The organism is Rhodococcus sp. (in: high G+C Gram-positive bacteria) (assembly GCF_049299235.1).
Taxonomy (GTDB): domain Bacteria; phylum Actinomycetota; class Actinomycetes; order Mycobacteriales; family Mycobacteriaceae; genus Rhodococcus.
Genome location: NZ_JBAQXC010000396.1, coordinates 1 through 45,155, shown reverse-complemented (window position 1 = coordinate 45,155; position 45,155 = coordinate 1). Strand labels below are relative to the sequence as shown.

Here is a 45,155-nt window from a genome sequence, read left to right as displayed (position 1 = left end):
CAACGGCACACCACCCGATCACCCCAGGTCGCGGCTCCGGACCCGCCACCAGCCGAGGGCACAGATGAGCAGTGCCCAGCCGATCAGGGCGAGTGGTGCCGCCGGCCACTGGACGGCCATGTCGCCGGTTTCAGGCATGTCGATGACCCCGACGATCGTGTACCACGTGAGCTGGACCGGAAGCAGATCCGCCATCGTGTCCAGCCCGAGGCCGCGCAGGATCAGGGACACGATCAGCTCACCGAACGGGATCCACGCGGAGATCGCCAGAACACTGCCGACCGTGGAACCGGTCACGAGGCCGAGCCCGGACCCGAGGAGTGACCACAGCACGGCGCAGAGTGCGCCGGCGCCGAGTACGGCCGCGAGTTCGCCGAGATCGGACCCGGAGGATGCGCCGCCGTTGCCGCCCGCGAACATCAGAACGGTCAATACGGCTGCGATCTCCACAGCGACGCAGTACAACAGCCCGAACGCAGCGGCGGTAAGATATTTCGCTGCGATCACCCCGTCCCGACCGCGTGCGGTGATGAAGGTGGTAACCATCGTCCGATGCTGAAATTCGGTGCCGCCGTTGACCGCGCCGAACAGTGCCGCGAACAGGAACACCAGCGCCAACGCCAGCGCGATACCGATCGCAGCCGCAACGGTCGACGCGAATCCCTCACCGACGACGTCTTCGACCTGGCGCGCGAGCGGCAGCGTCAACGCACCTGTGAACAGACCTACGACGACCGGTGTGATGCCGAGTATCCACCAATAGCGCAGACCGAGGACTTTGCGGAATTCGGCGGTCAGGAGCGCGGTCAACGTGGGAATCCTCCCGGTCCGAACGGCGGCTGTTGAGGGGTGGGTGTGCTCTGCGGATACTGCTGCTGCGTGTGGCCGGGTGGCTGCGAGTACTGCTGTTGTGACGGGTACTGCTGTTGCGGCGGGTACTGCTGTTGCGATGGGTACTGCTGTTGCGATGGGTACTGCTGTTGTGGCGGGTACTGGGGCGCGGCGAAGCGACCGCTGGTCATGGACAGGAACACCTGCTCGAGGTCGACGTGTTCGACATGCGTGCCGAACACCGTCACATTCTGTTCGGCAGCGGCCGCCGCGATCCGCTCGGGCTCGGCCCCGGCAACCGCGAGCCGGCCATCGCCCTGGATCTGTGCGTCCGTGATTCCCGCGGCGGCCAGCGTGGCGGCGAGGCGGGCCGGATCGGAACAGGCCACCAGAATCCGCGAACGGTACGCGCTGCGCAGGTCCGCGGTACTGCCCTGATGCACGAGCGTGCCGTTGCTGACGATCACCAGATGGTCGGCCATCTGTTCGACTTCCCGCAGGATGTGGCTCGACACCAGCACCGTGTTGCCGGAGCGGGCGTAGGTCAGGAGGAATTCCCGCAGCCACGCCATACCTTCCGGGTCGAGACCGTTGGCGGGTTCGTCGAGCAGCAGGTAGCGAGGCTGCCCCAGCAGCGCGGTCGCAAGGGCCAGTCGCTGGCGCATCCCGAGGGAGAATTCGCCGGTGCGCCGGGTTGCGACCGATCCCAGCCCGACCAGGTCCAGGGTGGTCCTGGCCTGCGAAGCCGGGACGCGCATCGCTGCGCAGTACACCTCGAGATGAGTGAGTGCGGTGTGCTTCGGGTGCGCACCCTGCGCGTCGAGCACGGCGCCGACGACCCGCCCTGGTTGCGGCAGCGCGGCAAACGGGACGCCGTCGATCAACGCGATTCCCGCGGTGGGGCGCACCAGGCCGAGGAGCATCCGCAGCGTCGTCGTCTTGCCGGAACCGTTGGGGCCGAGGAAGCCGGTGATCGACCCCGGTGGCACGGTGAACGACAGGTTCGACACGGCCGGGACGTTCTTGTACGTCTTGGTCAGCGACTGAACGGCAATGCCGGGTGGCGGTCCGGACGCGGCGAACGCACCCGGTGCCTGCGCGAACTGTGCGGTCAAGAACTTCCCCCGTCTCTGCCGGTTCACATCGTCGGGGCGAGCCTACGTGCCCACATCCGTGGCGGCGCGACTAGCGTTCGAGAAACGGCAGAACCGCACCGAGAAATTCGGCGGGCGACTCGAGTTGGGGACAGTGCCCGGCGTCGGGAATGATCACGACTCGCCGATCCGGACGGGCGACGACGCGGCGAGATGCCCGAGCGGGCGTAATCCGGTCGTGCGCTCCCCACAACAGCAGCGTCGGCATCGTCAGTGCGTGCACCATCTGCGGAATGGGCAACTTCCCGAGTTCGTGCACCACGGTCCGGCCGACCCGCAGCATCGTGTCCACTTGATGCCGGTCGGCGAAATTGGCGGTGAACGCGGTCAGGGTCGCCTCGTCCATCCGTTCCGGCCGGTACAGTGCCGCGCGCGTATAGAACTCGCCGATCGCCCGCTGCATCACCGGCATCGGAACCGGCCGGGACAGAATGCGTGATACCCGGTCCACGGGAAATCGTGCACTCTGCGTCCAGGAACGGGGAATCCCGGCCAGACCCGGCATGTCCGACAGAACCACTCGGTCGGTGCGGTTCGGATGTGCCGACGCGAATGCCAGTGCGGTGACGGCCCCGAGCGAATTGCCGACCACAGCGACCGGTTCGGTGCTGTCGGCGACCAGATCTGCGACGGTGTCGACGTAGTGGTCGAACACGGGGGCTTTCCACCGGCCGGAACTGCGGCCGAATCCGGGCAGATCCACGGTCAGCACCCGGTACCGTTCGGCCAGATCCGGTTCGACCTTGCACCATGTGCCGCCGTGATCGGAGTAGCCGTGCAGGAGTACGACGGTTCGGGGCCCGGCACCCGACTCTCGGACGAACACCGCAGGCCCCGCCATGTCAGGAGCCGTCGACCGGTGCGGTGCCGGACAGGTTCGTGCGCGGCAGCGCGGTGCGCTGATCCGGCCCCAGCGCGGTGCGCTGATCCGGCCCCACCGGCCATCTTGCGGGTGCGGGCCCGAATGCGGTGCGGGCGTTGCTGATCGTGCGCTTGCCGAGTGCGCGATTGCCCGCGCCACCGATGACCGCGCCGACCCCGGCGGGCACCAGTTTGCCGAGGATCAGCGCGCTGCGCTTCGCGAAATACTTGCGGACGAACTTCTTGACCAGCGAATTGTTGACGATCCGGAGTTGTGCGCCGGGGATCTTGCCGGTGACGGCGGACGACCAGTTCTTCATCGCCACACCGGTCGCCTTGCTCACGACCTCCATCCCGGTTTCGCCGAGTGCCACGGCGAACACGAGCGCGCGTCGCTGTTCGTGATCGTGCGGTTCGATACCGTGGACGGATGCAACGGCCAAGGTCAACAGGGCCGATGCCTCGAGAAAGAACACTGTCTCGGCGCCGACCGCGCCGACCGCGGTGAGGGTCCCGACACCGGGAAACGCCGCGGCCGCGCCGACCGCCGACCCGCTGCCTGTGACGCCGGTCAGGAACATCTTCTCGAGTCGTTCGATGATCTGTGCCGGTGACTCGTCGGGATGTGATCTTCGGACTCGGTCGACGTACTTGGCGACGGCAGGCCCCTGCAGGCGGCTGCCGTTGTCGAGCAGTGTGACGAGGAACTTTTCGATTGTTCCGACTCGCTGGCTCATCGGTGTCGTCCTTCTGTCGTGCGTGTGCAGGGCCGACTATAGATATTGCCGCTGACATGCCGGTGGAAACCGACCTGGCCGCGTCTACGCTGGCAATTGTGCCGGGTGTCTCCGACGGAGCGCGACGACGGCCTTCGCCGTCGCTGCGGCGATATGTGCGCTGGTACGACGGTTACCGGCTCGCCGGCTTTCCGCCCGGAGAGCACCGGGGACTTCCGTCGACGGACCTGACGGTCGTGCTCACGATCGGGGAGCCACTCGAACTGTCGGTGCCCGCTGCGCGCGGTCAGCAACCCGGCCGCTTCACGGCACTCGCAAGCGGCTTGGCGACCGTGCCTGTGACGATCGCGCACGACGGCAACCAGCACGGCATCCAACTCTCGATCACTCCTGCCGGTGCCCGTGCCCTGTTCGGCATGCCCGCGTCGGCACTCGGCGCGTGGGTCGTCGACCTCGAGGACGTGCTCGGTGCCGGTGCCTGGGAGTTGCGGGAACGGATCGCCGCGACCGACGATTGGCCGGACCGGTTCGCGGTCCTCGACGAAGTGCTCGGCAGAGCCGCGAACCACGACAGTGCGGTCGACACCGGATTGTCGCGGGCGTGGCAGCGACTCACCGACAGGGACGGTCCCCGGGTGAGTGCGATCGCCGACGACATCGGCTGGAGCCGTCGGCATCTCACCTCCAGGTTCACTGCCGAGTTCGGGGTGGGACCGAAGGACGCGGCGCGACTCGCACGGTTCGAGCGGTCCCGGCGGTTGCTGGGTCGGCCCGGACGGCATCGACTCGCTGATATCGCGGCGCGCGCCGGGTTCTACGATCAGGCGCACCTGGCCCGGGACTGGCGCGACCTCGCCGGGGTGCCGCCGACGCAGTGGATGTTCGACGAGGTGTTCCCAATCGTCCAAGACACGGACAGTTGTCCGAGCGCAGGCTGGGAGGCATGACCACAACAGCAGCGACCACAACAGCAACTACCCCAGCGGTATCGATCCCAGCAGTATCGATCCCAGCAGTGTTTCCGTGTCTCACCTACGACGACGCGCGTGGCGCGATCCGCTTTCTCGTCGACGGGTTCGGGTTCGTCGAATCGGCCGTGTACGGCGACGGCGACCGCGTCGACCATGCCGAACTCGTGTGGCCACACGGCGGTGGCATCATGCTCGGCTCGGGTGGCCGTGACACCCCGATCGATCTGCCGGCCGGCACCGGATCGGTCTATCTCGTGCTGCCGGACTCCGCGGCCGTCGATGCCGTGTTCGAGCGGGCCGTCGCACACGGTGCCGTTGTCACGCGCGGTCTCCGCGACGAGGACTACGGATCGCACGGGTTCACGTGCCGTGACCCGCAGGGAGTGCATTGGAGTTTCGGTACGTATCGCGGTCACGCGGCGAGCGGTGAGTGACGGGTCGGGACCTGCTCGTCCGGGCGGGGAGGGAGTGGTGCCGTACCGTCCCCGAACGGGCGCCCGCCGAGCACTTCACGTCCGTGTGGGGTGAGCCAACCCGACAGATCCGGCCCTTTCGGGACGATTCCCGTCGGGTTGATGTCGGTGTGCACGAGGTAGTAGTGCTGCTTGATCTGCACGAAATCGACGGTGTCGCCGAATCCGGGTGTGGTGAACAGATCCCGCGCGTACCCCCACAATGCGGGGAACGACGTGAGCGGACCACGGTTGCATTTGAAATGCCCGTGGTACACCGCGTCGAAACGGGCGAGGGTCGTGAACAGACGCACGTCCGCCTCGGTGATCGTCTCGCCGACCAGGTAGCGGCGGGTCGCGAGCCGATTTTCGAGCCAATCGAGCCGGGCGAACAACCGGTCGAACGCGGCGTCGTAGGCGTCTTGTGAGCCGGCGAATCCGCACCGGTACACGCCGTTGTTCACATCCCGGTACACGAGGTTCGCGACATCGTCGATCTCGGCGCGCAGCGCCTGCGGATAGAGGTCGGGAGCACCCGGCCGGTGGAACCGGCTCCACTCGGTGGACAGGTCGAGCGTCATCTGGGCGTAGTCGTTGGTGACCACCTGCCCGGTGTGCACGTCGACGATCGCAGGGACGGTGATGCCCCTGGCGTAGCCGGGATCCCGGGCGAGATACGCGTCCTGGAGCCGTTCGATGCCGAGTACCGGGTCGACACCGCCGGGATCCAGGTCGAAGGTCCAGCTGCGCTGGTCGTGGGTGGGGCCGCACAACCCGAGCGACAGCGCGTCCTCGAGCCCGAGCAGGCGACGCACGATCAGGGCGCGGTTCGCCCACGGGCAGGCTCGCGCGGCCACCAGTCGGTAGCGCCCGGCCTCGACGCGATAGCCGTCGCGGCCGTCTGCCGTGATTCGGGTGCTCAGGTACCGGGTGTCACGGTCGTAGCCGCCGGACGCGACGTAACCGCCGGAATCGTTGTCGGATCGGGTGGTGTCGGAATCGGATCGGGCTGTCATGGATCTCCTCCCGTATGCAGTCGACTACACGCTAGCGCGCAGTGGCACGGAGAGGTGGATTCCGCACTCCTCGTATCCCAGCGCTGCGGCCAGACCGCGGCCGGCGAGGTTGTCGCGGCGGACCCGCCACTGCGGAATCAGCCCGGCATCCAGGGCGTCGTGTGTCGCCAGGGTCGCGACGGTCGCGGCCAATCCCATCCGCCGATGCCGGGGCACGGTCAGCGCCACCACATCCGCGAGGATTCCGTGGATTTCGCCGTATCCGGCCGCGGCCAGCGGCCGATGGTCCTCGTCGAGGAGCACGAACACGCGGTCGTCGTCGGCGGGTGTGGCGTCGATCGTGTCGTCCGGCGGGCAGTGTCGCCGCAGTTCCGCGAGATCACGAGGATCGTGTGAGATCAGTGGCTCGCGTACCCGGCTCGCGTCGGTCCAGTCCGCGCAATACTGCAGGACGTGGGTGCGGGCGCCGTACCCACCTGTGGCTTCCCGCACCGTCGTCGCATCGAGCGCGGTGTCGGGGACGTGTTCGAGGGCGGCGACGGCGTCGGCGGGACCGACGACGGCGGTTGCCGCACCGAGGTTCAGGATCTGCAGCCGGTCGGCGGTAGCGTCCACCCGCGTCACGCGTCCGGACTCCGCGAGCGCGTCGTCGTCCAGTGCGAGTTCGCGGCACCAGGCAAGCTGCACGATGTCCAGGAGATGTCGGTCCACGGGGCTACCGTAGACCCGTGCGGCAGAAGGAGAGTTCGTGAGCGCCGAGATCGGGAGCACCAGGACCGAGCCGTGGCCGGCGCTGTGGGCGCTGTGCCTCGGCTTCTTCATGATCATGGTCGACGGCACCATCGTGGCGGTCGCGAATCCGGTGATCCTGCGCGAACTGCACGCCGACATCAACTCCGTCGTGTGGGTGACCAGCGCGTATCTGCTGGCGTACGCGGTGCCGTTGCTGGTCACCGGCCGGCTCGGCGACAAATACGGACCCAAGCGGGTGTACCTGGCGGGCCTGGTGCTGTTCACCCTCGCATCGCTGTGGTGCGGTCTGTCCGGCACCATAGAGGTACTCATCCTGGCCCGGGTATTCCAGGGGTTGGGCGCGTCACTGATGTCACCGCAGACGATGGCGGTCATCACCCGGATTTTTCCGCCTGCCCGGCGCGGTGCCGCGATGGGCATGTGGGGTGCGGTGGCCGGTGTCGCCACCCTCGTCGGGCCGCTGGCCGGTGGTGGCCTTGTCGACTGGCTCGGCTGGGAGTGGATCTTCTTCATCAACGTCCCGGTCGGCGTCCTCGCGTTCGTGGTGGCGGTGCGCCTGGTTCCGGACCTGGAAACGCACCCGCACAAATTCGATCTGGTCGGGGTTGTGCTCAGCGGCATCGGCATGTTCCTGCTGGTGTTCGGCATCCAGGAAGGCAACACGTACGACTGGTCCGCGGTGGTGTGGGGTCTCATCGCGGGAGGGGTGGTGCTGCTGGTGGTGTTCGTCCTCTATCAGGGGCGGATGCGCGGCGAGCCGCTGGTACCGCTCGAGTTGTTCCGGGACCGCAACTTCTCGCTCGCGAACATCGGGATCGTGTCGATCGGTTTCGCGGTCACCGCAATGACACTGCCGCTGATGTTCTATACGCAGGCGGTGCGCGGGCTCAGCCCGACCGGTTCGGCGTTGCTGATGGTGCCGATGGCGTTGTTCACCGGCATTCTGGCGCCGTTCGTCGGCCGTCTCGTCGATCGGGTGCATCCGCGTTACATCGCGGGAACCGGTTTCGCGCTGTTGGCGGTCGCGTTGTTGTGGATGGCTGCGGTGATGACACCGGATTCGCCGATCTGGTCGCTGCTGTTGCCGTCCGCTCTGATGGGGATCGCCATGACGGGGATCTGGTCGCCGCTGTCGGCGACCGCGACGAACCGTCTGGCCCCGCACCAGGCGGGTGCAGGTTCCGGTGTCTACAACACCGACCGGCAGATCGGCGCGGTCCTCGGCAGCGCCGCCATCGGCGCGATCATGACCTCGAGGCTCGCCGCGGAGGGAATCGGTGGGGGCGGTTCCGAGATGGGGACGGGGGTGCTGCCGGAGCAGTTGCACGATTCGTTCTCGACGGCGATGGCGCAATCGATGTGGTTGCCCGCGGCGGTGCTGATCGTCGGGTTCGCCGCGTCACTGTTCTTCGCCCGGCCTCCGAGTCAGGTGCAGCGGGGCGTGGACACAGATCCGGACACTGCGGACGCCCGGCGCGGTTGAGCACGCCGAACCCACCCCGGAATGTGATGCACGCCATATAGTGCGAGGCACGCAGACGATCGGAGGTGGCGATGTTGCCGGCGTTGGTGCAGTTCTCAGGTGGTGCCGAATGGCTGCGCGACGACCGAGTCACCCGGCGGGCGGGCGTCTTCCGCTACGAAGGCCTCGAGCCGTGCCTGGCCGAGCTTCTCGATCGGAGCGCGCTGCGGTTCTCGCAGCGCACCGCCGCCGTCGACCGGACGGGTCGTACCGTCACCTACCGCGAGATGTGGGCCGCTGCTGCCCGGGTGGCCGGCGGTCTGCTGGACCAGGGAGTGGGACCGGCGGACCGCGTCGTCGTGCACTTGCCCAACGGTTTCGACTGGCTCCACGCGTTTCTCGGTGTAGTCCTCGCGGGCGGTGTCCCCGTCCTGCCGGATCCGACGTGCAGCGCCGCCGAAATCAGTTGGGTCGTCGCCGACAGCGGTGCGCTGACCGTGCTCGACGGGACGCTGCCCGACGGGGTCGCGTTTCTCGACGGTGGTGCCTCGCCCGACGAACTGGCGTTGCTGTACTACGTGCGCAAATGCGGTGGCGGTCTGCACGGCGTCGAACTGAGCAACGAGAACATCCTGTCGACCATCGAAGCGGTCGTTCATGCGATGGATCTGGGTATCGGTGGCGCACGCACCGTCATCACCGCGCCGTTGCCCACCGCCGTCGGATGTGGTGTGCAACTGCTGCCCACCCTGTCGGTCGGTGGCACCGTCGTCGCCGCAGGTGCGCGCGGAATCCGGGTTCCGTGGCGGCATCTGCGTGCGTCGTTCCCGACCGCCCGATGTGTGCGCGGCTGGGGTGTCGCCGAGACCGGCGGCATCGGGCTGGTGCTGCCCACCGAGTTCCGGAAACGACACCCTCGCAGCGTCGGGATTCCGTTCGGTGGGATGGAGGTCGCGCTGTTCGGTCCCGACGCGGAGCGTGGCGTCGGCGAACTATTGTGCCGCGGGCCGAGCGTGGCCCGGCGGTACTGGAACGACCCGCAGTCCACCGCCGACACATTCGGCGACGGTTGGTTCCGCACCGGCGACCAGGTGCAGATCGACGACGACGGCTTCGTCACCCAGCTAGCGGTACGGGTGACGTGAAGTGTGGTGGACTCCGGTATACACCTGATACGCCGTGACCCACGCCGGGTCGGCGCATCCGATTCGCTCAGTGGAGGTACACGCACATGTCCGACGAGGTTTTGCTCGAGCGTCGCGGTCGAGTCCTGATCATCACCATCAATCGGCCCGACGCGCGCAATGCCGTCAACGCTGCCGTGAGCCATGCGCTCGCCGACGCGATCGACCAGCTCGACGGTGACGACGACGTGTCGGTGGGCATCCTCACCGGCGCGGGCGGCAACTTCTGCGCGGGTATGGACCTCAAGGCGTGGGTCGCGGGTGAGAACGTGCTGGTCCCGGGCAAGGGGCTCGGCTTCACCGAGGCGCCGCCGCGCAAGCCGCTGATTGCCGCGGTCGAAGGCTTCGCGCTCGCGGGCGGTACCGAACTGGTGCTGGCCACCGACCTTGTGGTCGCCGCCAAGGGAGCCAAGTTCGGGATTCCCGAGGTCAAGCGTGGGCTCGTCGCCGGTGCCGGTGGCCTGCTGCGCCTGCCGACACGTATTCCGTACCAGAAGGCCCTCGAGCTTGCCCTGACCGGCGACACGTTCACCGCCGAGGACGCGCACGGCTTCGGGTTCGTCAACACACTCACCGAACAGGGTGGGGCGCTCGACGGTGCTCTCGCGCTCGCCGAGCGGATCACCGCCAACGGTCCGCTCGCGATCGCCGCGACCAAGCAGATCGTCGCCAAGGCGGCGGACTGGTCGTCCGACGAGGCGTTCGAGAAGCAGTTGGAGATCGCCGCTCCGGTGTTCGTGTCGGAGGACGCTCGTGAAGGAGCGACCGCGTTCGCCGAGAAGCGGGCCCCCGTTTGGAAGGGCCGCTGACACCGGCGGTGTCCGCCTAGATCGGTACCGGCGGTGTCCGCCTAGATCGGTACCGGCGGTGTCCGCCCGGATCGGTACGGGCGGGCACCGCGGTGCGCCGAGGCGCGAGAGAAGCAGAACATATGAGCGCCGAACTGCACGTGCACATCGAGGGCACTCTCGAACCCGAACTGATCTTCGCGCTCGCCGAACGCAATGGAGTGCGCCTGCCGTACCGGGACCTCGCGGATCTGCGTTCCCGATACGACTTCACCGATCTCGGATCGTTCCTGAAGTTGTACTACGCCAACATGCAGGTTCTGCGCACGGCGCAGGATTTCGCCGATCTGACCCGCGCGGCCCGCGCGGGTGTGACCCGCGCCGAGTTCTTCTTCGATCCGCAGGCCCACACGAGCCGCGGCGTCCCCCTGCGAGACGTGGTCGACGGGCTGGCCGACGCCGTCGCCGGAAGCATTCGGGAGTTCGGAGTCGACGCCGCGATGATCGCATCGATCGTGCGGGACCGGCCGGTGCACGAGGCGGGCGAGGTATTCGGTGAGTTGCTGAGACTGCGTGCCCCGATCATCGGCCTCGGCCTCGATTCCGCCGAGATCGGCTACCCGCCGTCGTTGTTCGAGGACGTGTTCGCCCGTGCCCGAGCGGAGGGCCTGCACGTCGTCGCGCATGCCGGCGAGGAAGGACCGCCGGGCTACGTGTGGCAGGCCCTGGATCTGCTCGGCGCGGAACGTATCGACCACGGCATCCGGTCGCTCGAGGATCCCGCGTTGGTGGCGCGGCTCGTCGATGAACAGGTTCCACTCACCGTCTGCCCGCTGTCGAATGTGCTTCTGGGAGTGGTTGATTCGATCGAGAAGCACCCGTTGCGCCGGATGCTCGACGCGGGACTGCTGGTCACCGTCAATTCCGATGATCCCGCCTACTTCGGCGGCTACCTCGACGACAACGTCGCGGCACTGCACACCGGGCTGGGGCTGACCGACGCCGAGCGTCGGATTCTGGTGCGGAACTCGCTCGACGCGGCCTTTCTTTAACGGCCGAACATCTTTAACGGCCGAACACCCGCTCGAGATAGGGATTGGTGAACATCCCGTCCGGGTCGACCCGGTCGCGTACCGCCAGGAAGTCGTCGAACCTCGGGTAGGCGGGGCGCAGATCGTCCGCGGCGCGCTCGTGCAGCTTGCCCCAGTGTGGCCGGCCGTCGACGCCGCGCACGATCTCTTCGACGGCAGCGAAATAGTCGCGGTGATCGCGTCGATGGAACTCGTGCACCGCAACGTACGCGGTGTCGCGACCGTGCGCGGTGGACAACCACACGTCGTCGGCGGCGGCGAATCGCACTTCGACAGGGAACGAGACCCGCCTGCCGGTGCGCTCGAGGCTGCTGCCGATATCGGCGAGTACACCGGGCAGCGCATCCACCGGGATCGCGTATTCCATCTCCCGGAACCGCACGCGCCGGGGGGAGGCGAACACCGCGTAGCTGCGGTCGGTGAACACGCGAGGCGACAGGGCGCGACCGGCGACGTCGTTGATCCGAGGGATCAGGCTCGGTGCCTGCGCCCCGAGATGCTGAAGCGCGCCGAACATGCCGTTGGCGAGAAGTTCGTCGTCGACGAAGCCGCGGAGCCGTCCGATCGGCTCGGTCGGTTCGGCGCCGTCGATCCGGGTGTTGCGTTTGGTGAGAACCCGATCGGTGTGCGGGAACCAGTAGAACTCGAAATGGTCCACCCCGAGCCGGTCGTCGTCGAGCACCGCGAGGGTGTCGGTGAGGGTCGCGGGCGCCTCGGCCGCGCGCAACCGGTAGGCGTGGACGCAGTCGAAGGTCATCGAGGTCAGGACGCCGATCGAGCCGACGCCGAGCCGGGCCGCCTCGAACAGTTCGGGCTCCGCGGTGGCGGAGCAGTGCACGGTGCGTCCGTCGGCAAGCACGATCGTGACCGCCCGCACCTGGGTGGCGAGCCCGCCGAAGCCTGCCCCGGTGCCGTGGGTTCCGGTGGAGACGGCGCCGGCGATGGACTGGACGTCGATGTCGCCGAGATTCGCGAGCGCCAGTCCGTGGGACCACAGCAGACGGTTGAGGTCGTGCAGACGAGTGCCTGCGCCGACGGTGACGAGGGCGCCGGTCGCGGTCGGTTCGACCCGTTCGATCCCGGAGATCGCGTCGAGTGAGACGAGGACGCCGTCGGTGACGGCGACGCCGGTGAAGGAATGTCCGGCGCCGACTGCCTTGACTCGAAGGCCGCGCTCGGCGGCGCCGGTGATGACGGCCGCGACCTCGGCCGCGTTCGAGGGGGTGTCGAATGCGCGAGGAGTCGCGTGCTCGGTGCGTGCCCAGTTGCGCCAGGTTGCCATGACGCACATCGTCCTATTGGACAAGCGTCCAGGTCAAGTGTTGCGGGGATGTCGCGTTCCCCGCGACGGCGGCCGCGAACCTCTACGATCGGGGAATGCTGAACCGGTTGCCCGCGGACGAGCGTCGCGCCCAGCTCATCGAATCCGCACTCGACCTCGCCGAGCGCGGGGGTGTCGGCGGAGTCACGGTCCGGGCGGTCGCGGAGAATGCCGGTGTATCCCTCGGCGTGGTGCACTACTGCTTCGACAGCAAGGAAGCGCTCGTCGTCGCGATGGGGGAGACCCTCGTCCGCCAGCTCAGTGAGGCGATGCACGTCGCGTTCGACCTGCCGCACGACGGCCCCGACCCGCAGGGCGCGCGCGGACTCCGGCAAATGCTGCACGCCGGGCTCAACGCGATGTGGCCGATGATCGAGGCGACCGCGAATCGTCAGATCCTGACCTACGAGATCACCACCTACTCCCTGCGGCAGCGGGCCGCCGAGTCCGGCTTCGGCGGCCGGATCGCGACCGAGCAGTATCGAATCATGGACTCGGAGGCCTGCCGATTCCTCGCGGACAGCGCCGATCGCGCCGGGATGGCGTGGACCGAACCGATCGAGGACGTCGCCAAGGTGGCGCTGGCGATGATCGACGGTCTGGTGTTGCGCTGGCTCGTCGATCGCGACAGCGAGTTCATTGTTGCGGAACTCGACGACATGGCAGGAATCATCGCGGCTCGCGCGGTCGCGCGGCAGTGACCGATCGGTGTCGATCTGGACAATCGTCCATTCGGGTGTTCGACTGGTTCCACCCGTGACCCGACGATTGGACCCGCCGTGATTTCGCCCCTGGATCGACTCGACACCGCGACTGCCGACCTCGATCCTCCCTTCGCCGCCGCCGACCTGGCCACGGTACGCAGCAACGCCGCCGACCTGCTCCGGCGGGCGGGCGGCACACCCGTTCGGGTGGCGAGCAAATCCGTACGCTGCCGCGCGGTCCTCGAGGAAGTGCTGGGTACGGATCTGACCGGCTCCACCGGTGCCTTCCGCGGCATCATGGCGTATTCGCTGCGTGAAGCGTTGTGGCTGACCGAGTGTGGTGCCCGCGACGTGCTCCTCGGCTATCCGACGGTCGACCGTGGTGCGCTCGCCGAGCTGGCCTCGCGACCCGTCGCCCTGGAATCGATCACGCTGATGATCGATTCCACCGCCCAGCTCGGGGTGATCCGCGACGCGCTCGGTAGCGCACGGGTGCGTCCGCGAGTGTGTCTCGATATCGACGCGTCGTTGCGTTTCGGCCCTGTGCACCTGGGTGTGCGACGTTCACCGCTGCGCGGTCCGGACGACGCCGCGCAGCTCACGCGGTGCGCGACCACCGCCGGATTCGCGGTCGTCGGAGTCATGTTCTACGAGGCGCAGATCGCCGGCCTGCCCGACAGTTCGCCGCCGGTGCGACTGGTCAAGCGACTCTCGGCGCACGAACTGGCGACCCGTCGACGCGTCGTCGTCGACGCGGTGCGCGCCACTGCCGGCGAACTCGAGATCGTCAACAGTGGGGGAACCGGCTCGCTCGAGGTGAGTTCCGGAGATCCGGTCGTCACCGAGGTGACTGCCGGGTCGGGCCTGTACGTGCCGACCCTGTTCGACCGCTACCGTTCGTTCACCCCGAATCCCGCGTTGTTCTTCGCGCTGTCCGCCGTGCGCAAGCCGACGCCCGCGATCACCACCCTGTTCGGCGGTGGATACATCGCCTCCGGGCCCGCCGGAGCGTCGCGAGTCCCGAAGCCGGTGTGGCCCGCGGGTCTGCGGCTGTTGCGCAACGAGGGTGCCGGGGAAGTGCAGACGCCGGTCGCCGGGTGCAGCGCCGCGGACATCCCGATCGGCGGCCGCGTCTGGCTGCGGCATGCCAAGGCCGGTGAGCTGTGCGAGCGGTTCACGCACGTGCATCTGATCGACGAGGACGGTTCGCGACACACCGTCCCGACCTATCGGGGCGAGGGCCACTGCTGGTAGGCCGTGCACTTCGGCGGCGGGGACTGCCGAAACCACGCACCGGGGACAATGAACCTCATGCCGTTCATCGCCGGGGCCACGGGCCGAATCCACTACCGATCGTGGAACACGGACGCGGCTGACGCCGCGATCGTGTTCGCCCACGGCATGGGCCAGCACACCGGGCACTACCACAGGTTCGCGGCGGGCCTTGCGGTCCACGGCATCGCACTGTGGGGTATCGACCTGGCCGGACACGGGCTGTCGGAGGGGCCACCGGATGTGCCCGGCGATGTCACCGCACACGCCGCGGATCTCGCGTCCGTTGCCGCGCTGGCCGAGGCGGGAGGCGTCCCGCTGGCTGTGATGGGACATTCACTCGGTGCCGCGACGGTTCTCGCTCTGCTGCGCACCGACGCTTCACGCTTCGACCGGGTCGTGTTGTGCGGGACGCCGCGCAGTGCGATCGGGCCCGCCACCTCGGGCGTCCTCGAAGCCGCTGCGCTGCCGGTGTTCGCGGTTCACGGTGTCGACGACCGGCTCGCTCCGATCGACCCGGTCCGTGCGTGGGCCGCGACCGTGCCGGGACTCGTGCTGCGTGAATACGTCGACGCCGGGCACGACCTGCTGCACGAGCCCGCGTATCGGACGGTCACCCGAGACATCGCGCATTTCGTGGCCTGAGCGTCGGTCGAGACGACTCGGCCCGTGCGTGTTCGAAACACGCACGGGCCGAGTCATTTCGGCGCCGATCAGTTGTAGATCGAGGCGATCGCGTCGCCGTGCACCTCGTGGATGATGTTGCGCTTGAGCTTGAGCGTCGGTGTCAGCTCACCGGATTCGACGGTGAAGTCGACGTCGAGGATCCGGTACTTCTTGATGGCCTCGGCCTTGGACACCTTCTTGTTGGTGTCGGCGACCGCGGTGTCGATTTCGGCGATCAGATCGGCGTTCTTGATCAGATCCGCGACGGTGGTGTCCGGCTGAACGTTGTTGCGTTCCTTCCAGCCGGGCAGAACCTCCGGGTCGAGGGTGATGATCGCGCCGATGAACGGTTTGGCGTCTCCGACGACGATGACCTGGCTGATCAGCGGATGCGCGCGCAGCGAGTCCTCCAACACGGCCGGCGCGACGTTCTTGCCGCCCGCGGTGACGATGAGTTCCTTCTTGCGGCCCGTGATCGAGATGAAGCCGTCGGCGTCGATGACGCCGATGTCGCCGGTGTGGAACCAGCCGTCGATGATGGACTCGGCGGTCGCCTTGTCGTTCTTCCAGTAGCCGTCGAACACGACCGGGCCCTTGAGCAGCAGTTCGCCGTCCTCGGCGATCTTCGCCGAGTGGCCGTTGAACGGGCGCCCGACCGAGCCGACCTTCTGATGTCCCGGAGTGTTCATGATGACACCGCCGGTGGTTTCGGTGAGGCCGTAGCCTTCGAGCACGTTGACGCCGATGCCGCGGAAGAAGTGGCCGAGACGTGCGCCGAGCGCGGCACCGCCGGAGACCGCCTGCGTCGCATTGCCGCCGAGTGCGGCACGCAGCTTGCCGTAGACGAGCTTGTCGAACACGGCGTGCTTGATCTTGAGGCCGATTCCGGGGCCGCCGGTCTCGAGTGCCTGGCTGTATTCGATGGCGGTCGCCGACGCCTTCTCGAAGATGCCGCCCTTGCCGCCGTCGTAGGCCTTCTGCTTGGCCGAGTTGTAGACCTTCTCGAACACCCGCGGCACAGACAGGATGAAGTCCGGTTTGAAGGAGGCGAACAGGTCGAGCAGCGAGGTCAGGTCCGAGGTGTGCGCCACGGTGACCTTGTTGTCGAACGCCGCGAACGAAATCAGCCGTGCGAACACGTGGGCGAGCGGCAGGAACAGCAGGGTCCGCTTGCCAGGGACGAGCGCGTCCGGAAGCTGGACGGTCGCGGCGGCCGACTCGGCGTACAGGTTGCGGTGCTTGAGTTGCACACCCTTGGGGCGACCCGTGGTGCCGGAGGTGTAGATGAGCGTCGCTGCGGAGTCCGCAGTGACCGCCTTGCGACGTTCCTCCACCTGCTCGTCGGTGATGGCGGCGCCGCGGGCGACGAGTTCGTCGACGGCGCTCTTACCACCGTCGCCTGCGACGATGCGGAGAACCTCACGGACGGTCGGTGCGCTGTCGGCGACCTCCTTGACGACTTCGGCGAGCTCGTCGTTCTCGACGATGAGCAGCGACGTACCGGAGTCCTCGAGGATCCACTGCGACTGGTCCGCGGAGGACGTCTCGTAGATCGCGACGGTGCACCCGCCCGCGGTCCAGATGGCGTAGTCGAGCAGCACCCATTCGTAGCGCGTGGACGAGAGGAGCGCGACGCGGTCGCCGAGCTCGATGCCCGACGCGATCAGTCCTTTCGCGACCGCCCGGACCTGGTCGGCGAATTCCTTCGCGGTGACCTTGACCCAGGTGCCGTCGACGTATCGCTCGAACGGCACGAAGTTCGGGGACTCCTTCTCGTGCCGGAAGACGGAATCCGCCATCGAGGCGTCCTCGGGAATCGAGAACGTCTGTGGCACCGAAATCTCACTCACTGCTGACCCCTCCATCGTTATTGCTTGGGATGTGCATTGCATCACAGGTCGCAGCGTTTTGCACCTGTCTCGGCGCCCGTTAGGCGTTATTTCGAGGCGTGTCGCGGGTGACTTCCGTTACGTCCGAATCCTGCGGTAACTCGTCAGTAGCCAATTGCGCTGGTCACGGCGATTTCAGCAGTTCGGCGGCTTCCGAATCGGTCAATTGGTGAAAATCGGTGTAGGCCGCCCCGACGCTGTCCTGATCGGCCGGGCACACCGGACAGATGACGTCGTCCGCGACCGTCAGCAACCGACGAATCGCGTCGGGTGAGGCGACCGGCACCGCCACGACGATCCGTTCCGCACCCTGCGCGCGGGCGGCCAGGCATGCCGCGACGGCGGTCGCTCCGGTGGCCAGACCGTCATCGACGAGAACGACCGTGCGGTCCGTGATCGGAATCCGGGCACGGTCGTCGCGCAACAACCGCGCCCGCCGGTCGAGTTCGATCCGTTCACGGTCCTCGACCCGGGCGACGGACTCGTCGTCGATCCGCCCGCGCCGCAGGACGTCCGCGTTGAGGATGCGGGCACCGCCCTCCGCGATCGCGCCCATTGCGAGTTCCGGTTGCCAGGGCACGCCGAGTTTGCGGACCACGAGCACGTCGAGTGGGGCATCGAGTTCCCGCGCGACCTCCCGTGCCACCGGTATTCCGCCGCGGGGCAGCGCCAGCACCACCGGCTGGGCATCGCGCAGGTGCCGGACCGAGCGGGCAAGTTGCCGCCCGGCCTCCTCACGTCCGGCATAGCGCACGACTCCAGTATGAGCGCCGAAACCCGACGCCGGTGGGTGGCAAGTGCCGTCAGGCCAGGTCGCCCGACAGGTAGGCGTGGTAGGCGGGCAGATCGAGCTGTCCGTGCCCGGACAGGCCGATCACGACGACCTCCGGATCGTTCAGTCCCTTCGCGTACGCTGCGGCCGCGGCGATCGCGTGCGCCGACTCGGGCGCGGGCACGATGCCTTCCGTGCGTGCGAACTGCACGGCGGCGGCGAACGCCTCGGTCTGGGGAACCGCCTGTCCTTCGACGTACCCGAGTTCGACGGTGTGGCTGAGCAGCGGCGCCATGCCGTGATAGCGCAGGCCACCCGCGTGGATCGGGTCGGGAATGAAGTCCTGGCCGAGGGTGTGCATCTTGAGCAGCGGCGTCAGCCCCGCGATGTCGCCGTGGTCGTACCGGTACTCGCCCCGGGTGATGGACGGGCACGCCGCCGGTTCGACGGCCACCACGCGCGTGGCCGCGCGTTCGTGCAGCACCTCGCGGATGAACGGAAACGCCAGACCCGCGAGGTTCGAGCCGCCCCCGGCGCAGCCGAACACGACGTCGGCGTTCTCCTCACCGGCGGCCCGCAACTGGGCGACGGCCTCGAGGCCGATGACCGTCTGGTGCAGTACGACGTGGTTGAGCACGCTACCGAGGGTGTAGCGGGCCGCCGGGTCCTTCACCGCGACCTCGACGGCTTCGGACACGGCGATACCGAGGGAGCCGGGGGTGTCCGGATGATCGGCGAGGACCTGCCGGCCCGCATCGGTGAGTTCGGACGGGCTGGCGTGCACGGTGCCGCCGTACGTTTCGATGAGGAATCGGCGGTAGGGCTTGGAATCGTACGACGCGCGGACCTGCCACACCTCGAGGTCGATGCCGAACTTCGCGCATGCGAAGGACAGGGCGGATCCCCACTGGCCGGCCCCGGTTTCGGTGGTGAGCCGGGTGACGCCGTCGATCGAGTTGTAGTACGCCTGCGCGACCGCCGAATTGACCTTGTGGCTGCCGACCGGGCTCACCCCCTCGTATTTGACGTAGATGCGGGCGGGGGTGCCCAGTGCCTGCTCGAACGCGCGCGCCCGGATCAGCGGGGTGGTGCGGTAGCTGCGGTAGGCCTCGCGGACCGGCTCGGGGATCTCGATGTTCGTCTCGGTCGACAGTTCCTGCTCGATCAGGCCCTTCGCGAACAGCGGGGCGAGATCGTCCGCGGTGATCGGTTCCCTGGTGCCGGGGTGCAGGTGCGGCGGCGGAGCGATGGGCAGGTCGCCGGCGATGTTGTACCAGTGGGTGGGGATGCTGACGGGTTCCGACACCGGGTCGTCCTTTCGGTCTGAAACGAGAACGGGTTCAGTGTGCCAACTCACACTTCGAGACTCGTCGGCGGCAAGGGCCACCTCGGCCGACGGGGCGATTCGAGGGCGCCGGACGGAGGTCGGTATGTCAAAGATTCGGGGTCGACGACACTCATCCGATAAACTGCAGGTCAAATGAGTGATACTGTGCAAGACCCCGACGCCGATTCCGCCCCCCTCACGTTCGCCGATCTAGACATCGATGCTCGTGTGCTGCAAGCGCTTTCGGATGTGGGCTACGAATCTCCGTCGCCGATCCAGGCGGCCACCATCCCGCCGCTGCTGGCGGGACGGGACGTCGTCGGTCTCGCGCAGACCGGTACCGGCAAGACTGCTGCCTTCGCCGTGCCGATTCTGTCTCGGATCGACACCTCGAAGAAGCGCCCCCAGGCGCTCATCCTGGCACCGACTCGCGAGCTTGCGCTGCAGGTCGCGGAGGCTTTCGGTAAGTATTCCGCGCATATCCCCGGGCTGCACGTGCTGCCCATCTACGGGGGCCAGGCGTACGGTGTGCAGCTGTCGGGGCTGCGGCGCGGTGCGCAGGTCATCGTCGGCACCCCGGGACGTGTGATCGATCACCTTTCCAAGGGCACCCTCGACATCTCGGAGCTCGAGTTCCTCGTCCTCGACGAGGCCGACGAGATGCTCACGATGGGTTTCCAGGAGGACGTCGAGCGGATCCTCGCCGACACCCCGGACACCAAACAGGTCGCCTTGTTCTCCGCCACGATGCCCGGGGCGATCCGCCGGTTGTCGAAGCAGTACCTCAACGACCCCGAAGAGATCACGGTCAAGTCGAAGACCACGACTTCGTCGAACATCTCGCAGCGCTGGGTGCTGGTGTCGCACCAGCGCAAGCTCGACGCACTGACCCGCATCCTCGAGGTCGAGACGTTCGAGGCGATGATCATCTTCGTCCGGACCAAGCAGGCCACCGAGGATCTCGCCGAACGATTGCGCGCCCGGGGGTTCTCGGCCGCCGCGATCAACGGCGACATCGTGCAGGCGCAGCGTGAGCGGACGATCGGTCAGCTCAAGAGCGGTGCCCTCGACATCCTCGTCGCGACCGACGTCGCCGCGCGCGGTCTCGACGTCGAACGCATCAGCCATGTCGTGAACTACGACATCCCGCACGACACCGAGTCGTATGTTCACCGGATCGGCCGCACCGGTCGTGCCGGGCGCAGCGGCGACGCACTGCTGTTCGTCGCGCCGCGCGAGCGGCATCTGCTCAAGTCCATCGAGCGGGCCACCCGGCAGCCGCTCACCGAGATCCAGTTGCCCACCGTCGAGGACGTCAACGCGCAACGGGTGTCCAAGTTCAACGACGGGATCACCGAGGCCCTCACCTCGGATCACCTGCAGTTGTTCCGCACCTTCATCGAGGACTACGAGCGCGAGCACGATGTTCCGCTCGCCGACATCGCCGCCGCGCTGGCCGTGCTCTCGCGTGACGGGGATTCGTTCCTCATGGAGAACGAGCCGGAGCCGGTCGCTCCGCCGCGCCGCGAGCGCGAGCCGCGGGAGCGTCCTCCGCGCCGGTTCGACGACGACGGAGCGTCCCGCGTCGGCCGCGACGGCCAGGAGTTGGTCACCTACCGCATTGCCGTCGGCAAGCGGCACCGCGTGCAGCCGGGCGCGATCGTCGGCGCCATCGCCAACGAGGGCGGTCTGCGCCGCAGCGACTTCGGGCACATCAGCATCCGTGCCGATCACAGCCTCGTCGAGTTGCCCAAGGACCTGTCGGCGCAGACCCTCGACGCGCTGCGGGCGACCCGGATCTCCGGAGTGCTCATCCAGCTGCAGCCCGACTCGGGTGCCCCGACGGGTCGGCCGTCGTCGTACAAGCCCCGTGAGGACCGCGGCGAGCGTCGCAGCAGCGACCGTCAGTACGGTGGTCACAAGAAGGAGTGGGGCGACCGCGGTGGCCGAAAGGACTTCGGCGACAAGCAGAGCCGTGGTTTCAAGGACCGTGGTGACTTCAAGGACCGCGGGGACTTCAAGGATCGGGGTGGCGACTTCACCCATCGCAGCGACCGCAACGACCGTGGGGGCCACGGACAGGGTGGGCGCAGCGGCGGCGGATACGGCGGTCGCGACTGACGTTCCACCGGTTCACGCCCCCTGCGGCGTGCGAGGGGCGCCCTGGTGGTCGCGGCCGACCGGGTCGATCACCAGGTGCGGCCGGCGAGGCTGTCGGCGGGCGCACCGTCGATCGACTCGCGGATGATGTCCGCGTGGCCGGCGTGGCGCGCCCACTCCTCGATCTGGTGGACCAGCAGGAACCGCACCGTGAACGGCATTCCCTGGCTCAGATACCGGGCGACCTCGTCCGGGATGTCCACGACGTGGTCGAGGCCGGGTTGGTCGCGGACCAGTTGTTCGAGCCGGGCGGCGGCCGCGTCGAGCGCGGCGATCTGATCGGCGACGGTCGCGTCGTCGGCGACCTGCCAGGCGGACATCCACGCTTCGGTGGGGTCGTCGGCGCGGCTGTTGGTTCCGGCCAGGTGGTCGGCGGTGGCGACTGCGCCGTCGGTGACGTGGGCGAGCAGCGATGCCAGGCTCATCGACGATGCGCTGGGCGCGGAGCGCACCTGCTCCTCGGTGAGACCGGACATCGCATTGCGGAAGGCGTCCTGCTGGTTGGTCAGGACTCGGAGAAGTAGGTCGGCTTCTGTGGGGATGCTCATGTTCCCAGTATCGATTCCATTGCGGACGACTTCGGTCCTGAATCAGCGAACTGGGTGCGATAGAGCTGTTCGTACCGCCCGCCCGTCGCGAGCAGTTCGGTGTGCGTGCCCCGCTCGACGATGCGCCCCTCTTCCACGACCAGGATCTGATCGGCAGCCCGAATCGTCGACAACCGGTGTGCGATGACCACCGATGTGCGTCCGGCCAGCGCCTCGGTCAGCGCTTCCTGCACCGCCGCCTCGGACGTCGAGTCCAGGTGCGCGGTCGCCTCGTCGAGAATCACGACACGCGGTTGCGCGAGCAACAGACGCGCGATCGTCAACCGCTGGCGTTCGCCACCCGAGAGGCGGTAGCCGCGCTCACCGACCACGGTGTCGAGGCCGTCGGGCAGCGACGCGATGAGTTCGTTCAGCCTGGCCCGCCGCAGCGCGTCCCACAACTCGTCCTCGGCGGCACCGGGCCGGGCCAGTGTCAGATTCGCCCGGACCGACTCGTGGAACAGGTGCCCGTCCTGCGTGACGAGACCGACCGTGCCCCGGATCGACGCGGCCGTCAGGTCGCGTACGTCGATCCCGCCCAGCAGTACCTGCCCCGCATCCACGTCGTACAGCCGTGGAATGAGTTGGGCGACCGTCGATTTTCCGGCACCGGACGAGCCGACCAATGCGACCATCTGTCCCGGTTCCACCCGGAAGTCGATGTCGTGCAACACGGTGTCGCCGCCGCGGGTATCGAGCACCGCGACCTCCTCCAGCGACGCCAACGACACCTTGTCGGCGGACGGGTACGCGAATCTCACGTCGCGAAACTCCACCGATACCGGCCCCGGTGGTACCGCGCGGGCGTCGGGCGCCTCGACGATCAGCGGCTTCAGGTCGAGCACCTCGAAGACCCGCTCGAAGCTGACCATCGCGCTCATGACGTCCATCCGTGCGCTGGCCAGCGCGGTGAGCGGTGAATACAGGCGGGTCAGCAGCATCGCCATCGCCACCACCGATCCGGCGTCCAGTTGGCCGCGCAGTGCGTAGAAGCCGCCGAGACCGTAGACGAGTGCCAGCGCGAGCGCGGAGACGAGAGTCAGCGCGGTGACGAAAACGGACTGCAGCATCGCCGTGCGAACCCCGATGTTGCGGACGCGACGAGCGCGGACCGCGAACTCGGTGGATTCGTGGTCGGGCCGTCCGAACAGCTTGACCAGCGTGGCGCCCGGAGCGGAAAACCGCTCGGTCATCTGGGTGCTCATCACCGAATTATGGTTGGCGGCTTCACGACTGAGCCGTGCGAGTCGAGTCCCCATGTGCCGCGCCGGAATCACGAAAATTGGCAGCATCAGCAATGCGAGAAGCGTGATCTGCCAGGAGATCCCGAACATCACCACCAGTGTGATCGCGAGGGTGACGATGTTGCCGACGACGCCGGACAGGGTATCGCTGAAGGCGCGTTGTGCGCCGATCACGTCGTTGTTCAGCCGACTGACCAGCGCGCCGGTGCGGGTGCGGGTGAAGAACGCGATGGGCATCCGCTGGACGTGATCGAACACGGTCGTGCGCAGGTCCAGGATCAGATCCTCGCCGATGCTCGCCGACAGCCAGCGGTTGACGATCGCGAGCCCGGCCTCGACGATCGCGATGCCCGCGATGAGCACCGCCAGCCCGACGATCACGGACAACGCCGCATGATCGACGATGGCGTTGACGACCCGGCCCGCCAGTACGGGAGTTGCCACACCGAGTGCCGCGATGACGACGCTGAGTACCAGGTAGAAGGAAATATTGCGGCGATGCGGCCGGGCGAATGTCCCGATCCTGCGCAGGCTCTCGCGGGAGAACGGCCGCCTGTCGTTGTTGGCGTGCATCGCGTTGTACATCGCGTTCCACGCGGTGACTTCCATGCTCATCTCGCGGAGCCTCCCTCTCTCGTTGCCCCGACGGTAGAACCTCGAGCAGGCTCGAGGTCAAGGGTAGTTGGCGACACCTCCGCCCTACAGGGTCGTTCCCTCAGGCCCTTCCAGCAGGGTCGCGCGGCATGCATGGTCGTGGTGGTAGTGTCGCCCCGCCGGAGGGGAGCCGGAAGGGCGCTACGCGTCGTCCGTTGAGCGGGGGGAATTGGAATTATGACCGGTGCGGTTCCGAAGTTGTTGAAACCCCGCGTTGCCACCGACGGGCTGTACTGGGGTACAGCGACGGTGACGGTGCCGATCACGCTCGCACTGGTGAGCGCGATCGGCATAGCCTTCGTCGACGGATTCCGGATGGGTGATGCAGGTGAACGTGAACTGCTCGCGGCGTTGGTGGCTGCCGCGGCGATTCTGATGCCGCTCGCCTCGGTGGTGTCGATGCGGACCGCGTCGCGGGTCCGCGCGGGGATTGCGATGGGGGTGGCGGTGGGCTCACTGGTCGCGGTGTACGGCGGAGTGATCCTGGTGGTGCGGTAGTGGTAGCGGAGGGGGCGGCCCGGTCGGTGGCCGGACGAGTGTTCGGTCCGGCGAGTCTCATCGGTGTGGTCGTCGGCCTCATGGTGCAGATGACCGTACCGTTCTGGGTGCCCCGCGAATTCGGTTGGATCGCGCTGGCTCTTCCGTCGGTTCTCGGTCTCGGGTGCTGCCTCGTCCCGGGGCGTGTGCGCCACATCGGTGTGGGTTCGGTTGTGTCGATGCTGGCGCTCCCGCTGGCGTTGCTCGTCACCTTGGCTGTCGGCGCGATTCTGCACGCGATGCGGTACTGATCGCGGTCGCGCGAGGGGGTCGCCCGTGGGAACGGGTGGTGGTGCTCGCCTGGCTGTTCCGCCTCCTCAGCGCGCCACGTCGATCACGAGCCGGGTCGGGCCGGTGAGCGAATAGACCGAGAACGCCGTGCCCGGCTCGGCGATTCCGATGAACGACTGGGTGACACCCTCGAACACGCCGGCGCCGTTGACTTCGACGACCGAGCCGCCCGGCGCCGCGAGCACCGGCTGCGGTCCCGCGTACGGGTCGACGCCGCTGTCGAACGGGTACGCGGAGCCGTCGATGAGTACCTGCAGGATCGCGCCGCCCGCAACCGGAACGTCGTTGCCGCTGCCGTCCTGCACGGCACGGTCGACGTAGCCGACGCGCCAACCGGGGGCGCCGGTGCCGCCGAGTTCGTACACCACGCGGTCGAATCCGTCGTGGACGCCGGTGCGGATGTCGGTGACGGTGAGCGTGGAACCCGGCTCCGGCTGCGCCGACTTGTCGGTGGCGTCCACCGGCAGGTTCGCCGATTCTGCGGGCCCGGTGGCGGTGGTGGGTATCGTGCCGGCCGAGGCGGGCGGTGCGGGGCTCTGCGCGTCGGCGCACCCTGCGACGGTCAGGGCCGCGGCGGCGGCGATGGCGGCGACGGCGATGCGACGGTGGTTCATGGGATCGATGGTACGGCTGTGGCCCGTGAGAATCAGGGATTGACCGGTCCGCATGTGGGGTTGACGGTCACCAGAGGCGAGGCGCACAATTCAACGGACGATGATTTCATCACCTGATGAATTGAGTCCTGATGAACCACTCCTCACCGGCCGTCGACATCCGTGACCTGAACGTCCGGCGTGGTCCGCACCGCGCGCTCGAGGGCGTCAGCGTCACAATCCCGAGAGGCTCGATTACCGGCCTGCTCGGACCGTCGGGTTGCGGTAAAACCACGCTGATGCGATGCGTCGTCGGCACCCAGATCGTCGAATCCGGCACGGTGACCGTGCTGGACCGGCCCGCCGGGGACGTGAGTCTGCGTCGGCGGGTCGGATATGTGACGCAGGCACCGAGTGTCTACCTCGATCTGACGGTCGCCGAGAACGTCACCTATTTCGCCGTCCTGTACGGCACATCCGGCGCGGTCGTCGACGAGACGATCGCGGCCGTCGGACTGGGCAGCCACGCGAAACAACACGCGGGCAGCCTGTCCGGTGGTCAGCTCGGCCGGGTGTCCCTGGCGTGCGCACTGGTCGGCGATCCGGAACTACTCGTCCTCGACGAGCCGACCGTCGGCCTCGACCCGGTGCTGCGGGTGGAACTCTGGGAGCACTTCCACTCCCTCGCCGCACGCGGAGTCACGCTGTTGATCTCGAGTCACGTGATGGACGAGGCCGACCGCTGTTCTCGACTCCTGTTGATGCGGGAGGGCAGGGTCCTCGCCCAACTCACCCCCGGTGAACTGCGGGAGCAGACCGGCGAATCTCAGCTCGAGGACGCATTCCTCCGGCTCATCCGGACCGGCGAGGGAGGTGCGGCGTGAATGCGACCATCTTTGCCGCGACGACGACGCGGATACTGCGGCAGTTGCGCGGCGACCGTCGCACCGTCGCGATGATCGTGTTCGTACCGAGTCTGCTGATGATCCTGTTGTTCTTCATCTACCGGAATGTGCCGGCGCCACCGGTGGGCCCGTCCCTGTTCGATCGCATCGCGATCACGATGCTCGGGATCCTGCCGTTCGTGGTGATGTTCCTCGTCACGTCCATAGCGATGCAGCGCGAACGCGCGTCGGGCACACTCGAGCGGCTGCTCACCACACCGCTCGCGAAGTTCGATCTGCTTGCCGGGTACGGCAGTGCCTTCTCGCTCGCCGCTGCCGTGCAGGCGGGCCTGGCGTGCCTGGTGTCCTTCGGGTTGCTGGGTCTGGCAACCCTGGGAAACGTCGGGTGGGTCATCCTCATCGCCGTGCTGGACGCAGTGCTCGGAGTCTCCCTCGGCCTGTTGTGTAGTGCGTTCGCGCGCACCGAGTTTCAGGCCGTGCAGTTTATGCCGGTGCTGGTCATACCCCAACTGCTCCTGTGCGGGCTGCTCGTTCCGCGCGATCAGTTGCCGGAATGGCTGCAGTGGATCAGCAATGTGCTGCCGCTGAGTTACGCGGTCGAGGCGCTGCAGCAGGTCGCCACCCATCCGGGGGTCACCGCCGTCATGGTGCGCGATCTGGTGGTGGTCGCCGGCTTCGTTCTCGCCGGATTGTCGCTGGGGGCGGCGACGCTGCGGCGGCGGACACCGTGACAAGGTCACGTTCGGGTCGGCGCCCGGGCGTGTCCGGCAGTCGCGACCGCATTCTCGACTCGGCTCGGGAGCTGTTCGCGGCCAATGGTTTCGTGAAAACGACGATCCGTGCGGTCGCGGCCCGTGCGGATGTCGATGCCGCGCTGGTGCACCACTTCTTCGGCAGCAAACACGACCTGTTCGTCGCGGCGATCGCGCTGCCCGTCGACCCCGTCGACGTCCTCGCGCCCGTGCGCGACGGACCGGTCGACGAGATCGGGTCCCGGCTGGCGCGTGCGTTGCTCGACGTCTGGGACTCCCCGAACCGCGATGCGATCATCGCGGTCTTCCGCACCGTGATCGGCGGGGGAGGAGACGTGGGTCTGCTGCGAACCTTCTTGTTGGACATCGTCTTCGACGACATCGTTCCCCGCGTGGATCATCCGCCCGGCACCGGTCCGCTGCGCGTGGAGTTGGTCGCGTCGCAGATGGCGGGGCTCATGGTGACGCGCTACCTGGTGCGACTGGAGCCGCTTGCGTCACTGCCGTCCGACGAGTTCGTCCGGATCGTCGGTCCGACCCTGCAACGATATTTGACCGGTGTGCCCTTTGGGCCCCTGGAGGGACCCAAAGGGCACACGAGTCCGTGAGCACTGCCGGGATTGCCTATGCGTCGGGTTCCCCGACCTGGATCGATGTTCCGAGTTCGCTGTCGTGGCTGCACGCGCAGCCGTCGCCGCAGCCCCCGCCACCGCATTCGCCGGCGTACGAGTCGTCCTCGGTGTCGCAGTCGAGGACGCCGCCGAACCGGGCCGCGAATTCGTCGTCCAGTTCGTGGGTGAGTTCGTGGATCTCGCCGACCAGATTCACCAGATGCTGTGGGGTGAACGGGTCGGCATCGAGGATCGTCGACACCAGCAGATGACCCTGCTGGACGGCGAACCGCAGACGTGGCCACTCCTCCGACAGTTCCGTCACGAGCTCTGCTGTGGTCGGGCCACCGGCGACCTCGCTGAGCAGCGACGCCCACACGTGCAGTTCCGGCGTGTCCTCGGCGACGGTGACGAACACCCCGAAGCCATGGACGGGGATCGCGATGTCACCGTCCTCATCGGTTTCGGGTGCGCTCCCGAGCAGTTCGGTCAGTGCGCGGACACTCAACTCGGCCAGTTGCTGTTGTTCATCGGTTGCGACGGCGAGGTCGCCGTCGAGACGGATCGGGCCGTCGTGCGTGTCGTGCTCGGTCATCGTGTTCTCCAGGTGGGGTGCCGACGCGGGCGGTGCTGCCTCGGTACCCGAGCGTAGGTGATGAGCGCTCTATCGACCGGGTGGCGGCCATGCATCCGCGTTACCGATCACCGGGATCCAGCGGCCCGACCCCGCACCGATCTGTTTGCATACCGAACTGCATGCAATGACGCCGGTCCGCACCGACGCCGGCGTGCACCACCACAGAAAGGTCGTCCATGGGCACACTCGAGGGCAAGGTCGCGTTCATCACCGGCGCAGGGCAGGGCGTGGGGCAGGGGGTGGCGTTCGCGCTCGCCAGGGAGGGCGCGTCGATCGCCGTCACCGGCCGTACCGAAGCAAAGCTTGTGGACACGGTGGATCAGATCCGGGCGTTCGGCGGCACCGCCGAACCGATCCTGTGCGAGATCACCGATACCGAGCAGATCACGACGGCGATCAACAAGACCGTCGAGGTGTTCGGTGGTCTCGACATCCTGGTCAACAACGCCAGCCTCAACCCGATCGGACCGTTGCTCGGCCTCACCTCCGAACTGATGGCGAAGGCATACGCGTCCGGTCCGATCGCGGCCTTGCACGCCATGCAGGTGGCATATCCGATGATGAAGGAACGCGGTGGCGGCAACGTCGTCAACATGGTGACCTCCGCCGCGGTGCGGTGGGACACCAGCGGTTACGGCGGATACGCCTCGGTCAAAGAAGCGCTCCGGTCGCTGACCCGTACGGCCGCCTCCGAGTGGGGACCGGACAACATTCGAGTCAACGCGATCGCCCCGCACGCCCTGTCACCGGGTCTGAAGTGGTGGACGGAGAACCGGCCCGAGGAAGCCGCCGCGTTCGTCCAGAGCATTCCACTGCGCCGCATCGGCGATTGCGAGGAGGACATCGGACGCGCCGTCGCGTGGATCGTGAGCGACGGCGCCCGTTATCTCACCGGTGCGACCGTCCCCCTCGACGGCGGTCAGGCGCGCTGGAGCTGACCGTATCCGGCCACTCGGGGCGGTATCAGGGTGGTCCCCGATGGTGGCCGGACACGAGACCGGCAAAGATGGAGCCCATGTCATTCCACAGAGCCGCGGCCGCCCGCGCTATCGACCTGAAGAAAATCTACGGAACAGGTGAGACCTCGGTACACGCTCTCGCCGGGGTGACCGCCGATTTCGCGGCGGGGGAATTCACCGCGATCATGGGCCCGTCGGGCTCGGGCAAGTCCACGCTCATGCACTGCCTTGCCGGCCTCGACAGCGCGACGTCCGGGTCGGTGCTCATCGGCGACACCGACCTGACCACCCTGACCGACAAGCAGATGACGCAGTTGCGCCGCGACCGCATCGGTTTCGTGTTTCAAGCATTCAACCTGGTACCGACGCTGACCGCGCTCGAGAACATCACGTTGCCGCTCGACATCGCCGGACGCACGGTCGACCGTGAGTGGCTCGATACAGTGGTGGCCCGGCTCGGACTCGGTGAACGTCTGGGGCACCGTCCTGGTGAGTTGTCGGGCGGCCAGCAGCAGCGTGTGGCCTGCGCTCGCGCCCTGGCGGGCCGGCCCGACATCATCTTCGGTGACGAACCGACCGGCAACCTCGACTCCCGGTCGTCGGCGGAGGTGCTGTCGATCCTGCGGGCGTCGGTCAACGAGTTCGGCCAGACGGTCGTCATCGTCACGCACGATCCCGGTGCCGCGAGCTACGCGGACCGGGTCGTGTTCCTCGCCGACGGCTTCATCGTCGACGAGATGCGGCGCCCGACCGCCGGCGCCGTGCTGGACCGCATGAAGCGGTTCGATACGACCACCGTGCCCGTGGCGGACTACGGGACGCGCCGATGAGTTCGAATCCCATCAACAAGGTTGCCTTGCGCAACATCGCCGCGCACAAGGTGCGGTTGTTGCTGACGGTGCTGTCCGTGGTCCTCGGCACCGCGTTCGTCACCGGTTCGTTCGTGTTCACCGACACCCTGCAACGCACCTTCGACGACCTGTTCGCCGATGTCGCCCAGGGCGTCGATGTGCGGGTGAGCCCCGAGCAGGCCGGGGCCAGCGGCGTTCCGGTCGAGGACATCGATGTGGTCGCCGCCGTTCCCGGCGTGCAGACCGTAGTGCCGTCGTTCGGGGGCGGCGTCATCGTCCTCGATTCCGAGGGTGCCGCGATCCAGACCGGTGGGGCACCCGCCGAAGGACTCGCCTACCTGCCGCCGGACCGCAGGCTCGGCGACCCGGAGACGTTCGTCGCGGGAGGGCCGCCGACCGCGGACGGCCAGATCGCGCTGAATTCGAGCGCGGCGGAACGCGGCGCTCTCGAGGTCGGGGACACGACGAAGATCCTGACCGCTGCCCGGGGCATCCAGCCCGTGACGATCAGCGGAATCTACGACGTCAAGAGTGATTCCGGCGGCTACGTCGGTGCGTTGTTCACCGAGGATCAAGCCCGCGCCCTGTTCACCGACGGGCGGCACGTGCAATACGTGGATGTCGCGTCCGACGGCAGTGTGACACCGGACGAGTTGCGCGATGAGATCGCTGCAGCCGTACCGGACATGAAGGTGCAGACCGGCGCCGAAGTCACCGAGGAGGTCAAGTCCGACGTCGAGCAGGCGTTGAGCTTCCTGAACTATTTCCTACTCGCGTTCGGGGCTATCGCACTGCTGGTCGGCACGTTCATCATCTACAACACCTTCTCGATGATCGTCGCCCAGCGACTGCGCGAGCTGGCGCTGCTGCGTGCTGTCGGTGCCAGCCGTCAGCAGGTGGGTCGTTCGGTGACCCTGGAAGCGCTGGTGGTCGGCCTCGTCGGCAGCATCTTGGGCATCGCCGCCGGTGTGGCGTTGGCGTACGGATTGCGCGCCGCGCTCGGAGCCGCCGACATCGGTCTTCCGTCGGGTCCGCTGCAGCTCGCGCCGCGCACGGTGATCATCGCACTGCTCGTCGGTGTCGTCGTCACCGTCGTCAGCGCGTACGCGCCGGCACGCCGCGCCACGAAGGTGCCGCCGGTCGCCGCGATGCGCGAGGAATCCACCGCCACCGTCGAGTCGCTGCGTATTCGCACCATCGTCGGTGCGGTCGCCGCGGTCGCAGGCGCTGTACTCGTCGTGATCGGGGCGCAGGGCACGGGAGGCGGAGCCGCCTCGACCGTCGGGGTGGGTGCGCTCGCGCTGATCCTGGCGGTGCTGCTTGCTGCGCCTGCTCTGTCGCGGCCGATCGTCGGGGCACTCGGAGCGGTGTTCGCCCGGCCGTTCGGCGCGGTCGGGCGTCTCGCCCGCACCAACGCCGCGCGGAACCCGCGACGTACCGCGGCGACAGCGTTCGCGCTGACTCTTGGCCTGATGCTGGTGTCGGTCATCGCCGTGTTCGGCGCATCCGCCAAGTCCAGCGTGAACACACTCGTGGACACGGGCATCAAGTCCGAGTTCATGCTGACCGGCCCCCAGATGATGGGTGTTCCGGCCGGGGCGGAGGCTGCGGCGGCCGAGGTGTCCGGGGTGACCGAGGTCGTCGGCGTGTTCGGCGCGCAGGCGAAGTTCGGGGAGACCGACGAGTTCGGTGCGGCGATGTCCGGCCCCGCCGGTGATGTTCTGTCCCTCGACATCACCGCCGGCACGGAGCAGCTCGCGGGCGACGAGATGCTGGTGTCCACCGACACCGCTGCCACGCACGATCTGCAGGTCGGTTCGACCGTGCCGCTCACCAACCGGGACGGCGACACGATCGAGACGACGGTCGTCGGCATCTTCGAGGACAATCAGGTCGTCGGGCCGTGGGTGTTGTCGGAGGACATGCTCGACCGGTTCGTTCCCGCCGCCTCGCGGGCCCCGATGGTGGTGCTGCTCAATACCGCCGACGGCAGCGACCCGGAGACGATCCGCGCCGGCCTCGAGGGCGCGACCAAACAGTTCGTCGTCGTGCAGGTGCTCGATCGGGAACAGTTCAAGGGCCAGCAGGCGGCGCAGATCAACATGTTGCTCGGCGTCCTCTACGGCTTGTTGGCGCTCGCCGTGGTCATCGCGGTCCTCGGCATCGTCAACACGCTGGCGTTGTCGGTGGTGGAACGACGGCGGGAGATCGGTATGTTGCGCGCGGTCGGTATGCAGCGCGCCCAGGTGCGCCGCACCATCTACCTCGAGTCTCTGCTCATCGCGGTGTTCGGTGCGGTGATCGGGTTGGTGCTCGGCCTGGTGTTCGGGTGGGGCTTCGTCCGGACTCTGGCCGATCAGGGGCTCGGTGAGATCACCGTTCCGTGGGGGCAGGTGCTGGCAATGCTGATCGGATCCGGTGTCGTCGGTGTGCTGGCAGCGCTGTGGCCGGGCATCCGTGCGGCGAAAACCCCGCCCCTGGAGGCAATCGCCGATATGTGAACGGAGGCAATCGCCGATATGTAAGCAGAGGCGATCGTCGGCGTGTGGTGGCCCGTCGGGCAGTTGTCCACAACCGCGTGATCTATCCACAGGAACCGGCCCGCGACGCTTGTCGCGGGCCGGTTTCCGTCGTCATCCTCTACTGTGCTGAGTCGGGGGTGGTGACGGATGGATATCCGGCAGTTGCAGAAGTGGAATCCGGACGCGCTCGAGAGGTTCGGCGGCGCACTCGGTGGGTTCGCCGGACGTGTCGAAAACGCCGGTGTCGATGTTGTCGCGACGAGCGGATTCGGCCGTACCTGGATCGGCGGGGCATCCGACTCGGCGGCCGGGAACGTCGCCCGCGCCGGCAAACGCATTGCTGATCACGCGGATTCGTACAGGCGGGTGGGTCGGTGTGCCTTGGATTGTGCGCCGAGACTGCGTGCGCTGCGCGACCGGCTCGATGCGACGGTACGCGGTGCCGCACAATCGGGATTGACGGTCGCACCGGACGGCACGGTCACGCCGCCCGGCTCCGCCGAGGCCGAGGATGTCCGCATCCGGATCGTCGCGATCCTCGAATCCGCCGCGACCCTGGACCGTGAGGCCGCGGCGGCACTGGCCGAGGTTGTCGGCCTGGGCGGTTCCAGTGGATCGCCGTTCGGTGGAATTCACACGCAGGGGCCGACATTCGTGCCGGTGCCGAGTCCGGGCACGGATCCACGTGAGGTGACTCGCTGGTGGGACATGCTCGGCGAGCAGGAGCGGGAGAAACTGCTCACCACTCGCCCGGGTGAGATCGGTGGCCTCGACGGAATTCCCGGCGCGGACCGGGATCGCGCGAATCGCGCATTGCTCGACAGTGAACGCGTCCGGCTCGAACGGGTCGCGCGGGAGCTGACCGCCGAGCTCGACGCCAATGTGTTCGGTGGATTGTTCAGCAACGCCGACGCCGGGCTGGAGCAGACCCGCAACAAGATCGCCGCGCTCGACGCTGTCGCGGAGGTACTCGCACGCGGCGACCGGCAGTTGCTGACCCTGGATCTGTCGGGGCGCGAAGCGATGGCAGCGGTCGCGGTCGGCGATATCGACACCGCCGACCACATCTCGGTGTTCACTCCGGGGGCGGGGTCCACCGTGCAGGGGAACCTCCCCGGTTACGACGAGCAGATCGCGTCTGTTCGAGGCCAGGCCGAACGCGGAGTGGGTTCGGTGGGCGGTGCGGGCGGTGCAGTCGCGTCGGTGACCTGGTTGAACTATCAGGCCCCGCACTGGGGTTGGGGGCTCACCGTGACCGAGAACAGTCCGGTCTCCGATCTCGCCGCGACGCGTGCCGCACCGCACTTGGCCGCATTTCTGTCGGGTCTCGATGCGCGCGAGGACAATCCGAATGTGACCGCGATCGGGCACTCGTACGGTGCGCTCGTCACGGGGCTGGCGTTGGCGCAGGGCGCTCCCGCTGATGCCGCAGTGTTCCTGGGCGCGCCGGGGATCGGTACCGACGATGTGGACGATCTGGGTCTTGCGCAGGGAGCGGCGTTCCTCGTCGAGGCCGATCGGGATCCGGTCGCGGATGCCGGTACGTTCGGCGGTGATCCCAGCTTCATCGACGGGCTGATCCGGCTGTCGTCCGACCCGGCGGTCGATGCGTCGGGCCGGTCGTACGACGGTTCGGTCGGGCACAGTTCGTATTTGAGTCCGGGAACGACGAGTGCTCACAACATCGCGCTGGTTGTTGCCGGGCTCGCCGCGCAGGCGGTGCGATGAGCGCCCGGCGGTTGCTGTCCGTCGCGGTGTTGCTCGCGGTGACAGTCGGGTGTGCGTCCGGTCCGGAGTTCCGCGCAGTCCCGGAGCCGGTCGCGGACTCTATCGAGGGGGCTGTCGTCCACTATCTTCGGGTGCATCAGGAGATCGCCGATGCGTTGTCGGCGGAGTTCCCGGAGTTGGTGTTCGTCGTCAGCAGTTCTCGGTTGAACTCGGGGTGTTCGATGCAGGGCGGGGGGACCGGGTGGACGTCCTATCTTCCGCGGTTGCGTGCCCTGGACAATGTGCCGCACGATGTGGACCGCGCCATCGAGGTGTTCGACCGGGCTGCGGCCCGTGCGGGTTTCTATCAGCGGGTGGTGCTCCCGCGGGTGACCCCGAAATTCGACGAACGGCGGGTCGCGGCCGATGGTTCGGCGGTGACTTTCGGTGCCGGGACGTCGACGGTGCTCGGACTCGAGGTCCGCTGCTACCCGCAAATCCGGTGACGACGGCTGTGTCGGTTACGCTCGGGTGTCCGTCCAGTTCGGTCCGAGTGGGCGAGGGGGAATTCGATGCGGGCAGTGCTCGGTGTGTCGGTCGACGACGGTGAGATCAGTGCCGTGCTCGTCGACGCGGATGTCCCGGCGCTCGGCCCGTTCGATTCTCAGCGGTGGGCGGCTTCCGGTTCCGGCGACGCGACTGCTGCGGTGGTCGGTGCTCTCGCCACCATGACCGAGCGCGCGGACCGGGCAGGGTTGGTCATCGGCCGGATCGGTGTCGCCGCCGAATCCGGTGTCGTCGATGCGATCCGTGCCGCCGCCACCGTCGAGGTGACGTCGGTCGAGGTGGATGCGGCCCGATTCGCGTTCCTTGCCAATGCCCCGGAACTGGCCGAAACCCCACTGTTGGCGCTGCACACCAGGGACGGGGGAACAGAGACCGTTTCGGTGGTCGACGGTCACGTCGGGACGGTGCTGTCGGCTGTGTCACCACCCGGTGACCACTTCCTGGGATGCGGTGATCTGTTGCCGGACGCGATGGACGAGGCCATCGCTCGGGCCGGCCGTTCGCCGCAGGCCGTGGTGTTCCTCGATCTGCGCCCGGGTGACGCCGGTCCTGCGCGCGATCTGGCGAGTGTGCTCGATGTCCCGTTCGTGACTCCGCACGGCGTGCCGTGGCATCGGGCGACCGGTGCGGCACTGGTCGCGGCACACCTGGATGCGCCGTCGCTGCCGGTCGCCGTGCGACGTCCCGGCCGGGTCGCCGCAATGGTGGGGTCGGTGGTCGTGTTGCTCGCGATTCTGGGGGCGGGTCTGGCGGTCGCGATCGGTGGTACGGGCACGTCGGGGGATGCCGGACCTACCGTCGTGTTCGGTGAGCAGACCGCCCCGGCCACCGCACCGTTTGTTCCGGGGCACACCGACAGTGCTGATCCGGTGCCGTGTGTGTCGGGTGTACCCGACGAACCCGGGATCCGCCCCGCGTCGTGGCCCGGCCGAGCGTCGGATCCCGACCCGGCGTCTCCCGGTCCTGCCCAGACGCCCACTCCCGGACCAGCCCCGACTTCCGAACCCGCACCTGCACCGGTGCTGCCACCGTGTCCCTGAATCACCGTGTCCTGAACCACCGTGTCCCTGAACCGTGTGCGGGCACGGGTCAGCGACGCAACTGCGCTCCCGCCGCTCGCATCGCCGCCGGGTCGGTGGCGACCACGACATCGGTGAACCGGTCGCGGAAGTTGCCGAGGTCGTCACCGACCGATCCGACGATCGCAACCACGGGTACCGCACCGGCCCGGTCGAGGAGGACCGAAACGATCTTCCCGGCGCGGCTCTGTCCGTCCAACCGCCCCTCGCCGACGACCAGCAGGTCAGCGGTTGCGAGGTGGCGATCGAATTCCACTGCGTCGAGCACGAATTCGGCTCCGGAACGCAACTCGGCGCGGTACCTGGCCCACATGCCGCCGGAGAAGCCGCCGGCCGCGCCGGTCCCGTCGACGCACCGTGGGTCGCGGGGCAGCGCCGTCGCGGCCGCGTCGAGTCGTCGCGTGAGCAGTTCCACCGTGGCCGGGTCGGCGCCTTTCTGTGGTCCGAACACCCGTGCCGCATCGACGTATCGGGTGGTGACGTCGGTCAGCACGGTGATCGACGCGCCGTGCAGGCCGCCGGACGAATCGAGGGCCGCGATCGCCCCGAGACCACCGTCGGTGGTTGCCGAGCCACCGGCCGCGACGACGATCCGGTGTGCGCCGCGGCGTGCCGCCGCGGCCATCACCAGGCCGGTACCGTAGGTGTCGGCGGTGACCGGATCACGGACACCGGTGTGTGCGGTGGTCATTCCACTCGCGGTGGCGAGTTCGACGACGGCGGTGCCGTCCGGTGCCAGGCCGAAGGTTCCCGGACACGGTGCGCGCCACGGGTTGACGGTCTCGACGTCGATGTGAGTGAGCCGCATCGGTGGCGTCAGCGCCTCCAGGGTGCCGTCGCCGCCGTCGGCCACGGGAAGCCGGATCGCCTCGTGTCCCGCGGATTCGGCACCCGCTGCGATGGCGGCCGCAATGTCGCCGGCACGATAGGTGCCCTTGAAACTGTCCGGGGCGATCAGAATCCGCATGCCGACGGCCTGGTCACGAGCGCAGCACCCAGTCGAATGCGGTGGCCTCCGACCGTGCACCCTGGGTAGCTCGCGCCCGGTTCGGTTCGTCGAGTTCGGATGCGAGCTCCTCGCCGAGCCGGACCAGATCGGCGAACACATCCGGTGTCAGCCACCGTGGGCGTGTCGCGAACAGCAGGTCCTCGGTGGCGGTGTTGCCGCTCGCGCCGGGCGCGAACGGGCAGCCGCCGAGGCCGGCGAGGGACCCGTCGACGACGTCCGCGCCGGCCGACGTCGCGGCCAGGCTGTTCGCGACGCCGAGACCCCAGGTGTCGTGGCCGTGGTACACGATCCGGCGCCGGGGGGATTCGGAACGAACCCGCGACACCAGGTCCGCGACCTGCGCGGGTACGGCCTGACCGAGGGTGTCGGCGAGCACGATGTCGGCAGCGCCGTCGGTGCGGGGGTCGCAGGCGATGTCGAGGACCCGGTCGGCGTCGACGGGGCCGTCGAACGGGCAGGTGAACGAGGTGGCCAGGCACAACTGGATGCTGCCGCCCGCGGCGTGGGCGAGTTCGACGGCGGTGGGCATAGCGGCGATGCTCACGTCGGTATCGCGGCCGATGTTCGCGTTGTTGTGGGCGTCCGACACCGAGAGGCAGTACTGGAAGCGACGCGCACCCGCGGCGATCGCCTTCTCGACGTGCCGGGGGGTGGCGACCCACACCCAGCAGCGGTCGAGTTCGTCGTCGGTGAGCGCCGAAATCAGTTCGAGCGTATTGGCCATCGGCGGGACGAGGTCGGGGCGGGCCAGCGAGCCGATCTCGAGTTCGGGGATGCCCGCGTCCAGCAGGGACCGGACGAGACGCACCTTGCGGTCGGTGGGCAGGAGTTTGCCGGTCAACTGCAAACCGTCCCGCAGGGTCACGTCTCGCAGGGCCACCGTAGTCTCCGCTTCGTCGGTTCTCCGAGACCCGAGCGTACTGTGCACGTGGCGTCGGGAGTGACCGGGAGTGGATCGTCGGCCACTTCGGAACCCGGTGTCGCGGTGTTTGTGACAGATGACACTATTGATGCCTGTCGGATTGGGGCCTTGTGGAAGGTGCGTGGTCATGAGTGTGGTCATCGCGAAGGCAGTGCTGTGGTGCGCGCTGCTTGCCGGGGTTGTCGGAGCCGTCGTCGCGATCAACGCCCTGCACGTCTACGGGGCGGTCGCGTCGTTGATGGTGGCATTCGTGGCGGCCCTGGTGCTGTTGCGGTTACGGCCGGCCGCGGGAGACGCCCAGGATTCCGACGTCGCGCCTTCCTGAGTGTTCCCGCTTCACGGGCACCCCGGCGGTGCGGGCACACCCGCGAGACGATCGGCGATCCAGTCGAGCATTCCGGGCGCACCCGCGATCGCGGCCGTCAGGTGCTCACCCCACACCGGCACGTAGGTGACGTTCGCGCCGCCGGCGCACCATTGGTGTTGCAGAGCAAGGACTCCCGACTCGGGGATGAACTCGTCACCCAGAAAGACCTGCGACGAACCGTGGTACAAGTACATCGGTGACTGCGGAGCCTGCCCGCCGAGCCGGTTGTCGTCGAGTACCCGCCGGACATTCGGGTCGTCGAACGGGTCGGGGACGGTGGACAGCGCCTCGACCCGAATCATCGCGATGCCCGCGGCTGCCAGCACGATCGTGCACTGGTCCTCGAGCGCGGTCGCAGCGAGTAGTCCGCCCGCCGGTCCGACCAGAGCAAGGAGTTCCGGATACTCGCGGGCCACGCCCACTGTCGCCGCCAGGAACAGACCCGATCCGAGTTGCCCGTTCATCGTGGTCCGCAACAACGACAAATCCGCGGGCAGCCCACCGGCCGCGGCGCCGACGAACCGCACATCGGGAGCGTAGGTCGGCTGGAGTTGCGCGGCCCAGCCCGTCGCGATAGCGCCGCCGCTGTATCCGGTCATCGCCAGCGGAGCATCCGCGAGTTCGGGTGCGACGGTCCGCAACCCGCGCACCGAGTCGAGCACCGCGTGGCCGGCGATCCGGCCCGCGGCATAGGCCATGTGCGGCCCCTGGTGGTCGGGGACGAGCACGGCCCAGCCGCGTGCGAGCAGAATCGGCAGCATCGGAGGAGCGTCGATGTCGACGACGTCGTGCACCATGCGATACGACGGGGTGCACCGGGTGCCGAGCGAATCGATCGCCATGTTGTAGACCACGACCGGACGCGGCCCACTCGGCCACGGGGTGCTGGGAAGCACCAGTGTCGCCGTCACCGGTATCGGCCTGCCCGCCGAGTCGGTCGACCGCACCATGAACTGCTGTGCCGTGTGTGGGACGACCGCCGCAGGCAGCGCCCGCATCTGCGCCGGGCGCTGCCGCAACACGGTCCCCGGCGGGTAGGGGCCGAGGTCGCCGGGCGGATCGAAGAACGGGTCGTCGTCGATCGGTGTCGGCGTGATGTCGTCGAGGGTTATCGGTGGTGGTGTGGGCGGAAACCCCAATACGGGTGACACGGGAACGGGAGATGCGGGAACAGGAGGAGCCGGGACTGGCGTCGCGGCTGCCGTGCCGACGGTCAGCAGGACACTCGCCGCGACAAGAACCGCGGTCAGCACCGAGCCCTTCGACAGCGCCGAGAGCGCGTGACGTGGTCGTCGCATCGGAACTCCTCACCCGAGACGAACCCTCGATGACATGTCCGCCCGACCTCGTCAACGGTACCGCCGCTCGGCGCCCGAGCCGGGTGAATCGTCGGCATCTGCTTCAGGATCGGTGCACACATGGTTCGCGGTGGCGCACCGGTAGAGTTCATCGCGGGGCGGCCCGGGGTTCGTGGCAACATCCCCCGGAAGTCGCCGCCCCCGGAAACGTCGAAGAGGAGCGCCCGGTCGTGTCGCTGTGGTCCATAGCGTTGTCCGACAGTGAACTCGGGGAGCGTCGCTGGCTCGACCTGATGCCGTGGCTCGTCCACTACGGCGCTGCCCGCACCGCGATCCTGTCCGAACTCGCGCCGGTCGATCGCTGGTGGGAGATCGAGTCGCCCGCTGAGACCGCCATGTCCGCCGACGTTCCCGGAATCTGTTCCGCACTCGCCCACCTCTACATGACCGACCATCCGGACGCACCCCTGGCCGACGGGTTCGCCGACGACATCGATGTGCCGGTGGCGGCGCTGGACCTGAGTGCCGCCGCTGCCACGGTCGTCGACCGTCTCCGCGGAGTCACGACCACCGCAAGTCTGTTCGGCCGTACGCCGTCGGAACTGTTCGCGGCGCGCGGTGCCACACCCGACACCGTCCACGAAATCGTGTGTGCGGCGATGGTCGTCGCGATCTTGCGGGATCCCGCTGTGCTGTCGGCGCACGGCGGGGCACCGGCCTGGCCGGACGTGCCCGCACTCGATCTGCTGGTCTCCGATCTCGCCGAGCTCGGTCGGTGGAAAACGCTGCGCGGACACCGCGACCGGCCGTTGCTGCGGGTCGATCTCGAGGAAGGGGCGCCCGAAGAGATCCAGGACGTCGCCGCGCGCATCACCGCGCTCACCGCGCAGGACCTGCCGCTACCCGGCCCGCTCGATCCGATCACCGAACTCGGCGACTACGTCGCGGCCCTGACCGCCCCGGACCGAGAGAACCTGCGGCGGCGGATCGAGGAGGATCACCCTGCGGACCCGTCCGCCCCGTCGACATTCCCCTACGGCACGTCCGTCGGGAACCTGCTCGCCGCGCTGCGCGTACTCGCACGTCCGGTCGCCTCGTTCGAGCGGATCGTCGCGTTGTATCCGATTCTGTCCCGGCATGTTCCGGGTCTCGACGTTTCACTCTTCCAGGTGCTGAACCGCCTCGACGACCGCTTCGACGTCGCCGACGGCTGGATTGCCGTGCCGAACCGGCCCGAGGCGGAACGGCAGACGCGCGCCCTGCTCGCCGAGTTCGAATCGGAGAACGGGGTCGTCGAACCGGCCGCCGTCGCGGCACTGTGGAACCTGCCTTCCGATGAACTCGTGGCGTGGCTGGGGCACTGCGGCCTCCCGGTGATCGACGGGCGGGTCGTCACTCGCCAGGACAGTCTCGCGGACCGTGCCGCTCAGGTTCTCGAGATCCTCGGTGACGCGCTGCCTGCCGCCGACCTCGTCGCTCGTATGCAGACCACTGTCGACACCGCGATCGTCATCGACGAACTCGCCACCGACGAACGGTTCGTCGTCACGGGATCGGGGATGTGGTCTCTGTCCCAGTGGGACAACGATATTCCCGGCGCAGTCCGATCCCGCATCGCCCGGATCGTCGATGCCGCCGGCGGGGCCACCGACGCACAGGCACTCGCCGATGCGTTGGCCGCGCGGTTCGAGATCTCGGTGGCCGCAGCGTTGATCTTCGCGGCCGGCGGCGATTTCGAGATCGTCGACGGCCGCGTTCGGCGTCGGGTGCGTGCCCACGCACCGGTTCGGTCGCCGCGCCGCACCCGCAGGCTCTATCGGCACGGCGACGTCGCCCGGTTGCGCGTCACCGTCACCCGTGACCACCTGCGCGGCGCCGACTTCCCGATTCCCACCGCCGTCGCGGGAATCGTCGGATGTCCCGCGGGTGACGAACTGGTGCTCGCTTCCCGGCTGGGAGCGCAGGTGATGCGGTGGGCCGGTGCCACTCCGCACCTCGGCACGGTGCGCCGATTCCTGGAGGATCTCGGGGTCGACGAGGACAACGAAGTGTTCCTCGAATTCCACCCCGACGGGCACTTCGATGTCGTGCCGCTGCGCACCGTCGCCGACAATGCCGAACCGGTGCGTAAGGCGTTGGCGTTGGTGGGGTATTCGACACCGGAGATCGTGCCCGACGCGGGTGCGGCCGCAGCGCTTGCCGCCGCGATCGGCGACGACGGCGAGACCCGGCCGCGTCGCGTCCTCAGTTCGTACCGGGCTCGCCGCGAGATCGACGTCGTTGCGCTGCTCGAAGTCGCGTGGCTGCGTTCCCCGGACTGATGCGTGCCCCGACTACCCCGGGTACTGCGTGCGTCCGGAATCCGGACGTAGCACCATGGACACATGACCGACGAACCGAACCACGACGTTCCCGCCGGCGCAGCACTCGACGCGGTGATCCGCGCGTTGCGCGCCGCCGTCTCATCGGTGGAAGCCGCGGTGGTCCGAGTGTCGTCCGGGCCGGCCGGTTCGGACACCGTCGGACAGGTACTCGAACTCGCAGGCGCCCCGGATCTCGGCGATGTCGTCGCCCACCACAATGCGCTGACCAGGGCCGTTGCGATCGTCGACCAGTCCGGGGCGTTGCCGTCCCGCGAATGGGACTCCGTCGCGGCACTCGGTGACCCACTCGCGGTCGCCGTGGTCCGGCTGCGCGCCCACGCGAGCGGGGTTCTCGCCGCCGCCGATGCGGCCGAACCGGATGCGCTGGCTCCGGAGCGGCGGCTCGGCGAGACCCTGCAACTGCTCGTCCTCGCCGAGGATTCCCTGAATCTGTGGCACCGGCTGCGCCTCGATCACCTGCGTGCCGTCGATCCCGGTGCGCTGCCGGAGGCGATCGGCGAGGCCCGCGGGCTCCTCGTGGATCACTTCGAGTACGACGGTGAACTGCTGCGTCGTGCGCGTCGGGTGCTGGCGCGATCGGCCGAGGGGACGACGTTCGAGCTCGTACGGCGCATGTCGTCGACCCGCACCGTGAAATACCTCATCGAATTGCGTCAGGATCTCGACGACTTCCGGGTGGCGTGCCGCGCCGACACGGCCGGCTGGCTCGACGACGAGGAGCCGGAAGTGGCCCGCGCGCTGGACGAGATCTCCAGCCCCGTCCGTGTCGTCGGTGGTGCGATCGGCGTCAGCGCCAAAGCGTTCGGGGACCGCGCCGCCGACGTGGGCACCTCCGGTATCGAACGGATCGGCCGCGGCATCGCGAAGGTCGCCGAGTCCCGGCAACGACACGACACCGACGACCGTGACCCCGACGACCGTGACCCCGACAGCCCGGAGTTCGTCGTGCCGAACGACCACGCTTGACCTGGAGTGCACTCCAGGAGTGACACTCGTCGTGTGAATGTCACCGGAATTCCCATTGCCGACGCCGCCGCCAGGCTCGGCCTGACCGTCGAGACGTTGCGGTACTACGAACGCGACGGATTGCTGCTGCGCCCGGTGCCGCGGTCGGGCAGCGGCCACCGCCGCTACCAGGACGCCGATCTGAAGTGGATCGAACTGGTGACCCGGTTACGCGCCACCGGCATGCCGATCCGTGACGTCCGGCGGTACGCCGAACTCGTGCGTGCCGGCGACGGCACAGAACCCGAGCGGCTCGCACTGTTGCAGGCGCACCGACTCGAGGTGCTGCGTCAACTCGCCGAGGTCACGGCCCACCTCGGTGCGATCGACTACAAGATCGGCATCTACACCGACCGGCTCGAACGCATGGACCGGGAAGTCGACGCTTGACCTGGAGTGCGCTCCAGGATGTTGGCTGAACGACATGAGCATTCACCACCGCACACTCGGCACCACCGCATCCCTCGACGTGTCGGCCCTCGGCCTCGGCTGCATGGGCATGTCGGAGTTCTACGGAACACCCGACGAGGCCGGCGGCATCGCGACGATCCGGCGTGCCCTCGACCTCGGTGTCACCTTCCTCGACACCGCCGACATGTACGGTCCGTTCACCAACGAACGGCTCGTCGGCCGCGCCATCGCCGGTCGCCGCGCCGAGGTTCAGCTCGCCACCAAGTTCGGCCACGAACGCAGCCCCGACGGTGCCCGCGTCGGCATCAATGGGCATCCCGACTATGTGCGCGCCGCGTGCGATGCGTCGCTGCAGCGGCTCGGCGTCGACCACATCGACCTCTACTACCAGCATCGCGTCGACAAGACGGTGCCGATCGAGGACACCGTCGGCGCGATGACCGAACTCGTCGACGCGGGCAAGGTCCGGTTCCTCGGCCTGTCGGAGGCGTCGGCCGCGACCATCCGCCGAGCACACGCCGTGCACCCGATCACGGCCCTGCAAACCGAATACTCGCTGTTCACCCGCGATATCGAGGACGAGATCCTGCCTGTCCTGCGGGAACTCGGTATCGGGCTGGTTCCGTATTCGCCGCTCGGCCGCGGGCTGCTCACCGGGGCGGTGCCGGAATCCGGGTTCGACGCCGGCGACAGTCGCGGATCCGGATACTTCCCCCGATCGAACGGTGCGAATCTGCACACCAATCTGGCGCTCGTCGAGCGGGTCCGCGCGCTCGCCGACGCCCACGGCTGCACACCGGGCCAGCTCGCCCTCGCGTGGGTCGCCGCGCAGGGCGGCGACATCGTGCCGATCCCAGGGACCAAGCGGGTGCGCTACCTCGAGGAGAACGTCGGGGCGCTCGACGTGGATCTCGGACCGGAGGACGTCGCAGCGCTCGACGCGGCTGTGCCGCGCGGCGCCGTCGCCGGTGCCCGCTACGGCGACATGAGCAGTATCGACGCTTGACCCACGGGTGACCACACCACACCCCTGGGGTGTGTTCACCGCGCAGGCTCCGCGCGGGACGGTGGAGAAGCCGGATTCGTACCGGCGAACCGAAGAATCCACCGTCCCGCCGCGCACCCGCGGCACCAGCGATCAGGGGTTGTGAATCGATGGACCGCACCGCGCCGACCACCGCCTACGAGCCGTTCCCGCTCTCGGCTGCCCAGCACGGACTGTGGTTCGCGCAGCAACTCGCACCCGACGTGCCCATCTGCATCGCCCAGTACCTCGACATCCGGGGCGCGCTCGACGTCGCATTGTTCCGCGACGTGGCGATGCGCGCCGCGCACGAGTTCCAGTCGGTGTTCCTGCGGATCGTCGACGTCGACGGCACACCACACCAGGTGGTCGACCCGCCAGTCGACGCGGCGATGGGATTCCACGATCTGCGCGCCGAACCGGACCCGCTGACGGCAGCTCAGGCGTGGATGCACGCGAACTACACGTCCCCGGTCGATATCGACCGCGACCTCCTGTGCGAGTCGACACTGCTGCGGGTCGGCGACGAGCACTACCTGTGGTACAGCCGGATCCACCACATCGCCCTCGACGGGCACGGCGCGGCGACGATGGTCGGCCGGGTCGCCTCCCTGTATACCGCCGCGGCGGAAGGATCGGTGCCGGAACCGAACCGGGCCGCGGACCTGCGTACCCTCGAACAGCTCGACCGCGACTATCGCGCGTCCCACCGGTTCGCAGCCGACCGCGACTACTGGGCGCAGCGGTGCGGCACCCGCACCGACGGCGCGACCCTCGCCACGCGCGACGCACCACCGGTCGCGACGAGCCGCACCGTCCGTACCGCAC

At 68.1% G+C, this 45,155-nt stretch carries 45 protein-coding genes; 28 read left to right on the top strand and 17 right to left on the bottom strand.

What is annotated here, in order from left to right; all coding sequences use genetic code 11:
• Positions 1-18: 18 nt before the first annotated feature.
• The 4 genes from WAX14_RS24470 to WAX14_RS24455 form a co-directional block, all read right to left on the bottom strand.
• A complete protein-coding gene (locus WAX14_RS24470) occupies positions 19-810 on the bottom strand; it encodes an ABC transporter permease (RefSeq protein ID WP_422630632.1) in 792 nt (263 codons plus the stop codon).
• Positions 807-1,946, bottom strand: coding sequence for an ABC transporter ATP-binding protein (locus WAX14_RS24465; RefSeq protein ID WP_422630631.1), 1,140 nt, complete (start codon positions 1,944-1,946; stop codon positions 807-809). Before WAX14_RS24465 ends, WAX14_RS24470 begins: the two co-directional genes overlap by 4 nt.
• A gap of 70 nt (positions 1,947-2,016) precedes the next feature.
• The gene (locus tag WAX14_RS24460) at positions 2,017-2,826 is read right to left on the bottom strand and encodes an alpha/beta fold hydrolase (RefSeq protein ID WP_422630630.1); all 810 of its coding nucleotides are present in this window, start codon (positions 2,824-2,826) and stop codon (positions 2,017-2,019) included.
• Between the two features lies 1 nt (position 2,827).
• Entirely contained in the window at positions 2,828-3,583 is a 756-nt protein-coding gene (locus WAX14_RS24455) for a hypothetical protein (RefSeq protein ID WP_422630629.1), read from the bottom strand.
• Between the two features lie 56 nt (positions 3,584-3,639).
• Between WAX14_RS24455 and WAX14_RS24450 the strand changes: the two genes are divergently transcribed.
• Positions 3,640-4,530 (top strand): helix-turn-helix domain-containing protein, encoded by an 891-nt coding sequence (locus tag WAX14_RS24450; protein ID WP_422630628.1) that lies wholly within the window; start codon positions 3,640-3,642, stop codon positions 4,528-4,530.
• A 68-nt stretch (positions 4,531-4,598) separates the two neighbouring features.
• On the top strand, positions 4,599-4,988 hold the full coding sequence (locus tag WAX14_RS24445; protein WP_422630627.1) for a VOC family protein: 390 nt from the start codon (positions 4,599-4,601) through the stop codon (positions 4,986-4,988).
• Here WAX14_RS24445 and WAX14_RS24440 read toward each other — a convergent pair.
• Both WAX14_RS24440 and WAX14_RS24435 read right to left on the bottom strand, forming a co-directional pair.
• On the bottom strand, positions 4,967-6,022 hold the full coding sequence (locus WAX14_RS24440) for a glutathione S-transferase family protein (RefSeq protein ID WP_422630626.1): 1,056 nt from the start codon (positions 6,020-6,022) through the stop codon (positions 4,967-4,969). The two genes, WAX14_RS24445 and WAX14_RS24440, sit on opposite strands and share 22 nt — an antisense overlap.
• A 24-nt stretch (positions 6,023-6,046) precedes the next feature.
• Positions 6,047-6,733 (bottom strand): GNAT family N-acetyltransferase, encoded by a 687-nt coding sequence (locus WAX14_RS24435; protein ID WP_422630625.1) that lies wholly within the window; start codon positions 6,731-6,733, stop codon positions 6,047-6,049.
• A 37-nt stretch (positions 6,734-6,770) separates the two neighbouring features.
• Here WAX14_RS24435 and WAX14_RS24430 point away from each other — a divergent pair, with 37 nt between their 5' ends.
• From WAX14_RS24430 to add, 4 genes are all read left to right on the top strand, one after another.
• Positions 6,771-8,258 (top strand): MFS transporter, encoded by a 1,488-nt coding sequence (locus WAX14_RS24430; protein WP_422630624.1) that lies wholly within the window; start codon positions 6,771-6,773, stop codon positions 8,256-8,258.
• A gap of 71 nt (positions 8,259-8,329) precedes the next feature.
• Positions 8,330-9,382 carry a class I adenylate-forming enzyme family protein gene (locus WAX14_RS24425; protein ID WP_422630635.1) on the top strand — a complete coding sequence of 351 codons (1,053 nt, stop codon included), beginning with the start codon at positions 8,330-8,332 and terminating at the stop codon, positions 9,380-9,382.
• A gap of 86 nt (positions 9,383-9,468) precedes the next feature.
• Positions 9,469-10,230 carry a crotonase/enoyl-CoA hydratase family protein gene (locus tag WAX14_RS24420; protein ID WP_422630623.1) on the top strand — a complete coding sequence of 254 codons (762 nt, stop codon included), beginning with the start codon at positions 9,469-9,471 and terminating at the stop codon, positions 10,228-10,230.
• 122 nt (positions 10,231-10,352) lie between these two features.
• On the top strand, positions 10,353-11,261 hold the full coding sequence (gene add, locus WAX14_RS24415; protein WP_422630622.1) for an adenosine deaminase: 909 nt from the start codon (positions 10,353-10,355) through the stop codon (positions 11,259-11,261).
• A 13-nt stretch (positions 11,262-11,274) separates the two neighbouring features.
• Here add and WAX14_RS24410 read toward each other — a convergent pair whose 3' ends face one another.
• On the bottom strand, positions 11,275-12,582 hold the full coding sequence (locus WAX14_RS24410; protein WP_422630621.1) for a D-arabinono-1,4-lactone oxidase: 1,308 nt from the start codon (positions 12,580-12,582) through the stop codon (positions 11,275-11,277).
• A gap of 95 nt (positions 12,583-12,677) precedes the next feature.
• Here WAX14_RS24410 and WAX14_RS24405 point away from each other — a divergent pair, with 95 nt between their 5' ends.
• From WAX14_RS24405 to WAX14_RS24395, 3 genes are all read left to right on the top strand, one after another.
• Complete coding sequence (locus WAX14_RS24405; protein WP_422630620.1) at positions 12,678-13,322, top strand: TetR/AcrR family transcriptional regulator; 645 nt, start codon at positions 12,678-12,680, stop codon at positions 13,320-13,322.
• Positions 13,323-13,400: 78 nt separating this feature from the next.
• Positions 13,401-14,579, top strand: a complete 1,179-nt coding sequence (locus tag WAX14_RS24400; RefSeq protein ID WP_422630619.1) for an amino acid deaminase/aldolase — start codon at positions 13,401-13,403, stop codon at positions 14,577-14,579.
• Positions 14,580-14,636: 57 nt separating this feature from the next.
• Positions 14,637-15,242: an alpha/beta hydrolase gene (locus WAX14_RS24395; protein ID WP_422630618.1), complete on the top strand. Its 606-nt coding sequence runs from the start codon at positions 14,637-14,639 to the stop codon at positions 15,240-15,242.
• Between the two features lie 68 nt (positions 15,243-15,310).
• Here WAX14_RS24395 and WAX14_RS24390 read toward each other — a convergent pair whose 3' ends face one another.
• The 3 genes from WAX14_RS24390 to WAX14_RS24380 all read right to left on the bottom strand — a co-directional run bounded on the left by WAX14_RS24390 (position 15,311) and on the right by WAX14_RS24380 (position 19,230).
• Positions 15,311-17,113, bottom strand: coding sequence for an AMP-dependent synthetase/ligase (locus WAX14_RS24390; protein WP_422630617.1), 1,803 nt, complete (start codon positions 17,111-17,113; stop codon positions 15,311-15,313).
• A 163-nt stretch (positions 17,114-17,276) separates the two neighbouring features.
• Positions 17,277-17,906 (bottom strand): phosphoribosyltransferase, encoded by a 630-nt coding sequence (locus tag WAX14_RS24385; protein ID WP_422630616.1) that lies wholly within the window; start codon positions 17,904-17,906, stop codon positions 17,277-17,279.
• A 49-nt stretch (positions 17,907-17,955) separates the two neighbouring features.
• Positions 17,956-19,230, bottom strand: a complete 1,275-nt coding sequence (locus WAX14_RS24380; RefSeq protein ID WP_422630615.1) for a TrpB-like pyridoxal phosphate-dependent enzyme — start codon at positions 19,228-19,230, stop codon at positions 17,956-17,958.
• A gap of 174 nt (positions 19,231-19,404) precedes the next feature.
• Here WAX14_RS24380 and WAX14_RS24375 point away from each other — a divergent pair, with 174 nt between their 5' ends.
• On the top strand, positions 19,405-21,372 hold the full coding sequence (locus tag WAX14_RS24375) for a DEAD/DEAH box helicase (protein WP_422630614.1): 1,968 nt from the start codon (positions 19,405-19,407) through the stop codon (positions 21,370-21,372).
• 68 nt (positions 21,373-21,440) lie between these two features.
• On the opposite strand, the gene WAX14_RS24370 is transcribed toward WAX14_RS24375, so the two are convergent.
• On the bottom strand, positions 21,441-21,959 hold the full coding sequence (locus tag WAX14_RS24370) for a DUF664 domain-containing protein (protein ID WP_422630613.1): 519 nt from the start codon (positions 21,957-21,959) through the stop codon (positions 21,441-21,443).
• A complete protein-coding gene (locus WAX14_RS24365) occupies positions 21,956-23,857 on the bottom strand; it encodes an ABC transporter ATP-binding protein (RefSeq protein WP_422630612.1) in 1,902 nt (633 codons plus the stop codon). The genes WAX14_RS24370 and WAX14_RS24365 overlap by 4 nt, the downstream gene beginning before the upstream one ends.
• A gap of 216 nt (positions 23,858-24,073) precedes the next feature.
• Here WAX14_RS24365 and WAX14_RS24360 point away from each other — a divergent pair, with 216 nt between their 5' ends.
• Both WAX14_RS24360 and WAX14_RS24355 read left to right on the top strand, forming a co-directional pair.
• Complete coding sequence (locus WAX14_RS24360; RefSeq protein WP_422630611.1) at positions 24,074-24,394, top strand: hypothetical protein; 321 nt, start codon at positions 24,074-24,076, stop codon at positions 24,392-24,394.
• Positions 24,394-24,684, top strand: a complete 291-nt coding sequence (locus tag WAX14_RS24355; RefSeq protein WP_422630610.1) for a hypothetical protein — start codon at positions 24,394-24,396, stop codon at positions 24,682-24,684. Before WAX14_RS24360 ends, WAX14_RS24355 begins: the two co-directional genes overlap by 1 nt.
• Before the next feature lie 66 nt (positions 24,685-24,750).
• Here the strand turns inward: WAX14_RS24355 and WAX14_RS24350 are convergent, their stop codons facing one another.
• Entirely contained in the window at positions 24,751-25,338 is a 588-nt protein-coding gene (locus tag WAX14_RS24350; RefSeq protein WP_422630609.1) for an AMIN-like domain-containing (lipo)protein, read from the bottom strand.
• Positions 25,339-25,469: 131 nt separating this feature from the next.
• Between WAX14_RS24350 and WAX14_RS24345 the strand changes: the two genes are divergently transcribed.
• Genes WAX14_RS24345 through WAX14_RS24335 form a run of 3 tightly spaced genes read left to right on the top strand, consistent with a single transcriptional unit; the run spans position 25,470 to position 27,582 of the window.
• Positions 25,470-26,201 (top strand): ABC transporter ATP-binding protein, encoded by a 732-nt coding sequence (locus tag WAX14_RS24345; protein ID WP_422630608.1) that lies wholly within the window; start codon positions 25,470-25,472, stop codon positions 26,199-26,201.
• On the top strand, positions 26,198-26,953 hold the full coding sequence (locus WAX14_RS24340; RefSeq protein ID WP_422630607.1) for an ABC transporter permease: 756 nt from the start codon (positions 26,198-26,200) through the stop codon (positions 26,951-26,953). Before WAX14_RS24345 ends, WAX14_RS24340 begins: the two co-directional genes overlap by 4 nt.
• Positions 26,911-27,582: a TetR family transcriptional regulator gene (locus tag WAX14_RS24335; protein ID WP_422630634.1), complete on the top strand. Its 672-nt coding sequence runs from the start codon at positions 26,911-26,913 to the stop codon at positions 27,580-27,582. The genes WAX14_RS24340 and WAX14_RS24335 overlap by 43 nt, the downstream gene beginning before the upstream one ends.
• Before the next feature lie 16 nt (positions 27,583-27,598).
• Here the strand turns inward: WAX14_RS24335 and WAX14_RS24330 are convergent, their stop codons facing one another.
• Positions 27,599-28,180 (bottom strand): T3SS (YopN, CesT) and YbjN peptide-binding chaperone 1, encoded by a 582-nt coding sequence (locus WAX14_RS24330; RefSeq protein WP_422630606.1) that lies wholly within the window; start codon positions 28,178-28,180, stop codon positions 27,599-27,601.
• Positions 28,181-28,398: 218 nt separating this feature from the next.
• Between WAX14_RS24330 and WAX14_RS24325 the strand changes: the two genes are divergently transcribed.
• The 6 genes from WAX14_RS24325 (at position 28,399) to WAX14_RS24300 (ending at position 35,868) form a co-directional block, all read left to right on the top strand.
• Complete coding sequence (locus WAX14_RS24325; protein WP_422630605.1) at positions 28,399-29,160, top strand: SDR family NAD(P)-dependent oxidoreductase; 762 nt, start codon at positions 28,399-28,401, stop codon at positions 29,158-29,160.
• Between the two features lie 77 nt (positions 29,161-29,237).
• Positions 29,238-30,011: an ABC transporter ATP-binding protein gene (locus tag WAX14_RS24320; protein WP_422630604.1), complete on the top strand. Its 774-nt coding sequence runs from the start codon at positions 29,238-29,240 to the stop codon at positions 30,009-30,011.
• Positions 30,008-32,533, top strand: a complete 2,526-nt coding sequence (locus WAX14_RS24315; RefSeq protein ID WP_422630603.1) for an ABC transporter permease — start codon at positions 30,008-30,010, stop codon at positions 32,531-32,533. Before WAX14_RS24320 ends, WAX14_RS24315 begins: the two co-directional genes overlap by 4 nt.
• 168 nt (positions 32,534-32,701) lie before the next feature.
• On the top strand, positions 32,702-34,282 hold the full coding sequence (locus WAX14_RS24310; protein ID WP_422630602.1) for an alpha/beta hydrolase: 1,581 nt from the start codon (positions 32,702-32,704) through the stop codon (positions 34,280-34,282).
• Complete coding sequence (locus WAX14_RS24305) at positions 34,279-34,767, top strand: hypothetical protein (RefSeq protein ID WP_422630601.1); 489 nt, start codon at positions 34,279-34,281, stop codon at positions 34,765-34,767. The genes WAX14_RS24310 and WAX14_RS24305 overlap by 4 nt, the downstream gene beginning before the upstream one ends.
• 66 nt (positions 34,768-34,833) lie before the next feature.
• Positions 34,834-35,868, top strand: a complete 1,035-nt coding sequence (locus WAX14_RS24300) for a hypothetical protein (RefSeq protein WP_422630600.1) — start codon at positions 34,834-34,836, stop codon at positions 35,866-35,868.
• Positions 35,869-35,917: 49 nt separating this feature from the next.
• Here WAX14_RS24300 and WAX14_RS24295 read toward each other — a convergent pair whose 3' ends face one another.
• Positions 35,918-36,874 (bottom strand): glycerate kinase, encoded by a 957-nt coding sequence (locus tag WAX14_RS24295; RefSeq protein WP_422630599.1) that lies wholly within the window; start codon positions 36,872-36,874, stop codon positions 35,918-35,920.
• A 13-nt stretch (positions 36,875-36,887) separates the two neighbouring features.
• A complete protein-coding gene (locus WAX14_RS24290; RefSeq protein WP_422630598.1) occupies positions 36,888-37,796 on the bottom strand; it encodes a hydroxymethylglutaryl-CoA lyase in 909 nt (302 codons plus the stop codon).
• 169 nt (positions 37,797-37,965) lie between these two features.
• On the opposite strand from WAX14_RS24290, the gene WAX14_RS24285 reads away from it, so the two are divergent.
• Entirely contained in the window at positions 37,966-38,163 is a 198-nt protein-coding gene (locus tag WAX14_RS24285) for a hypothetical protein (RefSeq protein WP_422630597.1), read from the top strand.
• Between the two features lie 11 nt (positions 38,164-38,174).
• Here WAX14_RS24285 and WAX14_RS24280 read toward each other — a convergent pair whose 3' ends face one another.
• Positions 38,175-39,503 carry a lipase family protein gene (locus WAX14_RS24280; protein ID WP_422630596.1) on the bottom strand — a complete coding sequence of 443 codons (1,329 nt, stop codon included), beginning with the start codon at positions 39,501-39,503 and terminating at the stop codon, positions 38,175-38,177.
• Between the two features lie 230 nt (positions 39,504-39,733).
• Between WAX14_RS24280 and WAX14_RS24275 the strand changes: the two genes are divergently transcribed.
• The 6 genes from WAX14_RS24275 to WAX14_RS24250 all read left to right on the top strand — a co-directional run.
• The gene (locus WAX14_RS24275; protein WP_422630595.1) at positions 39,734-41,824 is read left to right on the top strand and encodes a hypothetical protein; all 2,091 of its coding nucleotides are present in this window, start codon (positions 39,734-39,736) and stop codon (positions 41,822-41,824) included.
• A gap of 63 nt (positions 41,825-41,887) precedes the next feature.
• Positions 41,888-42,853, top strand: coding sequence for a hypothetical protein (locus WAX14_RS24270; protein WP_422630594.1), 966 nt, complete (start codon positions 41,888-41,890; stop codon positions 42,851-42,853).
• A gap of 33 nt (positions 42,854-42,886) precedes the next feature.
• Complete coding sequence (locus tag WAX14_RS24265; protein ID WP_422630593.1) at positions 42,887-43,282, top strand: MerR family transcriptional regulator; 396 nt, start codon at positions 42,887-42,889, stop codon at positions 43,280-43,282.
• Between the two features lie 40 nt (positions 43,283-43,322).
• Positions 43,323-44,309 carry an aldo/keto reductase gene (locus WAX14_RS24260; RefSeq protein ID WP_422630633.1) on the top strand — a complete coding sequence of 329 codons (987 nt, stop codon included), beginning with the start codon at positions 43,323-43,325 and terminating at the stop codon, positions 44,307-44,309.
• A gap of 7 nt (positions 44,310-44,316) precedes the next feature.
• Positions 44,317-44,454 carry a hypothetical protein gene (locus tag WAX14_RS24255; RefSeq protein WP_422630592.1) on the top strand — a complete coding sequence of 46 codons (138 nt, stop codon included), beginning with the start codon at positions 44,317-44,319 and terminating at the stop codon, positions 44,452-44,454.
• A 4-nt stretch (positions 44,455-44,458) separates the two neighbouring features.
• Positions 44,459-45,155, top strand: a 697-nt coding sequence (locus WAX14_RS24250; RefSeq protein ID WP_422630591.1) for a condensation domain-containing protein, incomplete at its 3' end; no start/stop codon positions are given.

Excerpts from the sequence above, each read along its gene's own strand:
- WAX14_RS24460 (WP_422630630.1), bottom strand. The coding sequence starts at position 2,826 with ATGGCGGGGCCTGCGGTGTTCGTCCGAGAGTCGGGTGCCGGGCCCCGA.
- WAX14_RS24455 (WP_422630629.1), bottom strand. The coding sequence starts at position 3,583 with ATGAGCCAGCGAGTCGGAACAATCGAAAAGTTCCTCGTCACACTGCTC.
- WAX14_RS24450 (WP_422630628.1), top strand. The coding sequence starts at position 3,640 with ATGCCGGTGGAAACCGACCTGGCCGCGTCTACGCTGGCAATTGTGCCG.
- WAX14_RS24440 (WP_422630626.1), bottom strand. The coding sequence starts at position 6,022 with ATGACAGCCCGATCCGATTCCGACACCACCCGATCCGACAACGATTCC.
- WAX14_RS24425 (WP_422630635.1), top strand. The coding sequence starts at position 8,330 with ATGTTGCCGGCGTTGGTGCAGTTCTCAGGTGGTGCCGAATGGCTGCGC.
- WAX14_RS24420 (WP_422630623.1), top strand. The coding sequence starts at position 9,469 with ATGTCCGACGAGGTTTTGCTCGAGCGTCGCGGTCGAGTCCTGATCATC.
- add (WP_422630622.1), top strand. The coding sequence starts at position 10,353 with ATGAGCGCCGAACTGCACGTGCACATCGAGGGCACTCTCGAACCCGAA.
- WAX14_RS24410 (WP_422630621.1), bottom strand. The coding sequence starts at position 12,582 with ATGGCAACCTGGCGCAACTGGGCACGCACCGAGCACGCGACTCCTCGC.
- WAX14_RS24405 (WP_422630620.1), top strand. The coding sequence starts at position 12,678 with ATGCTGAACCGGTTGCCCGCGGACGAGCGTCGCGCCCAGCTCATCGAA.
- WAX14_RS24395 (WP_422630618.1), top strand. The coding sequence starts at position 14,637 with ATGCCGTTCATCGCCGGGGCCACGGGCCGAATCCACTACCGATCGTGG.
- WAX14_RS24375 (WP_422630614.1), top strand. The coding sequence starts at position 19,405 with ATGAGTGATACTGTGCAAGACCCCGACGCCGATTCCGCCCCCCTCACG.
- WAX14_RS24370 (WP_422630613.1), bottom strand. The coding sequence starts at position 21,959 with ATGAGCATCCCCACAGAAGCCGACCTACTTCTCCGAGTCCTGACCAAC.
- WAX14_RS24365 (WP_422630612.1), bottom strand. The coding sequence starts at position 23,857 with ATGAGCATGGAAGTCACCGCGTGGAACGCGATGTACAACGCGATGCAC.
- WAX14_RS24360 (WP_422630611.1), top strand. The coding sequence starts at position 24,074 with ATGACCGGTGCGGTTCCGAAGTTGTTGAAACCCCGCGTTGCCACCGAC.
- WAX14_RS24350 (WP_422630609.1), bottom strand. The coding sequence starts at position 25,338 with ATGAACCACCGTCGCATCGCCGTCGCCGCCATCGCCGCCGCCGCGGCC.
- WAX14_RS24345 (WP_422630608.1), top strand. The coding sequence starts at position 25,470 with ATGAACCACTCCTCACCGGCCGTCGACATCCGTGACCTGAACGTCCGG.
- WAX14_RS24330 (WP_422630606.1), bottom strand. The coding sequence starts at position 28,180 with ATGACCGAGCACGACACGCACGACGGCCCGATCCGTCTCGACGGCGAC.
- WAX14_RS24325 (WP_422630605.1), top strand. The coding sequence starts at position 28,399 with ATGGGCACACTCGAGGGCAAGGTCGCGTTCATCACCGGCGCAGGGCAG.
- WAX14_RS24320 (WP_422630604.1), top strand. The coding sequence starts at position 29,238 with ATGTCATTCCACAGAGCCGCGGCCGCCCGCGCTATCGACCTGAAGAAA.
- WAX14_RS24315 (WP_422630603.1), top strand. The coding sequence starts at position 30,008 with ATGAGTTCGAATCCCATCAACAAGGTTGCCTTGCGCAACATCGCCGCG.
- WAX14_RS24310 (WP_422630602.1), top strand. The coding sequence starts at position 32,702 with ATGGATATCCGGCAGTTGCAGAAGTGGAATCCGGACGCGCTCGAGAGG.
- WAX14_RS24305 (WP_422630601.1), top strand. The coding sequence starts at position 34,279 with ATGAGCGCCCGGCGGTTGCTGTCCGTCGCGGTGTTGCTCGCGGTGACA.
- WAX14_RS24300 (WP_422630600.1), top strand. The coding sequence starts at position 34,834 with ATGCGGGCAGTGCTCGGTGTGTCGGTCGACGACGGTGAGATCAGTGCC.
- WAX14_RS24295 (WP_422630599.1), bottom strand. The coding sequence starts at position 36,874 with ATGCGGATTCTGATCGCCCCGGACAGTTTCAAGGGCACCTATCGTGCC.
- WAX14_RS24285 (WP_422630597.1), top strand. The coding sequence starts at position 37,966 with ATGAGTGTGGTCATCGCGAAGGCAGTGCTGTGGTGCGCGCTGCTTGCC.
- WAX14_RS24280 (WP_422630596.1), bottom strand. The coding sequence starts at position 39,503 with ATGCGACGACCACGTCACGCGCTCTCGGCGCTGTCGAAGGGCTCGGTG.
- WAX14_RS24270 (WP_422630594.1), top strand. The coding sequence starts at position 41,888 with ATGACCGACGAACCGAACCACGACGTTCCCGCCGGCGCAGCACTCGAC.